The 56,836-nt window shown below is 70.7% G+C and carries 48 protein-coding genes and 4 riboswitches (1 of these 52 cut by a window edge); of the genes, 25 read left to right on the forward strand and 23 right to left on the reverse strand.

The genetic code is table 11. The features are described 5' to 3' along the window. Positions 1-1,366 precede the first annotated feature (1,366 nt). Positions 1,367-1,855 carry a hypothetical protein gene (locus HCC61_RS29220; protein WP_169140738.1) on the forward strand — a complete coding sequence of 163 codons (489 nt, stop codon included), beginning with the start codon at positions 1,367-1,369 and terminating at the stop codon, positions 1,853-1,855. Between the two features lie 270 nt (positions 1,856-2,125). Here the strand turns inward: HCC61_RS29220 and HCC61_RS29225 are convergent, their stop codons facing one another. From HCC61_RS29225 to HCC61_RS29250, 7 genes are all read right to left on the reverse strand, one after another. Further along, positions 2,126-2,824 (reverse strand): hypothetical protein, encoded by a 699-nt coding sequence (locus tag HCC61_RS29225; protein ID WP_169140740.1) that lies wholly within the window; start codon positions 2,822-2,824, stop codon positions 2,126-2,128. 803 nt (positions 2,825-3,627) lie between these two features. Then, positions 3,628-4,209: a hypothetical protein gene (locus HCC61_RS29230; RefSeq protein WP_169140742.1), complete on the reverse strand. Its 582-nt coding sequence runs from the start codon at positions 4,207-4,209 to the stop codon at positions 3,628-3,630. Continuing rightward, positions 4,206-6,431, reverse strand: coding sequence for a DnaB-like helicase C-terminal domain-containing protein (locus HCC61_RS29235; protein WP_169140743.1), 2,226 nt, complete (start codon positions 6,429-6,431; stop codon positions 4,206-4,208). The genes HCC61_RS29230 and HCC61_RS29235 overlap by 4 nt, the downstream gene beginning before the upstream one ends. A 121-nt stretch (positions 6,432-6,552) precedes the next feature. Next, complete coding sequence (locus HCC61_RS29240; RefSeq protein WP_169140745.1) at positions 6,553-7,497, reverse strand: hypothetical protein; 945 nt, start codon at positions 7,495-7,497, stop codon at positions 6,553-6,555. Positions 7,498-7,521: 24 nt separating this feature from the next. Further along, complete coding sequence (locus HCC61_RS29245; RefSeq protein WP_240969402.1) at positions 7,522-7,920, reverse strand: DNA-binding protein; 399 nt, start codon at positions 7,918-7,920, stop codon at positions 7,522-7,524. Between the two features lie 26 nt (positions 7,921-7,946). Further along, the gene (locus HCC61_RS31080) at positions 7,947-8,135 is read right to left on the reverse strand and encodes a helix-turn-helix domain-containing protein (protein ID WP_346777440.1); all 189 of its coding nucleotides are present in this window, start codon (positions 8,133-8,135) and stop codon (positions 7,947-7,949) included. A gap of 249 nt (positions 8,136-8,384) precedes the next feature. Continuing rightward, positions 8,385-9,416 (reverse strand): helix-turn-helix domain-containing protein, encoded by a 1,032-nt coding sequence (locus HCC61_RS29250; protein WP_169140747.1) that lies wholly within the window; start codon positions 9,414-9,416, stop codon positions 8,385-8,387. Positions 9,417-9,459: 43 nt separating this feature from the next. Between HCC61_RS29250 and HCC61_RS29255 the strand changes: the two genes are divergently transcribed. Continuing rightward, complete coding sequence (locus tag HCC61_RS29255; protein ID WP_169140749.1) at positions 9,460-10,875, forward strand: MFS transporter; 1,416 nt, start codon at positions 9,460-9,462, stop codon at positions 10,873-10,875. A gap of 14 nt (positions 10,876-10,889) precedes the next feature. After that, entirely contained in the window at positions 10,890-11,612 is a 723-nt protein-coding gene (locus HCC61_RS29260) for a cyclase family protein (RefSeq protein WP_169140751.1), read from the forward strand. Positions 11,613-11,654: 42 nt separating this feature from the next. Here HCC61_RS29260 and HCC61_RS29265 read toward each other — a convergent pair whose 3' ends face one another. Beyond that, a complete protein-coding gene (locus HCC61_RS29265) occupies positions 11,655-12,266 on the reverse strand; it encodes a TetR/AcrR family transcriptional regulator C-terminal domain-containing protein (RefSeq protein ID WP_169140753.1) in 612 nt (203 codons plus the stop codon). Between the two features lie 57 nt (positions 12,267-12,323). Between HCC61_RS29265 and HCC61_RS29270 the strand changes: the two genes are divergently transcribed. The 3 genes from HCC61_RS29270 to HCC61_RS29280 all read left to right on the forward strand — a co-directional run bounded on the left by HCC61_RS29270 (position 12,324) and on the right by HCC61_RS29280 (position 16,325). Next, positions 12,324-13,787 (forward strand): FAD-dependent monooxygenase, encoded by a 1,464-nt coding sequence (locus tag HCC61_RS29270; RefSeq protein WP_169140762.1) that lies wholly within the window; start codon positions 12,324-12,326, stop codon positions 13,785-13,787. 583 nt (positions 13,788-14,370) lie between these two features. Next, on the forward strand, positions 14,371-15,171 hold the full coding sequence (locus HCC61_RS29275; protein WP_240969406.1) for a class I SAM-dependent methyltransferase: 801 nt from the start codon (positions 14,371-14,373) through the stop codon (positions 15,169-15,171). Between the two features lie 812 nt (positions 15,172-15,983). Beyond that, a complete protein-coding gene (locus HCC61_RS29280) occupies positions 15,984-16,325 on the forward strand; it encodes an Lsr2 family protein (RefSeq protein ID WP_169140766.1) in 342 nt (113 codons plus the stop codon). A gap of 315 nt (positions 16,326-16,640) precedes the next feature. Here the strand turns inward: HCC61_RS29280 and eno are convergent, their stop codons facing one another. From eno to HCC61_RS29300, 4 genes are all read right to left on the reverse strand, one after another. Then, a complete protein-coding gene (eno, locus tag HCC61_RS29285; RefSeq protein WP_169140768.1) occupies positions 16,641-17,909 on the reverse strand; it encodes a phosphopyruvate hydratase in 1,269 nt (422 codons plus the stop codon). Positions 17,910-17,919: 10 nt separating this feature from the next. Next, complete coding sequence (locus HCC61_RS29290) at positions 17,920-18,090, reverse strand: hypothetical protein (RefSeq protein ID WP_169140770.1); 171 nt, start codon at positions 18,088-18,090, stop codon at positions 17,920-17,922. Continuing rightward, positions 18,087-18,587 (reverse strand): inorganic diphosphatase, encoded by a 501-nt coding sequence (locus HCC61_RS29295; protein ID WP_169140772.1) that lies wholly within the window; start codon positions 18,585-18,587, stop codon positions 18,087-18,089. The genes HCC61_RS29290 and HCC61_RS29295 overlap by 4 nt, the downstream gene beginning before the upstream one ends. Before the next feature lie 264 nt (positions 18,588-18,851). Then, a riboswitch (Fluoride riboswitch) is annotated at positions 18,852-18,915 on the reverse strand. A 46-nt stretch (positions 18,916-18,961) separates the two neighbouring features. After that, the gene (locus HCC61_RS29300; RefSeq protein WP_206323168.1) at positions 18,962-19,405 is read right to left on the reverse strand and encodes an NUDIX domain-containing protein; all 444 of its coding nucleotides are present in this window, start codon (positions 19,403-19,405) and stop codon (positions 18,962-18,964) included. 42 nt (positions 19,406-19,447) lie between these two features. Further along, a riboswitch (Fluoride riboswitch) is annotated at positions 19,448-19,511 on the reverse strand. Positions 19,512-19,843: 332 nt separating this feature from the next. On the opposite strand from HCC61_RS29300, the gene HCC61_RS29305 reads away from it, so the two are divergent. The 9 genes from HCC61_RS29305 (at position 19,844) to HCC61_RS29345 (ending at position 28,949) form a co-directional block, all read left to right on the forward strand. Next, positions 19,844-20,194 (forward strand): CrcB family protein, encoded by a 351-nt coding sequence (locus tag HCC61_RS29305; RefSeq protein ID WP_169140776.1) that lies wholly within the window; start codon positions 19,844-19,846, stop codon positions 20,192-20,194. Between the two features lie 88 nt (positions 20,195-20,282). Further along, a riboswitch (Fluoride riboswitch) is annotated at positions 20,283-20,347 on the forward strand. Positions 20,348-20,481: 134 nt separating this feature from the next. Next, positions 20,482-21,444, forward strand: a complete 963-nt coding sequence (locus HCC61_RS29310; protein WP_169140778.1) for an NADH-quinone oxidoreductase subunit H — start codon at positions 20,482-20,484, stop codon at positions 21,442-21,444. Continuing rightward, a complete protein-coding gene (locus tag HCC61_RS29315) occupies positions 21,444-22,145 on the forward strand; it encodes a hydrogenase (RefSeq protein ID WP_169140780.1) in 702 nt (233 codons plus the stop codon). Before HCC61_RS29310 ends, HCC61_RS29315 begins: the two co-directional genes overlap by 1 nt. Before the next feature lie 7 nt (positions 22,146-22,152). Further along, positions 22,153-23,655 (forward strand): proton-conducting transporter membrane subunit, encoded by a 1,503-nt coding sequence (locus HCC61_RS29320; RefSeq protein WP_169140782.1) that lies wholly within the window; start codon positions 22,153-22,155, stop codon positions 23,653-23,655. After that, positions 23,652-25,172, forward strand: a complete 1,521-nt coding sequence (locus HCC61_RS29325) for an NADH-quinone oxidoreductase subunit C (RefSeq protein WP_240969403.1) — start codon at positions 23,652-23,654, stop codon at positions 25,170-25,172. Before HCC61_RS29320 ends, HCC61_RS29325 begins: the two co-directional genes overlap by 4 nt. Beyond that, entirely contained in the window at positions 25,173-25,964 is a 792-nt protein-coding gene (locus tag HCC61_RS29330; RefSeq protein WP_169140784.1) for an NADH:ubiquinone oxidoreductase, read from the forward strand. Next, positions 25,961-28,063 carry a proton-conducting transporter membrane subunit gene (locus HCC61_RS29335; protein ID WP_206323169.1) on the forward strand — a complete coding sequence of 701 codons (2,103 nt, stop codon included), beginning with the start codon at positions 25,961-25,963 and terminating at the stop codon, positions 28,061-28,063. Before HCC61_RS29330 ends, HCC61_RS29335 begins: the two co-directional genes overlap by 4 nt. A gap of 18 nt (positions 28,064-28,081) precedes the next feature. Beyond that, positions 28,082-28,531 (forward strand): universal stress protein, encoded by a 450-nt coding sequence (locus tag HCC61_RS29340; RefSeq protein ID WP_169140786.1) that lies wholly within the window; start codon positions 28,082-28,084, stop codon positions 28,529-28,531. Between the two features lie 94 nt (positions 28,532-28,625). Beyond that, positions 28,626-28,702, forward strand: a riboswitch (Fluoride riboswitch). Position 28,703: 1 nt separating this feature from the next. Continuing rightward, entirely contained in the window at positions 28,704-28,949 is a 246-nt protein-coding gene (locus tag HCC61_RS29345; RefSeq protein ID WP_206323170.1) for a DUF2180 family protein, read from the forward strand. Positions 28,950-29,027: 78 nt separating this feature from the next. Here HCC61_RS29345 and HCC61_RS29350 read toward each other — a convergent pair whose 3' ends face one another. Then, positions 29,028-29,852, reverse strand: coding sequence for an MIP/aquaporin family protein (locus HCC61_RS29350; protein WP_169140788.1), 825 nt, complete (start codon positions 29,850-29,852; stop codon positions 29,028-29,030). Positions 29,853-30,238: 386 nt separating this feature from the next. Here HCC61_RS29350 and crcB (HCC61_RS29355) point away from each other — a divergent pair, with 386 nt between their 5' ends. Genes crcB (HCC61_RS29355) through crcB (HCC61_RS29365) form a run of 3 tightly spaced genes read left to right on the forward strand, consistent with a single transcriptional unit; the run spans position 30,239 to position 31,439 of the window. Next, the gene (crcB, locus tag HCC61_RS29355; RefSeq protein ID WP_169140789.1) at positions 30,239-30,724 is read left to right on the forward strand and encodes a fluoride efflux transporter CrcB; all 486 of its coding nucleotides are present in this window, start codon (positions 30,239-30,241) and stop codon (positions 30,722-30,724) included. Next, on the forward strand, positions 30,721-31,068 hold the full coding sequence (locus HCC61_RS29360) for a DUF190 domain-containing protein (protein ID WP_169140791.1): 348 nt from the start codon (positions 30,721-30,723) through the stop codon (positions 31,066-31,068). The genes crcB (HCC61_RS29355) and HCC61_RS29360 overlap by 4 nt, the downstream gene beginning before the upstream one ends. Next, positions 31,065-31,439: a fluoride efflux transporter CrcB gene (gene crcB, locus HCC61_RS29365; protein ID WP_169140793.1), complete on the forward strand. Its 375-nt coding sequence runs from the start codon at positions 31,065-31,067 to the stop codon at positions 31,437-31,439. The genes HCC61_RS29360 and crcB (HCC61_RS29365) overlap by 4 nt, the downstream gene beginning before the upstream one ends. A gap of 182 nt (positions 31,440-31,621) precedes the next feature. On the opposite strand, the gene HCC61_RS29370 is transcribed toward crcB (HCC61_RS29365), so the two are convergent. The 5 genes from HCC61_RS29370 to HCC61_RS29390 form a co-directional block, all read right to left on the reverse strand. Continuing rightward, positions 31,622-31,873 carry a DUF3040 domain-containing protein gene (locus HCC61_RS29370; protein WP_169140795.1) on the reverse strand — a complete coding sequence of 84 codons (252 nt, stop codon included), beginning with the start codon at positions 31,871-31,873 and terminating at the stop codon, positions 31,622-31,624. 283 nt (positions 31,874-32,156) lie between these two features. Continuing rightward, positions 32,157-32,702 (reverse strand): hypothetical protein, encoded by a 546-nt coding sequence (locus HCC61_RS29375; RefSeq protein ID WP_169140798.1) that lies wholly within the window; start codon positions 32,700-32,702, stop codon positions 32,157-32,159. Continuing rightward, the gene (locus tag HCC61_RS29380) at positions 32,699-32,983 is read right to left on the reverse strand and encodes a DUF211 domain-containing protein (RefSeq protein WP_169140800.1); all 285 of its coding nucleotides are present in this window, start codon (positions 32,981-32,983) and stop codon (positions 32,699-32,701) included. The genes HCC61_RS29375 and HCC61_RS29380 overlap by 4 nt, the downstream gene beginning before the upstream one ends. Before the next feature lie 216 nt (positions 32,984-33,199). Continuing rightward, positions 33,200-36,349 carry a glycoside hydrolase family 2 TIM barrel-domain containing protein gene (locus HCC61_RS29385; RefSeq protein ID WP_169140801.1) on the reverse strand — a complete coding sequence of 1,050 codons (3,150 nt, stop codon included), beginning with the start codon at positions 36,347-36,349 and terminating at the stop codon, positions 33,200-33,202. A gap of 246 nt (positions 36,350-36,595) precedes the next feature. After that, positions 36,596-38,785 carry an AfsR/SARP family transcriptional regulator gene (locus HCC61_RS29390; RefSeq protein WP_169140802.1) on the reverse strand — a complete coding sequence of 730 codons (2,190 nt, stop codon included), beginning with the start codon at positions 38,783-38,785 and terminating at the stop codon, positions 36,596-36,598. A 223-nt stretch (positions 38,786-39,008) separates the two neighbouring features. Between HCC61_RS29390 and HCC61_RS29395 the strand changes: the two genes are divergently transcribed. From HCC61_RS29395 to HCC61_RS29415, 5 genes are all read left to right on the forward strand, one after another. Next, positions 39,009-40,391, forward strand: a complete 1,383-nt coding sequence (locus HCC61_RS29395) for an FAD-binding oxidoreductase (protein ID WP_169140803.1) — start codon at positions 39,009-39,011, stop codon at positions 40,389-40,391. A 640-nt stretch (positions 40,392-41,031) separates the two neighbouring features. Next, positions 41,032-41,706: a dienelactone hydrolase family protein gene (locus HCC61_RS29400; RefSeq protein ID WP_169140820.1), complete on the forward strand. Its 675-nt coding sequence runs from the start codon at positions 41,032-41,034 to the stop codon at positions 41,704-41,706. Between the two features lie 222 nt (positions 41,707-41,928). Beyond that, the gene (locus tag HCC61_RS29405; protein ID WP_169140804.1) at positions 41,929-42,378 is read left to right on the forward strand and encodes a VOC family protein; all 450 of its coding nucleotides are present in this window, start codon (positions 41,929-41,931) and stop codon (positions 42,376-42,378) included. Between the two features lie 159 nt (positions 42,379-42,537). Beyond that, positions 42,538-43,539: a LacI family DNA-binding transcriptional regulator gene (locus HCC61_RS29410; RefSeq protein ID WP_169140805.1), complete on the forward strand. Its 1,002-nt coding sequence runs from the start codon at positions 42,538-42,540 to the stop codon at positions 43,537-43,539. A gap of 175 nt (positions 43,540-43,714) precedes the next feature. After that, positions 43,715-44,503, forward strand: coding sequence for an SDR family oxidoreductase (locus tag HCC61_RS29415; protein WP_169140806.1), 789 nt, complete (start codon positions 43,715-43,717; stop codon positions 44,501-44,503). A 30-nt stretch (positions 44,504-44,533) separates the two neighbouring features. On the opposite strand, the gene HCC61_RS29420 is transcribed toward HCC61_RS29415, so the two are convergent. Continuing rightward, positions 44,534-44,965, reverse strand: a complete 432-nt coding sequence (locus HCC61_RS29420) for a protein-tyrosine phosphatase family protein (protein ID WP_169140807.1) — start codon at positions 44,963-44,965, stop codon at positions 44,534-44,536. A 142-nt stretch (positions 44,966-45,107) separates the two neighbouring features. Here HCC61_RS29420 and HCC61_RS29425 point away from each other — a divergent pair, with 142 nt between their 5' ends. Further along, positions 45,108-46,151 (forward strand): methyltransferase, encoded by a 1,044-nt coding sequence (locus HCC61_RS29425; protein WP_169140808.1) that lies wholly within the window; start codon positions 45,108-45,110, stop codon positions 46,149-46,151. Between the two features lie 85 nt (positions 46,152-46,236). On the opposite strand, the gene HCC61_RS29430 is transcribed toward HCC61_RS29425, so the two are convergent. Next, entirely contained in the window at positions 46,237-46,962 is a 726-nt protein-coding gene (locus tag HCC61_RS29430; protein WP_240969404.1) for a VC0807 family protein, read from the reverse strand. Between the two features lie 214 nt (positions 46,963-47,176). Between HCC61_RS29430 and HCC61_RS29435 the strand changes: the two genes are divergently transcribed. After that, on the forward strand, positions 47,177-49,132 hold the full coding sequence (locus HCC61_RS29435; protein WP_346777441.1) for an FAD-dependent monooxygenase: 1,956 nt from the start codon (positions 47,177-47,179) through the stop codon (positions 49,130-49,132). A gap of 147 nt (positions 49,133-49,279) precedes the next feature. Here HCC61_RS29435 and HCC61_RS29440 read toward each other — a convergent pair whose 3' ends face one another. The 3 genes from HCC61_RS29440 to HCC61_RS29450 all read right to left on the reverse strand — a co-directional run. Then, entirely contained in the window at positions 49,280-50,815 is a 1,536-nt protein-coding gene (locus HCC61_RS29440; protein WP_206323175.1) for an acyl-CoA carboxylase subunit beta, read from the reverse strand. Positions 50,816-51,088: 273 nt separating this feature from the next. After that, positions 51,089-52,324, reverse strand: a complete 1,236-nt coding sequence (locus HCC61_RS29445) for a cytochrome P450 (RefSeq protein ID WP_169140809.1) — start codon at positions 52,322-52,324, stop codon at positions 51,089-51,091. A gap of 34 nt (positions 52,325-52,358) precedes the next feature. Beyond that, positions 52,359-56,836, reverse strand: partial view of a type I polyketide synthase gene (locus HCC61_RS29450; protein WP_169140810.1) — the 3' portion only. The gene runs 982 nt beyond the window's last position; the window shows 4,478 of its 5,460 coding nt (coding positions 983-5,460); its start codon lies beyond the right edge, outside the window; its stop codon occupies positions 52,359-52,361.

Raw genomic sequence — 56,836 nt, forward strand, 5'->3', positions numbered from 1 at the left:
TTCATCCCGGCCCCGTCCCACAGGCGCCCTCACACTCAACGGGGTTGCGGCGTCCTCCTCCGGGGGCGCTGCCCGGGTCGTGACGGTGCATCAACCCTCCGGGTTGATCTTGTGGTGCCGGACGGGTCGTCAACTCTCCCTTGGGAGAAGAGGGAAAGGACACCGGCGCTCCGCGCCGGAAGCGGGCTACGAAAAAGACAGGGGGCCGGAACGGACCCCACAACATGATCACCAATACTCCTGCCACGATCCGGCTCTCGGTCCTTTGGGGGATCGGGACACACTTGCTGTCAACCGGACATCTGGCCCCTCAAAGGGATGGTGGAGGAAACCCACCAAACACCCACTCTCTTGGGAGCAGGAGATCTCGCCCCCCTTGGCATGCCGCCCCCCGAGCCTCCCCGCCGGAAATTGGGGGTTGCGCGCCTCACCGAAGACCCGGTTAGAACACGTCCGCATTGATCCAACGACTCTGAACAGGAGTTTTGCAATGGCAGTTGACCTTGAGTCACCTGAGCCGCGGCACAGGTACGAGCTGCGCACCCGGGGTGTCGATCTCAGCATCGACGTGCGCACCGTGGATCGGTTTCGGGCCTGGTTCCGGAACTGGTTCCGAGTGGGGGTGACGCTGTTCGGGATCGCTACCGCGGCGGGCTGGTTCACCCGCTGAGGCCACCCACGCGTGGGGGCCCTGCTGCTGCCGGCAGGAGGGCCCCCACGCCTTGTGGGTCCTGTCAGGCTTCGATGCCGATCCCGGAAACGTAGCCCGTACGTGACATAGCCGGAGGCGATGTAACTGGAGGCGTCGGCGATGATGTCGCCCCACGCCTGGTCGAGTTGGGCGTCGTCGCCGGCGGCCCAGGCGTGGGTGATGGTGGCCCACTCCCGGATGCGGATGGAGCGCTGCGGGACGTCGCGCCGACGTGGAGCGGGCACGTGGGACTGGTCGACGAGGTAGATCTCCACGCGCCTCCGGGAGAAGGCCGCTGGCAACACTTTTGTGTGCTGTCGTCAAGAATCGGGCTCCGCCCGGTTCTTGACGGTGCCTCGACCCTCTGGGTTGATCACGAGGGTACGGATAGACTGTCAATCTCTCTTGACGGGCGGGAAGGAGGACCGGTGCTCCGCACCGGACGGCGAGCTACGAGAAGCCGGCACGGCTCGGACTGATGCGGCTGAAACTGACCGCCTGGTGACACGGGTGCGGGGGTACGGCGTCGACGGACGAACTGTCAGGCGCAGCGCGCAGATCGCGGGGCGAGCACAGGCGGGCGGCGATGATGAGAGCGGGGGAGAACACAACTGGCGGTTATCGTCTGCCTTCTGATAAGCGCGCGGGTATTTACACAGACCAGGATTGAGGGGAATGCAGCAGACACGGCAGCGCAGGTCGGCGGTGACCAAGTGGGCGCTGATCGCGGGCAATCTGATGTTCGGGGTGCTCCTCGCCGGCTGCGGGCTCTACAACGTGGACCAGGTCGCCGGAACCTACCTCTCCGGGGAGAGGACCACGGCGCAGGTGCAAGACTGCATTCCGCCCTCGAACAGCAAAAGTTCCTACCGCTGCTCAGGCACCTGGAAACTGGCCGATGGCGCGCGTGGCACCGGCCAGATCGAGCGAGCCGAGGGCGCGGATGAGGGAAAGACCGTTCCGGTGCACGCGACCACGAGCAGCGCCGTCATGGGTGACGGCACGGCGGTACTCGGGGACGGTGCCCTATACATCGCGCTTGTGGGTTTCGGGCTCCTCTTCCTGACAGCAGGGCCCTGGAAGGTGAGGCGACTGTTCACCGGACGTGGTATCGATCGGCGCTCTGGCTCACGAGGCGAGTGGGCGCCCGACCCAGTCAAGTAGCGGCCGCACGGGCGCGTCGTGCTCGATGCCGTGGGCGTGTCGTGGGCCGGTCTGCCGTTGAGCAGCAGGTGTTGGGGGACGACGGGGCTTCGGCGGTCGCAGTCTGGTCTCCCACGGCGCTGGGAAGCGCTCGGCGAATGCTCCCAGCGTGGCGCGGACGAGCAGTAGAGGAGCCTATGGACCGCCCCGTCGAGTGGACGGTCCATAGGTCTCGCCGAAACCTCGCCAGTGCTTCCGGTTCGGGCCCCTGACAGAAGGCCAACGCCTGGGTCAGGCGGAGGAGAGGGCCTTGCGAAGCTCGTACGTCACCTCGGTCTGGTCATACCGGGCTGCCTCGAGTTGCCCCGCCTTGTTGTCCCGCTCCGCGTCAACCGCGTAGCCCCTCGCGCCGTTCAGGTAGGTCTTGGTGGCCCCGTTGGCGCACGCGACGAGGGCGTCCTTGATCTTCGCCTGGGTGTAGACGTTGTACGAGGCGGCCTTCTTCATGTCCGGCGGTGTTCCATCAGCCGAGATGGCTGCCGCGTTGAAGGAATCGGCGCTATTGATGGTCGCTGTGCAGGCCGACGCCGAAGAGACGGCGTGAGCAGGAGGAGCGAGTGCACCCTTCACGGCAGTCGCGGTGGCGGCAGGGCGCACCGGAATGTGCTGATCCCTCGGCGCCACCGGCATGTGACCGTCAGTCAAGACCATGGCGTTCGGCACCACTTCCTGCGGCGCGTGGGTGGGTGACGCCTCGGCTCCAGCCGCGTAAGCCGGAACAGTGAAAAGCGAGACACTGACCGCCACGGCGGCTGCCAGCGAGACACGACGAATCATGCGAATCCCCCCGTTTAGTTGTTTTGTCGATTTTGATTTTGACACTCTCGCGCCGGTCTCTTTGGACAGGCGGCTCCGGCGGCGGCTGATTGTGCAGCTGGGCGACCTGCCGCGTTCCCGCAGACCCGTGTGGGCGCCGTCCTGGGTGGTCATGGGGAGCAGCATGGCAACTTTTTTCGTGGCACGCAAGTTTTCCGGTCGCGAAATTTTTGGCAGCGAGCCGAGGCCGCGGCGCAGCGCCCCGACACAGCCCGGATCGGCCCTCGGGACCTGGGGGCTTCATCCCGGCCCCGTCCCACAGGCGCCCTCACACTCAACGGGGTTGCGGCGTCCTCCTCCGGGGGCGCTGCCCGGGTCGTGATGGTGCATCAACCCTCCGGGGTGCTCTCGTGTCGTTGACCTTCGATCAATTCCCCCATGGAGAATGCGCCGGCGCTTCGCGCCGGGAAGCGGGCTACATCGAGAGCGGCGGACGCTTCCGATCCCCTCGTCCAGGAGGCGGGGTCTTGCGGTCGATCGGATTCCTGGCTTCTCAAAGAGGTGAACGGAGCGCACCCGAACCCCTTGTGAAGTCAGCCGATCTCACCCCCCTGTGGATGCGCCCGGCCCCGGGTACCTGCCCGGACATGGAGGTGTGCTCTCCTTACTGACCATCCGCTGAGAACAAAGAACACGTCGTGTACATGTCTGCCCAACGATCTGAACAGCGGTTTCGGCAACGGCAGTTGACTGCACATCACATGAGTGGAAGCGCACGTGCTGTACGAGCTGCCCACCAAGGTGTCGATCTCAGTGACGACGCGCGCACCGTGGAGCGGCTCCGGGCCTGATTCCGGGGCGGGGTGGCCCTGTTCGGGGCGCCGGCAACACGGCGGGCTGGTTCACCCGCTGAGGCCACCCGCGCGTGGGGCTGTGTCGTTCGTCAACGGCGGGGCCCTGGGCGAGGGGGCGGGGCATCAGGCTCCGATACCGATTCCGGAGACGTAGGCGTAGGCCACGTAGTCGGATGCGATGTCCGCGATGATGTCGCCCCACGCCTGATCGAGCTGCACGTCGTCGCCAGCGGCCCACGCGTGGGTGATGGTGGCCCAGTCCCGGATCCGGATCGAGCGCTGCGGCACATCGCGCTGATGCTGGGCGGGCACTTGGGACTGGTTGACGGGGTAGATCTCCACGCGGGTGCCGCGCCCCTCGTGCTGGAGGCGCTTGGTCAGCGCGCCGGAGCGGACCATGTTGTGGGTGCGGATCTCGCGGTAGGCGCGCTCGATCTTTTCCCGGGAGCCCTTGCTGGGCTTGGCCTTGCCCCGCTGCCAGCGGCGCAGTGTCCCGGGTCGGACGCCGGCGTTACGCAGGGCCTGGCGGCCGGCGTCGGTGTCGAGGTAGTGCAGTCGGGCGCCCAGGCCACGCGGGGTGGTGATGGGGGACTTGATGCCGGTCTCCCGCACGATGCGTTCCAGTTCCGCGGAGAGGGCGCGGGAGCCCGGGATGCCGCGGGCGCCGTGCTTGGCGTACCAGCCCCATTCGTCGCGGGCGCTCACTGGTCACCGCCTCCGAGGGTGTAGGTGTGCTTGGGCTTCATTTCGGTCAAGTCGCGTCCTTCGGTCCACAGTTGGCGCCAGTCGCCCACCACGTGCAGCTCGTCCGTACCGGTCACCTCAACGACCGTGAGACCGGCCTGGTGCGCCTTGCGGGCCTTGAGCCAGAGATTCGCGAACGCCTGCGAGCGCAGGATGTGCATCCAGTCCGGGCGGCGGATCTCCCGGTTGTAGGTGGACTCCCCCATGGTCGAGATGAACTTGGAGTACGCGGCCTTCAGGTACTCCGTCGTCACCTCGTCCCCGGCCTCGATCGCCTCCCGGCGCACCTGGGCGAGCGTGCGGCGCAGCTTCTCCAGCACGTTCTCCGTCGCGCCGGAGGTCCAGGACTCATGGATGAGCGGAGCGTCGCACAGGCCGTCCCGGGCGCAGCGCTGGAGGAGGCGCAGGGTGGGTTCGGTGATCCACACGTCGCCGGCGGTGCGGCGGTCCCCGAGCGGAGAGGGGAGATCCTCGTGGTTCCATGCGGGCGGGGTGACCAGGTGGATGCCGGCCTTCTTGGGGTCGTGCCTGCCGCCGGCGTCGTGGGTGAGCTGCCCGATTGGCAGGTGCGTCTTGAAGGCCGCCAGGTAGGCGGCGTTCGCGTCGAGCGCCGTGACCTCACGCGGGGTGGCGTCGGTGCGCAGCGGCATGTTCTTCCAGCTCAGCCGGCCTTCCCAGACGGCATCCGCGCCGGACTTCTGGCCCGTCTTCTTCAGCAGATCATTGACCGGTGGGAAGGAGCTGTGTTCGTAGCGGCTGCCCTTGCGGGTGTGGTCGAACCAGCCCATCACGTCGGGCACGGCCCGCTTGATCAGAGCGTTGGTGGCGGCGATCGCGTCCCCGTGGGCATCCTGCAGAACGTTGAAGACCGTTCTGTGGATCTGCTCGATCACGTCGCTGTCGACGGATCCCGAACGCGCCGAAGTAGGAGGGGACTTGGGAGCCGCTGTGGCAGGATCGGGCGCTGTCGCCAACGAGCTGGGCTCCGGCGGGGACTCCGGCGCAGAGGCTTGTGCGGGGGCGGCCTGTGGGAGGGGGGCGTCGAGGAAGCGGGCGCGCAGGAAGTCGGGCCACAGCCGGATCGTGGGACCGCTGGTGGCAGTGCCGAAGTCGCTTTCGGCAACGGCAAGTTGAGCCGTGTCGCCGTCGCGCTCCAAGCGCAGCACGACATCCGCGGACAGTCGTCCGAGGACGGTGGGGTCGTCGGTATCGACGGCCGCCAGCACCGGCAGCTGATGTTCGCGGGCGAGTCGCACCAGGTCGCGCGTCACCGCGGGCAGAGCATTGCCGGACAGCGGCACAGCCGGGTCGGCGGCCGCCTGGAGGCGGTCCACCACCAGCAGGGCCAGGCCCTCAACGTCCGCGATGGTGCCTGCGATCGCGGTGGTGTCCAGGTCCTCGCCATCGTCGACCCAGAGCGGTGCCTGGCGGGCTTCATCAAGGGCTGCGTGCACCTCGGGGGGCGCATCGAGCGACCCGGCGCGCAGTAGCTGGTAGTTGGCGCCCGCGTGAGCGGCGGCGATGCGGCACGAGACATCCGTGGCGCTCGGCCCGGAGGCGGCATACAGGACGGTACGGCCGTGCATGACAGCCGCGTGACGGGCCGCGGACGCCGCCAGCAGGGAGCCGCCGACACCAGGGGCCGCGGCGACGAGGGCGAGGCGGCCGGGCAGGAGACCACCCGTGGTCTCATCCAGCGCCGGCAGCCCGTACGACAGCGGAGCCCGGGCGGCGGTGCTCGCGAGCGAATCGAGAGCAGCCGCAGGCCCGGTCAACGTCCGTGGACGGCGGGCCGGGCGCGGGACCTGCGCCGACGGGCACGAGATACCAACCGACGGACCAGGTGTCGGGACCGGGGCCATGGGGATCACGTCGACGTCGACGGGGAGCAGCACCGCAACATCCCGGGTGCGCTTACGCAGCCGCTGCGGAGCACCGCCGGCCGCCTGCGCCACCAAGCTGCCCAGTGTCTGCCGAGCCTGGGTGAGCCCGTGGGAAGGCCAGGACTCCAGCACCGCACGCTGCTCCTCAGTGAGCGCATCCAACGGAGTCAGCACGGCCCGCACGAGCATGTCACCGGACTCCCGCGTGATGACGACCGGAGCGCCTGCATCGAGCAGCTGGAAGAGAGCCTTACGAGCGGCCTCCGTCCCATACAGACCGGCCTCACGATGCGCGGCCATGCGACGCCCTCCTCACAACTCTGCCTCACACTTGCACATGTAAGCCTGGTACAGAGAACCTATCGAGAAGTGCGGCATGTGCGCGTTGGACTAGGGGTTTCTCTTGTGGGATGACTTGCCTTCATGCCAGGCGTCGTGATGGGAGGGAAGCCTTGATTTGTAGCTGTCCTCGTGAGCTGGGAGAGAGGGGGCAGGGGTGGCCGGCGGTGATGTAGAGGCGCTCGATGCCCTCGGGAATGACGTGGGTGACGTGGGTGGCGTGGGTGACGTGGGTGACGGCCTGGAGGATTTCGGCGGCCGAGGCGGTGGGCAGCTGCAGGCGGATGGTGTGGTCGCGGTGGACGAGGATGCCGGTGTCGGTGTCCAAGAAGGCCATGGTGCGGGCCTGTTGGGTGAAGTTCGGGCGGGTGGAGACCAGGTTCGGGGTGTGGGTGATCCACGCGTCGCCCTCGGGTCCGTCAGGGATGCCGGGCAGGGTCCTGGAGAGGCTTTCGGCCTCTTCGGGCGAGGAGTTGGGGGTGGCGGCAGGCGAGGCTTGGGCCTCCTCCAGCATGCCGGACGAGTTGTCCTCTACGGATGGCGGCTGCGCGGGAATCGGTGAAGCCGGACCAGCAGCCGCATCAGGGAGCAACTCCGCCTCCCCTGCTTCCTGTCCGGCCTGAGGAAGGGCAGCGGCCGGAGACTGCCCTCCCGGGGTTTCTTCGTCCGCAGCCCTCGACGGTGCGGTCACCGTGAGGGGCGGCGCCGGGGTGCCGGCGAGGGACGGCGCAGCCGTGTGGCGGGACTCTTCTTCCTGTGTGATCTCCGGTTGCGCAGCGGGGGGTTGGTGCGAGGTGGGAGTGAGGTTCTCGGGTGCCAGGGCAGGGGCGAGGGCGACCACGTCGGTGACGCTGAGGCCGGCGGCGGGCGCGATCCGGTCGGCTTTGGCCTTGTCGTAGGCGGCCAGGGCGGTGATGTGTTTGTCGCGGCGGTTCTGCAGCTTCGTCAGGTGGGCCTGTGTCTTTTTGATTTCGTCCCGTACGGTGCGCAGTTCGGCGAGTTGGGCGGTGTAGGCCTTGGCGTCCATCGAAGGGTCCTTGCGGGGGCGGTGTCAGTCGGTTGCGGTGGTCGTGGGGATGGTGCGGTAGGCGATGGCTCCGCCGGATTCGGAGGGCAATCGCGCGCCCAGGAGCAGCTGGGCCAGCCGGCGACCGCCGGCGGTGGGTGCGGTCAACTCCATGGCGGGGCGGGCCAGATCGGTGACGTAGCCGGTCAACAGCGCGTCGGGGAAGGCGTGGCGGCCGCCGTTCTTCTCCCAGCGGTCCAGTCCGGTCAGGACGGCGACCACGTAACCGGACAGCGTCACCGGCAGCACTTCCCCGGCGGCGACGCTGGTGGGATCGCAACGCCACCAGCCTCGCAGCGCCTTGAGCAACTCCTGGGGGGTCAGGTCGGTGGAGTAGCCGATCCACTGGCGGTCGGTTTCCCCGACCCGGGTGGCCACATCCACGCGCAGCACCGCCACTTCACGCGCGGTCAGCTCCTGCAGCGGTGCCTCGCCGTGGTCCCGCAGCGCTTGGACAGCGCTTGGACCACGTCCAGCGGGATCATGGTCCGTACGCCGCGCTGCGACAGCCCGGGGAGCAGACCGGCGTGGATGAACCGCCGGAAGGTGGTGATCGCGCAGCCCAGTTCCTCCGCGGCCTGTCCCGTCGTCAGCAGCACCGCCTCAATCCCTTCTACATGCGAACTCTGATATCTGAGTTGGCATGCCGCCTACGGTGTTGCACCGACTGCGGCAAGCCGCGTGACCGATCCGCGCGGTGGCGGGCAAAGACCCACACACAGAGAGGAGGCGCAGGGCTGCTCCCCCGATCACGGCCAGAGCGACAGGGTGCACCTGAGGATGTTCTCTCGTCACCTTGGGCAGCCGGGCGCAGGCAGCACCAACTCGGCGAGTTCCGCGTGGTCTTCTCAGGCTTCGGCGGTAAGCCAGTCGGAGGCGCCGCGGAAGGTGTTGCGGTAGGCACGGGGAGAGACGCCGAGAGTGGCGTGCAGATGCTGGCGCAGTGAGGCTGCGGTTCCAAAGCCCGCGTCGGAGGCGATCCGGTCGACAGGAAGCTCTGTCTCCTCCAGGAGCTGCCGGGCACGCTCGACGCGCTGCCTTGTCAGCCACTGCATCGGCGTGAGCCCGAGCTCTTCGCGGAAGCGCCGGTTGAACGTGCGCACGCTCATCGATGCCTGATCGGCCAGCTCCCCCAGGGTGAGAGGGCGGCCGAGATGCTCCAGCGCCCATCTGCGGGCCGCGCCGGTGGAGGACGTGCCCGCCTCCGGCACCGGGCGCTGAATGAACTGGGCCTGCCCGCCCTCCCGGTGGGGCGGGACCACCGAGCGCCGTGCGATGTCGTTGGCGACCGCCGCCCCGTGATCGTTACGGATCATGTGCAGGCACAGGTCCATCCCCGCGGCGCATCCGGCCGAGGTGAAGACGCCCTCGTCCTCGGTGTAGAGGACATCGGGGTCCAGATCGACGTCCGGGAAGAGCTCCCGGAACTGGCCCGCACGCCTCCAGTGCGTGGTCGCCCGGCGGCCGTCGAGCAGGCCGGCGGCGGCCAGCACGAATGCCCCCGTACAGATCGAGGCGATCCGGGCGCCCGCCGGGATGCGGTCGAAGGCCTCGGCCAGCGGCCCGTCCAGGTCGGACGTCCGGCGGTCGTAGTCCTCGTCCGATGCCGTGACGATCACGGTCTCCGCCTCCGCGAGGGCTTCGGGGCCATGGCAGACGATCATGCTGAAGTCCGTGTTCGTCCGCACCTCGCCAGGGGTGAAAGTGCAGGTCACGACCTCGTAGAGTCGCTTGCCCTCCGAAGACTCGGCGTCGCCGAAGGCCTGATGCACGATGCCCAGCTCGATCGGCAGCTGCCCTTGGCGGACGAGTACGGCGACCCGGTGCCGACCGGAGTTCCCGAAAACACCCATGGCCAAAGTCTTGCACAGCTTGGCCATCTGGCCACTGGTTCGGGGAGGACGGAACTCGCACGATGCATGCATGGTCAAGACTCCGAAGGCTGTGCCGGACGCCCCCGGGAGCCACGAGGACACCGCCACGCGCAGCCCCCGTGTACATCAGGCGTGGTGGGTCCTCGCCGTCGCCCTCCTGGTGATCACCGCCGCCAACGCCTCGATCGCGATGCCGGGAGTGCTGACCGAGCCGCTGCACGGGGAGTTCCACTGGTCACGCGGCACGATCGGGTTCGCCGCCTCCGTCAACCTGCTGTTCTTCGGACTGACCGCGCCGTTCTCCGCGGCGCTGATGGACCGCTTCGGCATCCGCCGCGTCGTCGTGGGCGCGCTGGGCTTGATCGGCGCGGGCGCGGCCCTGACCACGGTCATGACCCAGCCCTGGCAGATGGCCCTGTACTGGGGCCTGCTGATCGGCCTGGGCAGCGGCTCCATGGCGACCACGTTCGCCGCCACCGTCGCCAACCGGTGGTTCCTTCAGCGGCGCGGCCTGGTCACCGGGCTGCTCGGCGGAGCGGCCCACCTCGGACAGCTGATCTTCCTGCCGGGGCTCGCCTGGATCGTCGAGCACTTCGCGTGGCGCCCGGGTGTCGTGACGCTGGCCCTGGCCGCGCTCGTCATGGTGCCGCTGGTCTGCCTGATGCTTCGCGACCACCCCGCGGATGCGGGCCTGAAGCCGTACGGGGCGGCGGAGTTCATCCCGAAACCCGCCCCCGTGCCGGGTGCCGCCCGGCGCGCGGTGCGGGTGCTGGCCGCCGCCGCCAGGACTCGGCCGTTCTGGCTGCTCGCCGGCACGTTCGTGATCTGCGGTGCGACGACCAACGGCATCCAGTTCGTCCATTTCACCCCCGCCGCACACGACCACGGCATGCCGGTGACCGTCGCGTCCTCGCTGCTGGCCGCGATCGGGATCTTCTCCTTCGTCGGCACCATCGCCTCCGGCTGGCTCACCGACCGCCTCGACCCCCGGTGGCTTCTCGCCGGCTACTACTCACTGCGCGGCTTGACGCTGATCCTCCTGCCGCTGGTGATGACGCCCGACGTCGAGCTGCCGATGCTCGCCTTCGTCGTCGTCTACGGCCTGATCGATGTCGCCACCGTGCCCCCGACGATCGCACTGTGCCGGGAGCGGTACGGGCTGGAGAACAGTCCCATCGTCTTCGGCTGGATCACCGCCTCCCACCAGCTGGGCGCCGGCCTCATGGCCGTGGGCGGCGGCATGGCGCGCGACGCCTTCGGCTCCTACACCCCGGTGTGGATGGCCGCCGGGGGAATCTGCGCGACGGCGGCCCTGATGGTGACGCTGGTGAGGCATCCGGCGGCCGCAGGCAGCGGCTTGGAGGCAGAGGGGTGCCGGCCTGGACACGGCGCGGACGCAACGGCATCTGCGGCGCCCCCGGGCCGAACCCGCTTCCAGACCTCACACACCGAGGATCCGACATGAGGAGAGGAACACCGATGGCGAACACATCACTCTCGCCGCGCGTGACCGGGGCGTTCACCTCGGGCACAGCGGGCGCCGCGTTCGTTGATCTCAGCCACGAGATCACCCCAGGCTCGACCGCCTACCCCGGGCTCCCCCAGCCCGAGCTCACCCCGTACCTCACCCACGAGCAGTCCCGCGAACTGTACGACGACGGCTACCAGTTCCACACGGGGCAGCTGCGCCTGGTGGGCCAGACGGGAACGTATCTGGACACGCCCTTCCATCCGTTCCCCGACGGCTACGACCTCACCCGCCTCGACCTGCGGCGAGTGGCGAACGTACCCGCCACCGTCGTCGAGACGGACGAACAGGAGATTCCCGCGGACCATTTCCTCAAGGCCGACAAGCTGGCAGGACGAGCCGTACTCATCCGGACGGGCTGGTCGCGGCACTGGGGGACGGACACCTACGGGAACGGCCGCCACCCCTACCTGTCGGCCGAGGCCGCGCAGCTCCTCGCGGATGCCGGGCCCTGCGTGGTGGGAATCGACTCACTCGACATCGACGGTACCCACACCCGCGCACGGCCGGCCCACCACGCACTCCTGGGCGCGGGTATCCCGGTCGTCAAGCACCTGACGTCGCTTGACCAACTGCCGGTCCGGGGTGCCAAGTTCACGGCAGTCCCGGTCAAGGTCAGCGGCCTCGGCACTCTTCCCGTACGAGCCTTCGCGACGTGGCCGAGGTGGTCCTGAGAATCCTGCGCTGAGCCGCCGTCGCCCCGGTTCAGCCCCGGTTCAGCCCCGGCCCAGGATGGCGGCCAGGCCGAACTCGAAGCGCTCGTCGAAGGAGCCCCCCGCAAGGTAGCCGAGAGTGCGGTGCAGGCCCGGGTGGGCCGTGGGAGAGAGCGACTCCGCCAGCCGGTCACCCAGGGACTGGCGCTGCGCCGCCTGTTCCTCCTGGGTGAGGCCGAGGGTGAAGTAGAGGACCGTCCAGACGGTCCAGGCCGCCTCGCGCTCGGACCGGCCGCTGTCGAGGAACGCAGCGACGAACGTCTCGGCCAACCGCAGGGTGTGCGGTTCGGCGACGTAGGTGCCGACGACCAGCGCCGCGCCGTCGCGATGGGCGAGCAGGGCACGGCGGTAGCGGCGGGCCAGTTCACGGACGCGCTCGTCCGGCGCGTCCGGCAATGCGTCGAGCGGGATCTCCCCGACCACCGCGTCCGCCATCAGCTCCAGCATCCGGGCCTTGGTCTTCACGTGCCACAGCACGGTGTTCATCCGCACACCGAGCCGGTGTGCGACCGCCCGGATGGAGAGCGCATCCAGGCCCTTGTCGTCCAACAGCTCCAGCCCGGCACGGACCACGGTGCCGGGCTCAAGCCGCTCAGCCGTTTGCTTATTGGTCATTGACCTAGTTTACTGCCAACCCGAAGCATTGGTCAGCGACCAAGGAGGTTCGGTTCCATGGAACAGCGTCACGTCGTCATCGCCGGAGGCGGCCCGGTCGGGCTCTGGCTCGCCGCCGAACTGCGACTGGGCGAGGTACGTGTCACCGTCGTCGAGCAGCGCACGGAGATCGACGAACGCTCCAAAGCGCTCACCATTCACCCGCGCACCATCGAGGTCTTGGCCGCACGCGGCGCGCACCCGCCCTTCCTCGCGGAGGGCCTGCGCATCCCCACCGGCCACTTCGCCTCGCTCGACGAACGGCTCGACTTCCGGGACCTGGACACCCCCTTCCCGTACACCCTCGCGCTGCCCCAGGCCCGCACCGAGGAACTGCTGGAAGAGCGTGCGACCGGGCTGGGCGCCACGATCCGACGCGGACACCGCGTCACCGGGTTCACCGAACATGCGGGCTCGGTGACAGTGCGGGTGACCGGGCCGCACGGAGAGTACGAGACGCAGGCGGACCACCTCGTCGGCTGCGACGGCACCCACAGCACCGTGCGCACCGCCGCCGGCATCGACTTCCCCGGCACGCCCTCCACCATCCTCGGCTGGCTCGGCGACGTCACCCTCGACCGTCCCCCGCGGCCCGGCTTCAGCGTCTCGGGTCCGCACGGCGGACTGATGGTCGCGCCGTTGCCCGGCGGACGGTTCCGCCTGGTCGGCCTCAGCCCCGACGGCCTCACCACCCGGTGGCCCGGCGACCTCACACTGAAGGAGCTACGGCACCGGACCGCCACCATCGCCGGTGACGACTTCGGCATGCACGACCCGTCCTGGCTCTCCCGCTTCGGCAACGCCACCCGGCTCGCCGCCACGTACCGGCGCGGACGCGTCCTGCTGGCCGGCGACGCGGCCCACCAGCACTTCCCCACCGGAGGAGTGGGGATGAACATCGGCATCCAGGACGCGCACAACCTCGGCTGGAAGCTGGCCGCGACCCTGAACGGCCGGGCACCGGACGGCCTGCTGGACACCTACCACGCCGAACGCCACCCGGTAGGTGCCCAGTTGATGGAGCACAGCCGTGCCCAGACCGCGCTGATGACCGCCTTCACGCCCGAGGGCCTAGCCCTGCGCTCCCTGCTCAGCGAGTTGATCGCCCAGCAGCCCGGGTTCGCCCGCGCCCTGGCCGAACGGCTCACCGCGCTCGCCGTGCGCTATCCGGCCGACCCAGCCGCCCACCCCCTTGCCGGCACCCGCGCACCCGACCTGACCCTCACCGGCACCGACACCGGACTCTTCGCCCTGCTGCGGCCCGACGCGTACCTGCTGCTCGACCTCACCGCCGACAACGCGCTCGGCGGCCTCGCGCGCCCCGGCCTGGCCGTCCACGCCGGAACACTCCATGAGCCCCCCGCCGCCTGGCGCGAGGTCCGCGCCACCCTGATCCGCCCCGACGGACACGTCGCCTGGGCCGGCACAGGCCAGGACACCGCCGCCCTGCCCGCAGCCCTCGGCACATTCGTCACCGTCTGACCGGCCGCCGATCCCAGCGACTGCCCACCGACCAAAGGCCTGGTCCAGATTTCCCATCTGCCCACCACACCCCGCACAGCACCTCACCGCACCGGACGCCGCGGGGCCCGCCCTTCGGGCGCACGACGGAACCTGGAACAGGCCCTACGGGCGTGCGAAGGAGCCTTGGCGACGAGGCACTGTCACTCTCCTCGAAGTAGAACTGGGCTTCAGAGCAGGGCTTCCCGCTAGCGCCCGCGAACCCGCCACCCTCCACAATGGCCGTGCCATCACCTCCAGGAGCAGCCTGGCCAGGGGTGACCCAGCACAAGGCCGCCTATCCAGTAGGACGCGAGCTGGATAACCTGGCCGCTCCTGGTCGATGAGGCGTTCCGAGTCACCCACAGCATCGCTCTTACGAGGCGGGCTGGGCTCGGTGAACTCAGTCTGCGCCTTTCTGCATCGACACGATCCTGTTTGACTCAGCGACGTGTGCGCACGTGCTGCTATGCCCCGCACTTTCGAGGTGCCCAGCCGCGTCTTGACCGAATTACCCCGATGCAAAGGAGACGTTATGCAGTCTGGACTCGCGAGCCGCTCAGCCATGGGGAGTGCCCTGCTCAGGGCATCGCACGCTCAGCAAGACCCGGCGCCCCGCGTCCTGGAGGACTCGATTGCAGGGCGACTCGTGCCGGAGATGGAGCGAGCGCGTCTCGAGGCAACAATTTCCGGGTGGCTTCCGGAGGTTCGCCAGTCTCTGCGTCTCGGCCACGCCGTGCGCGCCCGGCTTGCAGAGGACACAGCGGTGGCGGGCCTGTCCGATGGCAGACGTGATTACGTCCTGCTCGGCGCCGGGCTGGACACCTTCGCCTGGCGCCATCCGCGTGCCAGCGATTTCTGCATCTGGGAAGTCGATCATCCTGACACCCAGGCATGGAAGCGATCAGCCCTTCTCAACGCTGGAATTGCCGAGGCGCCTAACGTGCGCTTCCTGTCCGCAGATCTAGCCTCCACGGCACTCGATGACATCGGTCTGCCAGTTCGCGCGACGTGGAACTGGCTAGGGGTGACGATGTATCTCTCGCGTGCGGCCAACGAACTGACTCTTCGCTCAATCGCATCCAGGCAGGAAGGGACCACGCTGATCGTTGACTTCGTCGCTGCCACCGCAGAGCTCGACGACCTTGGACGGGCCGTCAGCGCCTCCGCCTCGGCGGCAGTCGCCGCGGACCAGGAACCCATCGTCGCCGACTACACCACATCCGAAGTCGAGACTCTCCTGCACGATGTGGGTTTTCGGACCGTGACCATGCTGGGAGCCGAGACGCTACATGCGCGTTATTTGAATGCGCACCCAGCCCTGCGTCTTCCCCGCTCCACTGCTCTCGCTGTGGCCACAGTGTGACGTCTCGTCCCAGGTTGGTTGATATCTGTGACTCACGTCCCTCTCACCAAGCACAGGCCACCAACCCGGTCCTACGCTGCGAGAACCACTCGATGACGCCGAGCAGCATAGAGATAATCCTCGTGTCGCATCCGTCGTGGTCGGCGTCGACCCACAACTTGAACTTCTTCCGCTCGTAGCCGTTCCGGGATTCCTTCTTGGCTGGCAGCTGCTTCACGGCCGCGCTCAAAGAATGGGTGCCGGCGGACGTGGGCAGGGCGTTCGCCGGCGGTTTTTGAGGTGGTGGGCCGTGTGATGCCTTGCCGGCAGTGGAGCAGGCGGTGAGCACCGTGAGGCAGGAGGCGAGAACAGGAGGCGAGAAGGGGACCGAGACGGCGAGTGCTCATGTAGTGCTCCCTCTGACCGGTGTCGTCCTGTGTGGGGAGCCACCGCGAGACCGGTACCTATTTGAGAACAGTTATGTGTGTGTGGCGGTGTATGGGGGCTGCTCTTCTCTCGTCGGTGCGTCAGTGTGGAGCTTCATGCTTCGTGCCGAGGCAGATCCGGTTGCCGGGCGGTCCCTTCGCAGCGCTCCCCCACCGTCAGGTAAGGCCTCTTCATGCCACCCCGCATCGTGTCTGCTGTGCATAGAAGAGCCGTCGGCCTGAGCCGTGTGGAATGAGGAAGACGCCTTAGGGGGTGCTCCTGAAGTCGTTTGTGTGTGCCCGGCGGCGTCATGCGGAGCTGAGTTTCGGTTAGCGGAATTGACGTGATGGGGTTGGGCCGATCATCATGTTTCCTTCTGGCAGGTGTGTACCTGGGAAGGAAATGTCATGGCGCAGCGAGTCGTTACTCTCCTCATCGATGATCTTACGGGTGAGGAGTCGGAAGACGTGACGAATGTGCAGTTCTCCGTTGCCGGTACGGACTTTGAGATCGACCTCAACGACAAGAACCACGATGAGTTCATGAATGCTCTGGCGCCTTACATGAAGAACGGTCGGCGCATCAAGCGCAGCCGGAAGGTGGGCCGGGGCTCCAGGCAGGCTTCCTCAGCCGGTGACGGTAACGAGACAGCGAAAATCCGGGAGTGGGCCAAGGAGCAGGGGTATGAGGTCAACGACCGGGGGCGGGTTCCCGCGACTGTTCGTGAGGCGTACGAGAAGGCTCACTGACGCACGACCTGAGAGTTGCAGGGCCCCCTGCCTGGATGACGCCCGTGGGATGGACCAGAGGGATGGGGGCTTGTATCTGTTTGGAGCGTGTTCTCCGTCGGCCGTGAGACAGCGCGCTGGCCGGGACGTTTCAGCGGGGCTTCGCCACCACGAACAGCACCGAAGCCACCACCTGCAACGCCACGACCCTCTCCCCCACCGGCACCGGCCCCGGCTGTGGCCAGCGACCACCCCAGCTGACCGTGCCGGAACGCGAGACCGGCGAGACCCGGGGTGCGAGGCGGCGTGGGCCCGGGCGCGGGTTGTGTCGGCCGGTCAGTGAGGGAGGCCGTAGGGCAAGTCGGTGTGGACGGCGGCGACTTCGAGGAGCCGGTTGTACTTGGCGACGCGTTCGCCGCGGGCCGGAGCACCTGATTTGAGCTGGCCGCAGCCGGTGCCGACGGCGAGGTCGGCGATGAAGGAGTCCTCACTCTCGCCGGAGCGGTGGGAGATCATCTGTGTGTAACCGGCCTCCCGGCAGATGCGCATGGCCTCCAGGGTCTCGGTGACGGTGCCGATCTGATTCACCTTGATGAGCGCGGAGTTGCCGACCTTCCGGCCGATGGCTTCGGTGATGACGCCGGGGTTGGTGACGAAGATGTCATCGCCCATCAACTGGACGCGTCCGCCGAGGCGTTCGGTCAGGCGGGCCCATCCGTCCCAGTCGTCCTCGGCGAGACCGTCCTCAATGCTCCACACCGGGAAGCGGCCGATGATCTCCTCGTAACGGTCGATGAGTTGACCGCTGCTCAGCTCCTGCCCGGCGACACGGTAACGACCCGAGTCGTGGAATTCGCTCGCGGCCGGGTCCAGGGCCACGGCCACGCCGTCCCGCCCCGGCCGGTACCCAGCATCGGTGATCGCGTCCACCAGCAACTCCAGTACGTCCTCGGGCTGTTGGAGAGCCGGCGCGAATCCGCCCTCGTCGCCCAGAGCGGTGGCGTGACCGGCCTCCGCGAGGCGGGCCTTGAGCCGTGCGTAGACTTCCGCGCCGGCACGAACCGCCTCCGCGATGCCCGGCGCCCCTAGGGGCGCGAGCATGAACTCCTGGAAATCCAGGGCGTTCACAGCGTGGGCCCCGCCGTTGACGACGTTGAAGTGCGGCACCGGCAGCCGCGGAACGGTCCGGGAGCGCGCGGCGAGGTACTGCCACAGCTCCTGCCCGCTCTCCGCGGCGTCCGCGCGTGCGGCGGCGAGGGAGACGCCGACGATCGCGTTGGCGCCGAGGGCGGACTTGTTTGCGGTGCCGTCCAGGTCGATCAGTGCCGCGTCCACTTCGGCGGCGGAGGCGAAGGTGCGGCCGATCAAGGCCTGGGCGATCGCTTCGTTGACGTGATCGACGGCCTGGCGGACTCCCTGGCCTCCGAAGCGCCGCTGATCCCCGTCACGCAGTTCGACGGCTTCGCGGGAGCCGGTGGATGCTCCGGAGGGGACGCCTGCGCGGACCAGCGCACCGTTCGCGGTGGCGAGGGTGACCGAAAGGGTCGGGCGGGCACGGGAGTCGAGGACTTCCGTGGCGTCCAGGCGGGCGATGCGTAGCGGCATTCCTCGGTCCTTACGTCTCGGAGTGGACGGTCGGGTCGGTGGCGCGGGCATGCGTGGCGGGCGCATCGGCCCAACAGGTGCAGCGGCGTTGCGTGTTCGTCGCGTCCGGACCGGGCCGTACGGAGACCACGGTGCCCGTACCGGCTCCGGTATCGGCGGTCCGCGCCGTGCTGCCGATCATGTGGGAGAGCTCGTGGACTGCGCGGCGGCGCGCCTGCGGGAGGCGTCGATCTCGGCGTGGGTGTGCTCGAGGTCCGCCCAGTGGGAGCCCTCGACGGACTTGCCCGGCTCGACGTCCTTGTAGACCTCGAAGAAGTGGTTGATCTCCAGCAGGTCGAACCTCGGTATGTCGCCGATGTCCCGCATCTCGGCGTAGCGCGGGTCGGCGGCCGGCACGCACAGCACCTTCTCGTCGGGGCCCTTCTCGTCGGTCATGACGAACATGCCGATCGCTCTGGCGGTGATGGCACAGCCGGGATACGTCGGGTCCCCGCCCAGGACCAGAGCGTCCAGAGGGTCGCCGTCCCGGCCGAGAGTGCCCTCGATGTACCCGTAGTCGGCCGGATAGCGGGTCGCGGTGAACAGCATCCGGTCGAGGCGGATCCTCCCCAACTCGTGATCCATCTCGTACTTGTTGCGCGATCCCTGAGGGATCTCCACGATCACGTCGAACTCCACGGTGACCTCCCGGTCGGATGGGTGCGGTGTGTGCCGAGAGCAAGCCGCCGCCCCGCTTCGGCGCGCGGGTCCGACCGGCCGGTGAAGGCCGGGCCGAGGGCTCGGGGTGCCGGCGACGCCTGTTCCCAGGGCGCGGACCACCGGCGCGGACCGCCGGTAGGACGGAATCTTCGCGGTACGTCGCAGCCTGAGGGGCGGGACGACGGCAGCGGGTGCGGAGGGGTCTGATGGGGCGGACTCGGACATGGCTCCTCCTGGTCGTGTCGTCAACCAGGGACCGTCAGCGGCGTGAGCCGCGGTTGCGGTGAGCCCCATCACCTGCACGCTGGGTGTGCACCTTCAGTGTGCCCCCTCGGCGGGGATTCGGCAGCCCGTCACGGGCGGTCGCCGGTGAAGGCCTGCTCGTGCAAGCGGTGCAGATCGCGCAGGTGCCCGGCTATCGGTGGCACGAGTGAGAGGGCCGGCAGCGCTGAGAGCGGCACGAACTGCGGCTCGTGGCCCCTTTCGAGGGCCTGCGGGCGTCCGTGGACGGGGCCGACCGCGTACATGACGATCTCCGTCAGGAAGCGGTCGGTCGCCGTCTCGTGCAGGTCCACGAGGAAACCGTGGTGCAGGGCGTTCGGTTCCAGGCCGGTCTCCTCGCGCAGTTCCCGCCAGGCGCAGGCGGCCAGGTCCTCGTCGTCCCGGACATGACCGCCGGGAAGCTTCCACACGGTGGAGCCCTGTTCGCTGCCACGTACGAGCAGTACGGACTGACCTCGGAAGACGGCGACGGAACAGCGGGTCTCCACCGCCGCGGGAAATGTGGGCCGCGCCATGACAACCTCCGCTGGTCCGGCACACCCGCCCTGGGCGTGCGCAAAAATCCAGAAGCCATCAGCGGAACCGTCCGCGGTTGCGGCGAGCCTCATCGCCGTACAGGTCCATTCTCGCGCCGGCGCGAGAAGTCCGGAAGTGCCCGGCGGTCACCCGCGGTATTCCCTGGGCTGCCGCGAGGGGATAGCGTGCGTGGCGCACGACGGCGGAGGGGCTCGCCGAAACCGCGACGGCTGCTGTCGCCAACGGTCCCTACCTGATGCCCGCCCAGCGGCGGGCCCGTACAGGTAGGAGAGCCATGCCCCGATTCACGGACCGTGCGGGACCGCTGCGACTCGCTGTCAGCGTCCCGGCGCACGGCCGTCTCCTGTTCTCACCCTGTGGTCCGCATCGCCGGATGCGGCAGTGCGTCCTGCCGCTTTCTCGAAGGGATTTCCTTGATGCCTCTGCTACTGGTGTGCCTCGGCGGGCTCGCCGGCGCAGTCGTGCGCTACATGATCGAGAAGTCCGTCCGGATCCGGGGTGAGAACACGTCCCACTGGAGCGCGTTCGCGGTCAACTTCGCAGGGTGCTTCCTGCTCGGGCTGCTGGTGGGCGAGACGATCAGACTCGGGCTGAGCAGCGGCACGATGCTGCTGGCGGGAGCGGTAACGGCGTTCAGCGTCTTCGGGTACGAGACCCTCCGCCTGCTCCAGCACGGTCTCCACGGCCAAGCGGGTCTGCGGGCCCTGGCCGGCTGGTTGACGGGAACAGCGGCGGCCGCCGCCGGAGTCGTCGTGATCATGGCGTGAGGCGGCCGCACAACCACGGGACGGCGCTTCGCTCTTCGGGCGACCCCTGCCGCACGCCCCGTTGACGTACGGCACACGGGCGCTCACGATAGGCGCAGGCGATGGGGCTCGCCTTCAACCGCGGACGCTTCCGCTGATGGCCTCTACCGACTGACTGCACCACGTCGTGGTGCCTGCCCGGTGGAGGAGAAGGCGATGACGACGCGACGCGAAGCCCCCGAGGGCAGCGAGCCCGCCGATTCCCGAGATCCGCATCCGCCCCGTGCCACGGCGGGGCGGGCGCCGTCGTGAGCGCCGCCTTGCCGGTGCCCCTCGTGCAGGCTCTCCAGCCGCTGACCGTTCTCGTCGCCGCTCCGGGGCTGTCCGGGGTGATCGCACGGGTCGAAGCGCGATTGCAGGGCCGCCGCGGGCCGAGGGTGCTTCAGCCGTACTACGACCTGGCCAAGCTGATGCGGAAGGAGTCCCTCGCCCCGGCAGGCGCGAGCTGGTTCTTCCTGGCCGCGCCGGTGGCGGCGATGACCTGCTATCTGACGGTGCCGCTGTTGATCCCGGTGCTGACCAGCTTCGGCCTGCCTCTGGGGTACATGGGCGACATCATCGGCGGCGGCCTCGTGCTGGCCCTGGCGAGCTTCTGCGTCGCCGTGGCCGCCGCCGAGAGCGGCGGCCCGTACGCACAGCTGGGTGCGAGCCGCGCGAAGACCTTCGGCGCCATCACCGAACCCGTGGTGCTGTTCGTCGTGTTCACCGTCGCGCTCGTGACCGCGACGGATCTGCCCTACGCACAGGCCGCGACCGTGCGCTCCTCCGCGGACCAGATCATCCGGCCCGCACACTTGCTGGCCAGTGCCGCGCTCTTCCTGGTGATCCTCTACGAGACGGGGCGCATCCCCGTCGAGACGCACACCGGCACGAACGAGTTCGGGATGGTCGAGGAGGCGCGGGCCTTCGAGCACTCGGGTCCCTACTTCGCGCTGCTGAAGTGGGGCTCGGCGATGAAGCAACTGATCCTCTACGTACTGCTGATGAACATCTTCGTCGCTCCGTGGGGCCTGGCCTCGGACACCGGGGCGCTCGCCGTCGGGCTCGCGATCCTGGCGCTGCTGGGCAAGGCCGTGGTGCTCGGCTGCGTGGTCGCCGTCATCGACGACAGCTTCGCCAAGCTGCGCCTGTTCAAGATCACGGAGTTTGTGGCGGCGGCGTTCCTGCTGGCCGTGCTGGCGGTCTTCACCCTCTACCTGGGAGGTGGCTGATGGCCGCCGGCTCCGTGGCTGTCGTATTCGCCGAGGGCGGTGTCGCGCCGAGTGCCTTCGAGGGCGCGACCAATACGGTCGCCGTGCTGCTCCTGCTGACCGAGTTCGCGATGCTGCGAGCGGCCCTGTCGCGCTCCCAAGTGCGCCTGTACGCGGTGCAGTCGCTGCTGGTTTCGGCGCTGGCCGGGATCGTGGCAGCCGGGCGGGACATCCCCGAGTTGTATGCGCTGGCCGTGGTGTCGCTGTTGTTCAAGGTCGTCGCGGTGCCGTGGGTGGTCACCCGGCTGTTGCGGGACGCGCAGGTGGAGATCGCCGGTTCCGGTGCGCTGGGGGTGGCCACCGCGACGCTGGTGGCTCTGGCCCTGGCCGGGTTCGGGTTCTTCGCGGTCGGGTCGCTGGACGTGCGCAGCCGCTTCCTTCCGCATGCGGCGCTCGGTCTGTCGGTGGCGATCGTGCTGGTGGCGTTCGTCCTGATGATCGTGCGCCGGGACGTGGTCTCTCAGGCCGTGGGGTTCTTCTCGCTGGAGAACGGGGTGTCGCTGGCCTCGCTGGTGGTGGCCGCCGGGATGCCGCTGATCATCGAAGTGGCCTTCCTCTTCGACCTGCTGGTCGCGGTGGTCGTCTTCGGTGTGCTGATGCGTGTTCACCACCACCGCACCGCCACGCTGTCCACCGAGTCCCTGACGGCGCTGCGGGGGTGAGCCGGCGATGACCGTGGTGCTACTGCTGCTGGCTCTGCTGCCGCTTCTCCCCGCCGTCGCGGCCCTGTCGGCTCCCGCCCGTATCGCTCAGGGGCTCACGCTGGCCTCCGCCGTGGTCTGCTTCGGGCTGGCCCTGGCGCTGGTGCCCGACGCGGGGCGGCGGGACCTGCACGCCGGGATCCTGCGTGTGGACGCCCTGTCGATGGTGTTCGTCCTCGCCACCGCCTTCGTCTACGCGGCGTGTGCCGCCCACAGCATCGGATATCTGCGGCACGACGAGGCAGCCGGCGACTTCCCCCGCTACGCCCGTCGCTTCTACGCGGGCTTCAACCTCTTCGCCTGGTCGATGCTGTGCGCCCCGCTCGTGGACGGGCTGGCGCTGCTGTGGGTCGCCGTGGAGATCACCACCGTGGTCTCGGCGCTCCTGGTCGCGGTGGAGGACACCGAGGGCGCGACCGAGGCCGCCTGGAAATACGTGCTGATCGCCTCGGCCGGGCTGGGAGTGGCGCTGCTCGCCACGATCTTCATGTACTACGCGGGGGCCCAGGTCCTCGGCCAGACCTACGACCTGGCGTTCGCCCCGCTTCTCAAGGCCGCCGGGCAACTGCCGCCTACGGCTGTGCAGTTGGCGTTCGTGCTGGCGGTGCTGGGCTTCGGCACGAAGGTCGGCCTCGTACCGGTGCACACCTGGCTGCCCGACGCGCACGCCGAGGCCCCGACGCCGGTCTCGGCGATGCTGTCCGGCTCGCTGCTGGCCGTCAGCTTCTACGCCGTGCTGCGCTACTACCAGATCACCGCCGCCGCTCTGGGGCCGCACTTCCCGCAGACCGTGCTGCTGGTCTTCGGCGTCGCCTCGCTGTTGCTGGCCGCCCTCTATCTGCTGGGCCAGCACGACATCAAGCGGCTGCTGGCCTACTCCAGCGTCGAGCACATGGGCATCCTCGCGATCGGCGTCAGCTTCGGAGCCCCGCTCGCGCTGGCAGGGGTGCTGCTGCACGTACTCGCACACGCGGCTGCCAAGGGCAACGCCTTCATGGGGGCGGGCGCGATCGTACGGAAGTACCGGACGAAGGAGATCGCTCAACTGCGTGGCGGCCGCGAGGTGTTGCCGTGGTCGGGGCCGCTGTTCCTGCTGGCCGTCCTGGCGCTGTCGGCGATGCCGCCCTTCGGGATCTTCCGCAGCGAGTTCCAGATCGTGGCCGGCGGCTTGCAGTCCGGCCGCAACGGGCCGGCGGCGCTGCTGGTGGTGCTGGTCACGCTGGCCTTTCTGGGCCTGGCCGTCGCCGCCACCCGCATCGTCATGACCCCGGCGACCGCCGCTGCCCCGAGCGGGGCCGCGGCCCTCGGGGACGGGGAGACGGCGCGGCAGGAGCGGGGCGAGCCCAGCGTCTGGATGGTCACGCCTGTTCTGGCCGGGCTGGCGGCCCTGGTTCTCCTGGGCCTGCATCCGCCCGCGGACCTGGCCGAGCTACTGGCCCGCGGAGCCGCCGAGTTGGGAGGCCTGCGATGACACTGCCGGATGCTGCCGCGCCCACGTCGCTGGAGATGCCGCACTGGCGTCGGCAGGTGCTGCGACGGTGCGCCGGAGAAGGGGGCGACCGGTTCGCCGGTCTGTTCGGCGTGGCCGAGGGCGAGGAGAGCATCCGGCTGACCGCGGTGCTCTTCCCTCCGGACGCTGAGGACCCGGTGCTGCTGGAGAGCGTCCTGGGGCCCGGGGAGCGTGCGTATCCCGCGCTGAGTCCCGAGTTGCCGGCTGCCTTCTGGTACGAGCGGGTGCTGCACGATCTCTTCGGTGTACGGCCGCTCGGCCACCCTCGTCCCGACCCGCTGCTGCTGCCTCTGGCCGACCCCGGCCGCGCTCCGCTGCCGGGATCCGCGCGCACACCGGTGCCCGTCGAGCCCGACGAGCAGGCGATTCCCCGCGCGGTCACCGGGCACGGGGTGTTCACCATCCCCCACGGGCCGGTGCGCTCCGGGGTCGTGGAGTCCGTCGAATACCTGGTGGAGACGCCCGGCGAGGACATCCCGCGGGTGCAGATCCGCGTCTTCCACAAGCATCGCGGCGTCTCCAAGCGCTTCGAGCAACTCGCCCCCGACGACGGGGTGTTGATGGCCGAACGCGTCGAGGGCATCGCCTCCGTCGCGCATGCGCTGGCCTTCTGCCACGCCGTCGAGCGCTGCACCGGAGCGAGCGTCCCATGGCCTGCCCAGCTCGTGCGCGTCCTCCATGCCGAACTGGAGCGCGTGGCCAACCATCTCGACGTCATGGTGAAACTCACCGACGCGGCGGGACTCGCCGTGGCCACCGCACGTTTCGGACTGCACAAGGAGCGCGTACTGCGTCTGACCGGCCGGCTGTGCGGCAGCCGCTTCGGCCGCGGCGTGGTCGTGCCCGGAGGGGTCCGTGCCCTGCCCGCTCTCCGTCCGGCCGAACTGCACGAGGAGTTGGGCCTGTTGGAGGCCGCGGTCGCCTCGGACTGGCGGGCCGCGATGGCCACCCCGTCCTTCCTTGACCGGCTGCGGACCACCGGGCCGCTGGCGCCTGTGCTCGCGCGGGCCCACGGTGCGCTGGGCCCGATCGGGAAGGCCTCCGGCTGCGCTCCCGACGCCCGCTACGAGCGCCCCTACGACGCCTACACCGCTCTCGGCCTGGGCCCGCTGCCCGAACACGCCGTGGGCGACGCCCAGGCGCGCACCCAGGTGAGGGGCAGCGAGATCAGCCAGTCCTTCCACCTGCTGCACCAGATCACCGAGGAGCTGCGCGGCCTGCCGGGCGGCATCGACGGTCTGCGCAGCGAGGTGCCGAACGGCGTGACCGGGCAGGCCCTGGGCTGGGCCGAGGCGCCGCAGGGCGAAGTGCTGTACCTGCTGCGGCTGGAGGAGGGGCGCGTGACGCGGTGCGTACCGCGCTCGGCGTCGTTCCACAATCTCGTGCTCTTCCACGAGGTGTTCGCCGGGGACATCCTGACGGACTTTCCGTTCATCGAGGCGAGCTTCGGCCTGTCGATCGCAGGGGTGGCGGTCTGAATGCCCTGGTTCTGGCGCGGGCTGCGCGACGGCGTGGTCACCACCCGCTACCCCGAGCGTCCCGACCCGTACGCGAGCGACTTCCCCGCGGCGATCACCGTACGGTCAGGCGCCCCGCCCCTCTCGCCGCAGGAGGCCGCGGGGCTGTGCCCGACCGGCGCCGTCACCACCGACGACGACGGCAATGCCCGGCTCGACCGCGGTCGTTGCATCCTGTGCGGGCGCTGCACCAAGGTCCGGCCCGACGTCTTCGCCGAGGCCCCCGGCACCGAGACCGCCGCCACTTCCCGCGAAGCCCTCGTGGTCCCGCAGCCGTACGGAGACGATGCGGAACTCGCCGCCGTACGACAGGAGTTGGCCGCGCGCACGGCCCGCTTCCGGCGCTCGCTGCACATCCGCCACGTCGACGCCGGGTCCGACGGCAGCGAGGAGTGGGAGATCGCGGCGCTGCTCAACCCCGTCTACGACATCCACCGGCTGGGGATGTTCCTCACCGCCAGTCCACGCCACGCCGACGTCCTGCTCGTCACCGGCGCCGGCGCCCGCGGCATGGCCGCGCCGCTGCGCCGTACATACGAGTCGACCGCTCAGCCGGTCGTCGTGGTCGCCGTCGGCACCGACGCATGCAGCGGCGGCCTCCACGCGGACTCCTATGCCACGCACTGCGGCGTGCGGAACCTCGTCGACGTGGACATCTGGGTGCCCGGCTCACCGCCGAGCCCCTTCTCGCTGCTGCACGCCCTGCTGATGGCCACCGGGCGGCTGCTGCCCGACGGGGAGGCGACGGGATGAACACCCTTATCGGCGTGGGCCTGTTGATGCTGGCCGTCGGCGCCGCAGCAGACGTCCTCCCGGGTGCGGCGCCGCGTCGCGGCCCGGCGGCGGCCGTCCCGTATCTGGCCTGCGCGGCCGGTTCGGCCTGCCTCGCCGTCACCGGAGCCCTCGCGCTGCGCGACGCCGGCCGCCCGCCGCAGCCCGGTCTCGGCGACTGGCTCGGCTTTGGCGCCAGCCACCTCACCGTGGACCGGTTGTCGGGCCTGTTCTGGCTGCTCACCTTCGCCGTGGCGGTCGCCGCCTGCCTGACCGCAGCGGGTTGGGCACCGGGGCGGGTGCGCGGGCGGGGCACGGGCGCCTGCGCGGCGTTGGTTCTCGCTGCGGTGGCGGTCGTGGAGAGCGCCGACAACGCCTTCCTGTTCCTGCTGGCCTGGGAGGCGCTGACCCTGGGCTTCTACTTCCTCGCGGGCGCCGGCCGCCATCGCGGGACGGCGGCCGGTGACGCGCTTTCCACGCTGGTCTTCGGCAAGGTCTCCGGAGCCTCGTTGCTCCTCGGGCTGCTGCTCGCGGCGTCCGGCACCGGAAGCTTCGCCCTTCCCTCCCTGTCCCGTCTGGAGCCGGGGGTGCTGCACGGCGCCGTATGGACGCTGCTGGTCATCGCCTTCGCCGTCAAGGTCGGCCTCGTCCCCCTCCAGGTGTGGATGCCTCGCGGGTACGCCTCCGCACCGGCCGGGCTGCGCGCGATCATGGCCGGAGTCGCCGTCAACGCGGGCTTCTACGGCCTGTGGCGCACCCTCGGACTCCTCGGCCGCCCACCGGCGTGGCTCGCCGTCGCTCTCCTCCTGGTCGCCGCGCTCACCGCTCTGCTGGGCATCGCACACGCCGCGGCCCAGGGACGGCTGGAACGCGTCATCGCCTACTCCAGCATCGAGAACGCCGGGCTGATCTGCACCGGCTACGCCGTCGCTCTGATCGGCGCCCTCCAGCACAGCCCCCGTCTGACCGCCGTCGGTCTGATCGCGGCCACCCTCCAGGCCACCGCCCACGCCGTCGCCAAGACGTTGCTGTTCGCGGGCGCCGCGTCCCTCGAATCCGCCGCCGGAACAGGCGACTTGGAGGAACTGCGGGGAAGCGCCCGCCGGCTGCCCTGGGCAGGCACCGGCGTCGCCATCGGAGCCGTCACACTCGCCGGACTGCCGCCGACCGCGGGCTTCGTCTCCGAGTGGTTCCTCCTCGAATCCCTCCTCCAGCAGTTCCGGCTGCCCCACCTCCCCTATGCGCTGGCGCTGGCCGCCGCCGGGGCACTGATCGCGCTCACCGCGGGCTTCGCCGGCGTGACCTTCGTCCGCATCGTCGGCATGGTCGTGCTCGGTCCGCTCGACAAGGAGCGGCCACGCCGCGAGTCGCGCCGCACCGACCTCGGCGCCTGCGGCCGCGCCGGCATGCTGATGCTGGCGGTGGGCGGCCTGGCCGTCGCCGCCCTCACACCGCTTCAAGTCCGGGTCGTCTCCGCCGGGTTGGCGGATCTCGTCCCGGTCGCCACCAGCTCGGGCGCACTGAAGTCCCCCTGGATCGTGCAGCCCGTCTTCGGCGAGTTCTCCGTCCTCTCGCCGTCGTGGCTGTGGGTCGTCATGCCGCTGATGCTGGCCGCCGTCGCAGCCGTACTGCTCCTCGGCGGCTCCCGCGGCGGCGCCCTGCGGGTCCGGCGCACCCCCGCCTGGCGCTCGGCCGGCGGCGGCGTCCAGGGCGGCGACCAGTACACCCCCTTCGGTTACGCCAACCCCACGCGCCGCATCCTCGCCGCGGTGCTGCTCACCCGGACCCGTACGCGCACGCTCCCGTCGTCCTCCACGGCCGGTGCCACCGGAGGGGCCGAGCCCGCCGAAGGCACCACCGCCGGCGCCACCGCCGGCCCCACCGTCACCAGCGGCGTGCTGGGGTACTCCTCCGACGTCGTCGAAGTCGTCGAGGCCTACCTCTACCGGCCGCTCAGAAGGCCACTGCGCTCCCTCGTCTCCGCGGCCAAGCGCCTCCAGTCCGGGCGCCTTGACGCCTATCTCGCCTACATGCTCATCGCCCTGGTCGCCGTGCTCGCCCTCGTGGCGGGCCTGGCGTGACGTAAGGAGAACGCCACGATGTCATCCGGCCCGTTCCGCAGGATCCTGGTCGGCTGGGACGCCTCACCGGCCGCCCACACGGCACTGGCCACGGCGTTCACCCTCGCGGACGGGGACGGCGTCGTCATCGCCCGTGCCGTGCTGGCTCCGCCCCGGCACGTCGAGACCAGCGGCGAAGGGACCCGGGAACTCGACGCTCAACGCCGGTGGTTGAGCGAGCAGTACGACAGCACTGTCCGCTCCGCGACCCCGCACGGCGCCCGTGCCCGCCTCGAATGGAGCGAGAGCACCGACATCCCCGCCGACCTGTGCGCGGGAGCCGAAGACCACGGATGCGACCTGATCGTCGTCGGCCGCCACGGCGAGAACGGCCACCTGCGCACCACCGGCCTCGGCCCGGTGGCGCGCGCCGTCCCCGAAGGCACACATCTTCCCGTCCTGCTGGTGAGCCCCGCCGCGGACTTGTGACCAACGGCCTTTCTGCACAGGGGAATCGCCGGTGTCCGCCGCCTCGCTCCCTGACGCCGGCCGCTCTTGACGGGCCGTCCGCTCGGCAGTTCACTGCACAGCAGGCGATGGATCCCGCCTGGGCGTGCTGCGCCCGAACCGCCTCACGAGGCTGACGGTTCCTGGCGACCCGATGTCAGCGATCGAGCCCGGGAGGCGCACCGTGCACTGCTACGACTGTCACAGCCTGGAGGGGACGGCAACTCCCGTGCTGGCGACCTGTGTTCACTGCGGTGCGGGGCTCTGCGCCGCGCACGCCAACGCCACCCCTCACAGCGTCCACCGGGTCACCGGCACCGGGACCGCCCTGCAACCCACCGCCGCCCGGCGCATCTTGTGCACCACATGTCACAAGGCCCAGTCGCATCAGCTGTCCTGACCGACGTCCGGCTTCGGCCCGGAGGTGAGACTCCGGGCCGAAGCCGGACGATCGGGAGTCCGCCGGCCCGGCGGACTGTCAGCTCTCGGGCTCCGGAGCCGGAACCCTTCCTGGTTCCTGCTCCTCGTGTGTCGGCAGATAGCGGCCGATCAGCGGGCGGTAGGCCGCAGCGCCGAGCAGTCCGCCGACGAGCGGCCCGATGATGGGAACCCAGAAGTAGAAGTTGCCGTACTGATCTCGCCAGGCGCCGTCATAGCCGGTGAGGAAGCTGGCCAGCCGCGGCCCGAAGTCCCGCGCGGGATTGATGGCGTAGCCGGCGTCGGTACCCCACGCCATGCCGATCGCCACGACGAGCAAGCCGATGATGAGCGGCCCGAGGTTGGCACCGGGTGCGGTGTTCAGCAGATCGGTCACGGCGAAGATGACGAAGAGCAGGATCGCCGTGCCGATGATCTGGTCGCGCAGGGCTCCCCATTCACTGACCGGCAGAGCGCCGTTCCCGGGGAGGGTCGAGAAGACGGTCTGCGACTTGAGGGTGTGACCCGGGTCGGCCTTCGCCAGCACCTCGGTGTAGTTCCAGCGCACCAGCAGCGCGGCGACGAACGCACCGGCGGTCTGCGCGAGTACGTAGGGACCGACCTTGCTCCACGAGAATCCCCGGAAGGCCGCCATGGCCACCGTCACCGCGGGGTTGATGTGAGCGCCGCTGACCCGCGCCGCCACGTACACGCCGAGCGTGACGCCCAGGCCCCAGGCCCACGCGATGCTGTCGTGATCACCAAGCGTGCCGTTTCCGCCGACCACCTGAGCGACCACGCCGCATCCGAACAGGATGAGGATGAGGGTGCCCGCGAACTCTGCTGACAGTTCGCCAACTGCCGTTTTCGATATGCCTTTTGCCATAAGTTGCCCGCCTCCAGAACGACCCGGACGAGTGTGACGTAGACCATAGGGGGTGAACCGCTTCCGAGGGCAGACGGACGTACCAATTCCGGATGTTCGTTCACGGCGGGACGGCGTGCCCCCGCTCCGGGGCCGACGCCCGGTGGCCTGCTCAGACCGGGGTCGTCGGCGCGCGGGATCGTGCGCAGGACCGCAGTCCGGATGCGCCCGCCGGAGCTGTGTCGCGACCGGGTATCCTCGCGCTGTGGCTGCTTCTGCGGATCCCCCGGCAGCCGCACGGCGGTGGGGCCCGCCGTACCCCAACCGCGGCGAGGTCGCCGCCAACGGTCCCTACTCGGCTGGGTGGCGCTCCGCCCTGAGCGCCTGGCGAGTAGGAGGACGTGTGCATGGGAGTTCGTTCCGGGTCTCCAGTGGCTGAGCCCACCGATCCCGATGTCGATCTGCACGTGCCCGCGCAGCGGCGTGAGCTGCTGCGCGGGCGGTGGCCGGTGCTGGTCGCGGTCGCCCTCGGAGGGGCCGTGGGAAGCGGGCTCAGATACGGGGCATCGCTGATATGGCCCGTCGCCTCCGGCGGGGTCCCCTGGACGACGCTGTGGGTCAACGTCACCGGCTGCGCCGTGATCGGCGTGTTCATGGTGGTGATCTCGGATGTGTGGGCGGCCCACCGCCTGGTGCGGCCGTTCTTCGGCACCGGTGTGCTCGGCGGCTACACCACCTTCTCCACCTACGCGGTGGACGTCGAGCGCCTGGTGGACGCCGGCCGGGCGCGGGCCGGGCTGGCGTATATGACGGGCACGCTGCTGGCCGCGCTGGTAGCAGTGTGGAGTGCGGTGTGGATCACTCGCCGCGTACTGGCGTGGAGGACGCGATGACCAGGCTGACAGGTACGGCACTGCGCGTGACGATCTTCATCGGCGAGATGGACCAGTGGCATCACAAGCCGCTCTACACCGAGATCGTGCACCGCGCGCACAAGGCGGGGCTCGCGGGCGCGAGCGTCTTCCGGGGCATCGAGGGGTTCGGCGCCTCGTCCCTGATCCACACCCAGCGACTGCTGTCGATGAGCGAGGACCTGCCCGTGGCGATCGTGATCGTCGACTCGCACGAGCGGATCCACGACTTCCTGCCGCAGCTGGACGAACTGGTCAGCGAGGGCCTGGTGATCCTCGACGACTGCGAGGTCATCCGGTACGTGGGACGAGGAGCGGACGAATGAACTGGCTGCTGGTGCTCGTCGGTGGGGCGATCGGTGCGCCGCTGCGCTATCTGACCGACCGGGCGGTGCAGACCCGGCACGACACGGTCTTCCCGTGGGGCACGTTCGCCGTCAACGTCGTCGGCTGCCTGGTCCTGGGGCTCCTGACCGGGGCCTCCGTGGCGGGAGCGGCACCGTCACAGCTCATGCTCTTCCTCGGCACCGGCCTGTGCGGGGCGCTGACGACGTACTCGACGTTCTCCTACGAGACGCTTCGGCTGGTGGAGGACGGTGCCGGCTTCTATGCGGCGGCCAATGTCGTCGCGAGCGTCGTGGCAGGGCTCGGCGCCGTCTTCGTCGGCATAAGCGTCGCCGAGGCCGTGTGGGGATGAGCGTCCCGGTACGGTCCCGTACCGCTGCGGCGGACGGGACGGGCGCCTGCGCGAACGGGACCGGCGCCTGCGCGAACGGGCCTGGCGCCTGCGCGGACGGCGCGACACCGTCAACGTGCGGCAGGGCACCCGGAGTTGAGAGGGCGTTGACCGGGCCGCCGCATGGAGGCACGAAGGTGCTGTCAGCGCACCGCCCGGAGTATCCCGCATCCCACCGTGATCGTCAGCCCGGACATGGCCAGTACGTCACTGCCAACGCCCGCCCCCAGCACCGTCAGGGCCACTCCGAGCAGGGCGATCACCACGGGGCCCGCATTGCGAAGAGCGACCGACCGCTTCAGCCGCGACATGCGGTACGCGAGCAACGGCTCTTCAGCGGTCAGGAACGCTTCGATCCGGGCCAGGTCGTTGCGTTCGTCGTCGGACAGGGCCATGGCAGCGGTCACACGGCCCGGGCGCGCAGCGCAAGCCGCCGCCGAGGACACCGCTGGGGACGGGCAGGCAGATCGGATGGAAGCGACGGTTCGCCGTTCGCAGCGAGGGACCGGACATGCATATACGTCTCCTACCTGTCGAGGTAGGGACCATTGGCAGCCGTACGGCCGCAGTTGTCGGCGAGTCCCTCCGCCGCTGATCGGAAGCCATCGTAGGGAGTCCGCGGTGCCGCGTCGACATCGCGCGCATCGCGTGACGTGGTCGGGGCACCGGTCGGCGCCGTCACGCGATGTGCAGCTGGATCCCGATCCACGTGATGGCGACTCCGCCGAGACCCATGGCGAGGACCCACCGTCCGGTACTCCCCGCAAGGATGCGTGCGAGCACCGCACCGAGCGCCATCAGGGCCGCGACGACCACCACGATCACACCCCAGGCGGGGCCCGGGATGAGTGCGCCGACCATGAGCGGGAGCGCCGCGGCGAGGAAGCCCGAGGTGGAGGCGACCAGGGATGCCGTCAGGGCGCGGTAGCGTGCGAGCCGACCGAGCCGAGTGGTGGCCAGCTGTCCGCGACGGGTGAGGTTCAGCTGCTCGGAGGCGCGGGTCAACTCGGCCCGCCGTTCGGCATAGTCGGCGACGAACACCGTGAAGGCGCTCGTCACCAGTGCGACGCAACCCACCCGTACCGACAGGAAGAGATCGACGCCGGCGCCGCTGCTCGTCAACGAGTCGGCGGAGAGCGTCAGCGCGGTCAGCAAGCCGTCGGTCAGACCCAGCACCAGCGGGAGGCGGGTTCGCACCGCCCACCGGCGCAGAGCATCGTTCATCGCGACCGGCTGCTGTGCTCGAGCATGTACGCGCCGGCCACCACCTGGTCCACGCTGTGCAGCACGGCACCGGTTCGCTGGATGGCGTCGACCACGGCAGCCACGTCGATGTCCTGGCCTTCGACGGTGACGTCGGTGCCGACGGTCTCGATGTCGATCTCGGTGACGGAGATGTTCACCGCCTCCACGCCGCTGGTGCTCTCGATCGCGCGGGCGAGGTCCACCAACTCGGGCTCGTTGACGGTCTTGTCCACGTCGAGTACCAGCCTGCGGATCGGCATGTCGTGCTCCTCGCTCCGGCAACGCTCAGCGTCCAGATCGTCTCCTGGGCACTACCGCCGAAGATAGCGAAGCGGAATGGCACTCACCCGGCATCGGGCGGTGCGTCGCGGACTCCGCCCGACCCGGGTCCGGCCGGGTCTGGCGGGGTCGGGCCGGGCCGTTGTGCCCGTGCGGACGGAAGAGGTGGGCGCACGCTCCTCGGCCGAAGCGGAAGCTCACCGATCCGCAGCCGCCAGGCGCACGATGCGGAGGAACCCGTCGGGCTCGTGCGGGTGGGAGCTGGTCATCTCGAGCCTGATGCGGGTGGTCCGCACCGGGTCGAAGCCGATGCGGGTGGGCTCGCCCGAACCGGATCCCCAGGTGATGTGCGGGTGGTCCACGGGCACGTACTCCTCGCCGTTCCAGTAGCTCACCGCCACTGCCTTCGGCAGCGCGTGCGCGTCGTCCGCGGTGAACGACACTTCGACAGCCCTGATCCGGCGGCGGTCCGGCCACGCCAGCGACACCCAGTCCCGGGCGTGCGCGGCGCTGATCTCCGGCAACAGGGCCGTCGCTGCCATGCGGTACTGGTTGGACCAGCCGGTGGCCGGGTCGTCGTCGAGCATGGCCGCGGGCAGGGTGTCGGGTGCCCCGGAGAAGCTCGCGTCGGCGTGCGGTCCGCCGGACGCGGTGCCGGCGGCGGAACGGGCACCGGAAGCACGGGCCGGAGCCGGGCCGTCAGCACGGTCCTCCTGCGCCCGGCCATGGCCGCCGGTGGTCCGGATGCGCGCCGAGTCGGGACGCAGCCGTGCCGACCGGGCGGTGACGGTGATGGGGCCGGAGCCCCGCCCGGCCTGCACGATCGCGAGGGCCTTGCCGTGGAAGGCGTCCCGGTCGGCGGACTGGTAGTTCTCCGCGCTCTCCTGCTGCCCGTTGTCCGCGCCGAGGAGTCGCGCGCCGTTCGGGCCGGTCACCGTGAAGCTCAAGGCGTCGTCCGCACTGGGCACCAACACGCCTCGCGCGTCGGTGACTTCGGCGGTGACGAAGACCAGGGACCGCCCGTCCGCGGTGACTTCCTCACGGTGCGGGGTGAGCCGGACCGCGGCGGGCTCGCCAGCCGTGCGGAGCACGTCGCGGGCGACCTCGGCGCCTTCACGCCGGGCGACCGCGACGAGCTTGCCCGGCGCGAAAGGCACCTTCCAGGTCAGATGCAGCCTGCCCGCGCTTCCGTTCGGGCTGGTGTAACTGCCGGGGTACGGGCCGGAGGTGACCGTCTTGTCGTCGTGCGTCGCCTCGGTCGTCTCCAGGTAGGCGCGGCCGTACTCGGTGGTCTTGCGGTCGAAGGCGCGGACGCCCAACGAGCGGCCGTTGAGGAAGAGTTCGACGGTGTCGGCGTTGCTGTAAGCCCACACCGTGACCTCTTCCTTCGGACGGTGGCCCGTCCAGTCCATCGGCACCAGGTGGACCATCGCCTCCTCGCTCCACCGGCTGCGGAAGAGGAAGAACTGGTCCTTGGCGAAGCCCGCGGTGTCGACCGCCCCGAAGAAGGACGACTTGACGGGGAAGACGTCGTCGTACGGTGTGGGCTCCCCCAGGTAGTCGATGCCCGACCACAGGAACTGACCGGCGAAGAACTCCCGGTCACGGTCCTTCTTGAGGCCGTACTCGCCGCTCATCGTCCAGCTCTCGAGGTTGTTGTCGTAGGACGAGGCGCCGCGGCTCCCCGGGGTGTGGTTCTCGCCGGTGTTGAGCTGGTCCGGGTTGTCGTACACGCCACGCGAGGAGGTGCAGGAGGACGACTCGGACTCGAAGAGGAAGGTGCCGGGATACTTCGCGTGCAGGGCGTCGACCGAGGCCGCCGTGTTGTAGTTCAGGCCGACGCCGTCGAGCATCCGCAGGATCCGGTCCTGCGGTGAGCCGTCCTCGGGGACCGTTCGGTACTTGTCGGAGCCCAGCACGACCGGACGGGAGGCGTCGACGGACCGGACGGCGGCGACGAGCCGCTCGGCGATGGGCACGCCGGCCTCGCTGGTGCTGTCCGGGATCTCGTTGCCGATGGACCACATCACCACGGCGGGCGAGTTCTTCGCGGCGTGCACCATCTCCTTCACGTCGGCGTCGCTGTGCTCGTCGAAGAAACGGCCGTAGTCGTAAGGGTTCTTCGGCGTGCGCCAGCAGTCGAACGCCTCGACCATCATCACGATGCCCAACTCGTCGCACAGGTCGACCAGTTGCGGTGCCGGCGGGTTGTGCGAGGTGCGCAGCGCGTTGACGCCCATCGTCCGCATCGTCGTCAACTGCCGTTCGGCGGCGTCTCGGTGGAAGGCGGAGCCGAGCGCACCCAGGTCGTGGTGCAGGTTGACGCCCTTCAGCTTCGTCCGCCGATCGTTCAGGCTGAATCCGTGTGCCGGGTCGAAGGCGAACCAGCGCAGGCCGAAGCGGGTCGTGGTCTCGTCGACGGTCTTGCCCGCGGCGGTGATCCTGGTGACGGCGGTGTAGAGGTGCGGCGTGGCCGTGGACCACAGCCGGGGGCCGTCCAGCCGCAGTTCCACCCGGGTGGAGCGCGGCTCGCCGTCCAGATCGGCCGGCGCGGCGGCCCGCGCCACCTCCCTGCCGTCCCCGTCCTTCACGACGACCGACACCTCGGCGCGTACGGAACGGCCGGACTCGCTGACCGCGGTGGCGTCCACACGTACGTCGGCGTGGCCCGCCGCGTGGGCTTCGGCGAGCTTCGGGGTGGTCACGGTGACGCCGTGACGGGTGAGGTGCACCGGATCGGTCACGACGAGGCGGACGTCACGGTAGATGCCACTGCCCGAGTACCAGCGGCTGCTCGGCATCTGGTTGCGCACCTTCACGGAGAGGGTGTTCGGTGTCGTGCCGTCAGTGTGGGCCAGTTCCGTCAGGTCCACCGCGAAGCCTGTGTAGCCGTACGGATGAGCGGCCACGAGGCGGCCGTTGAAGTGGACGTGGGCGTCCATGTAGACGCCGTCGAACTCGACCGACAGGCGCTTGCCGGCCATGGCGGGCGCGAGCGTGAAGGTCTTCGCGTACCAGCCGAGTCCGCCCGGCAGATAGGCGGTTCCCGCGGTGGTGTGGTCGCTCTTGCGGGGGTCGAGGCCGATGCTCCAGTCATGCGGCAGGTCGACGTCATGCCATGCGGGGTCGTCGCCGCCCGGCTGCCCGGCGTCCGCCCCGGTGGTGTTGACCAGCGCGAAACGCCATCCGTCACGGAGGTCCACCGTGCGTCCGGAGGCCGGCGTGATCTGCGGGGCCTCCGGGGCGGCCGCAGCAGCCGATGCGATCCCGGTCCCTGACGTCGCGAGCATCCCGCCGGCTGTGAGTCCGGCACCCCCCAGGACCGCCCCTCGTCGCGAGATCGCCATCTCCTGCCTCCCCACTCGGAGTTCTCGCCTCACGGCCGGCGGCGCACGGCGCCCATCGGCGGAACACCCGGAGTGTGTGGGACTTGTAGAGCCCGGTCAACAGAAATCACCAGAACTCCTCAAGAACCAGCACCGGTTGGGGACCGACGGCCATGCCGGCCGGTGCCATGCGTACGGACCGGTGCGGAGTCCATCAAGGTCCATCGGGGGCCGTGGGGGGCCAGGAAGGCCCAACTCGCCTACTGCTCAGCCCCGTTCCCACAGACCCCGGTAGCGGATCACGGGCCTCTCCAGCCGAAGCCCGTACTCACACTGGGCACCCGTCGCCGTAAGAGTGATCGTCCCGGGATCCGAGGGAAGAGCGGCGCTGATGGCCGCCGACTCGCCGTCCCTCCTGCCCAGAACCCCCGACGCGATCTCCCTCTCCCCGTCGATGGTGATCGTCCATCCCACGCCCGCGGTCTCGTCCGGACATCCGGAGCCCGGCGCTTCAGGCGCGGAGAACACAAGCCTCGCGGTGAACCGCCGGTCCATCACCATCACAGGCGACCGGGGAAAAGGGGCGAACGTGGCCCACAAGTCCCCAGAGGAGGTCAACGTGCCATGGGAGCGCACGCCGCGCCATACGTACGACGGCGCCGACGATCCCCCTCCCGGCGAGCCCTTGATCTCTTTGACCGGGAGACTCCCCACGTCATATTCGAGGCCTGCCCTGCGGCTTCCGTAAGAGACCAGCGACGACAGCACGAGCACGAACGCCGTCACGGCTCCGAGACAGCCCGCGACCCACAGCCATCCGTCCCTGCCGGTCCTCGCGGCCTTCGCATCCCTCCGGCCGGCCGGGGGCTCCGCGTCGGAACCCCGTGCGCCATGTTCGCCTTCTCTCCCGGGTGAACCACCGTCCTGTGAAGGGGAGTTCACGGTGTCGGCGCGGCCGGCGCGGCCGGCGGCGTCCGTCCCGGCGGCGCCGTCGAGGAGTTCACCGCGAACAACGTCTTCCGGTCGCTGGCCGGCATCGCCCTCCTCCGCCGGCACCGTGAGATCGAGCTTTCCGCTCAGCTCGTCCAACTGGGCGGCCTGCTCTCTCAGCCGCTCCTCGGAGACCTCCAGGAGGTGGTCGACTTCGTACAGCGGAGCCAGACCGAGCTCCTCCGCCCCCGCGAACTGCCCGCGGTCCGTCTCTGCCGTCTCAGGCTCCGGCCGGCGGTCCGTCCCGCGATCACGCAGACGCTCCTCGACCAACCGCCGCGTCGCCAGCCGGACTTCCTCGGCCTTCTCACGCTCACGACGCGCCCGGACGAGCTGCTTCCTCGCCGTCACCAACCGGCCCCGGGACGCGGCCAGTTCCTCGGTCAGCCCGGGAGCGGCCGCACGTGACCGCTTCTCCGCTTCGAGCCGTGCCACCCGCTCCTGTAGCGAATTCACCAGTTCCAGCAGCCAGAAGACCAGTGCATAAGCGCCACGCGCCTCATCCCCCGCCTTGATCTGCAACCTGCGCGCGTCATCGAGCCGGATCGCCAGCTCTTCCGCCGTCTCCGCACGGCGCGGAGCCGGCACCTGCTCCTGCCGTACCCGGTCCTGTGTAGCGGCCACGGCGACACCGGCATCGTCACCGCCCAGGGCAGCGTCGCCGGCGAGGATCTGCCGGTGCCGCCGTCGCAGCTCCGGCCCCGGGTCGATGCCCAGCTCCTCGCCCAGCACCTTGCGCGCCGTGTCGTAGACCGCCAGCGCCTCGCCCTGCCGGCCGGCCCGGAACAGAGCCACCATCAACAGCGCGGCGCATCGCTCCCGCAAGGGGAACTCGGCGACCAGCCGCGTCAGTTCGGGCACCAGCCGCCCGTGGCGCCCCAACTCCAGGTCGGCGTCGATCCGTTCTTCGAGCACGGCGGTCCGCAACTCCGCCAGCCGCTCGCGCTCCCCGTCCAGGACCACGCTGGAGACGCCTTCGAGCACCGGGCCCGCCCACAGGGCCAGCGCTCCCTCCAACTCCCCTGCGGCGCCCCGGACATCGCCCCGCAACAGCGCCTCACGACCTCGGGCAACGCGACGCTCGAAGACGGTGAGATCGAGCCCGTCCGGTCCGACCCGGAGCACATAGCCGTCGCCCGACCACACCAGAACGCCCGACCGCGATCGCGCCGCCCGGCCCGGCTCCAGCACCCGCCGCAGTCCCGACACATACTTCTGCAACTGGTTCACCGCGTACGCGGGCGCGGGGTCGCCCCACACCGCCTGGATCAACCGCTCCCGCCCCACCGGCCGGTTCGCATGCAGCAACAGCACGGCCAGCACCGCACGTTGCCGCGCGGGCCCCACATCCAGCGGCTCCTCTCCCCGCCAGGCCCGTACGGGGCCGAACACCGCAAACCGCAGCAGCCCTAACCGCCCCTCCGCGTCCTCCGCGCCCGCGTCCGCCAACCCCGTCACCCTCCGCATCGATCAGCCCCCACCGCACACGGGGAGAGGACCAGCATCGCCCATCGCACCCCGGTTCCTGTTCCCGATCCCGATCTCCGTCCGCCAGGGCGACGGGCGACCCGCGACCCGCGACCGGCGACCGGCGACCGCGCGAGCAGGCAGCACGGGCCCGGGGACCTCCGCCACCCGGCGTTACCGTCGGAAGAGAGGCAGAGGGAAGGCGGAGGGAAGGGAGACCCGGATGTCATCCCGGATGCTGCACCAGGCCGCACTCGACCAGCTGCGCTCAGGCTTCACCGGCACGCTGCTGGCCCCCGGAGACCCCTCATACGAGGAGACCCGGCACGTCTTCAACGCCATGATCGACCGCTCCCCCGCCATGATCGCCCTGCCAGGCAACGAAGCGGAGGTCGCCAAGGCCATCGCCTACGGCCGCCGCGAGGACCTGGAGATCGCCGTGCGCGGCGGCGGGCACAGCGTCGCCGGGAACTCCGCGTCGGACGGGCTCGTCATCGACCTCCGCCACATGAACACCGCCGCCGTCGACCCGGAGGCGAGAACGGTACGCGTGGGCGGCGGCGCCACGATGGCCGATCTCGACGGCGCCACACAGCCCTACGGCCTGGCCACCACCGGCGGACGCGTCTCGTCGACCGGGGTCGGCGGCTTCGTCCTCGGCGGCGGATCGGGCTGGCTGGAACGCGCCTTCGGCCTGGCCTGCGACAACCTGCTGGCCGCGGAGATGGTCACGGCCGACGGCGATCTCGTACGGGCCACCGGGCACACGCACGGCGAGCTGTTCTGGGCGCTGCACGGCGGCGGGGGCAATTTCGGCGTGGTGACATCCCTGACGCTGCGGCTGCATCCTCTGCCCGCCCTGACCGCGGCACTGCTGCTCTGGCCACCGCAGGCGGGGCCCGAAGTCACCCGTGCCTACCGGGACTTCATGGCCGCGGCGCCGGACCAGGTGGGCGGCGGGCTGATCTACCTGACGGCGCCGGATGAGCCGTTCGTCCCCACAGAGCTGGTGGGGAAGCTCGTCTGCATGGTGCTGATCACGTACACGGGGCCGGAGGCGCAGGCACGCGAGGTCATGGCGCCGATGCTCGGGCTCGGCCATGCGGGAGAGATGATCGCTCAGCTTCCATACGCACAGTTGCAGAGCATGCTCGACGACCCTCCCGGCTACCGCAACTACTGGTCCGCGGAGCATCTGGACGCCTTCCCCGACGAGGCCGTGGACGAATTCTGCGCACGGGCCGCCGACATGATCGTCCCCTCCCCCTCCCAGCACGTCCTGTTCCCTGAGGGCGGAGCGGTCGCGCGGGACGCGGACCTGTATCCGCTGCCCTGGCGGCACGCGCCCTGGACGGTGCATCCCTTCGGGCTCTGGGACGATCCCGCCGACGACGCACGCGGCAAGCAGTGGGCCCGCGCGCTGCGCAGCGATCTGAAGCCGTGGGCGAGCGGCTCCGTCTACCTCAACTTCATCGGGCAGGAGGGCGCCGACCGCGTCGTCGCCGGCTTCGGGCAGGACAACTACCGGCGCCTGGCCGAAGTCAAGGCCCACTACGACCCCGGCAACGTCTTCCATCACAACCACAACATCAGGCCCGCCACGTGAAACACGCGGCCGTTTAGACCCCGGAGCAGAACAGCTGCAAGCATGGGGACGGTCGCGGCTTTCCGGGGCGGTGCGCGGTGTACGTACACGTCGTCGTGGGTTCCGGAGCCGGCCGCCGACCGACGCAGGGCCCGTAGAAGGAACTTTGGAGAGGAGTCGACATGTCGTCGAAGCGTCGCCGGAAGAAGAAGGCGCGTCGCAAGAACGCGGCCAACCACGGCCGCAAGCCCCAGACTTGAGGGACGGCCTCAGGCAACTCCGGCGTCCCCCGCCCAGTCGGCGTCGCCGCCGGTGGAGACCCGGAACGGCCGCTCGTCCACTGCCCGCACGGCGTGGACGGGCGGCCGTTTCGCGCGGCGGGCGCTGCTGCCGCCAGTGCGGCGAGCGGCGCCGGTGCACACTCCCCGTGTCCGTGCGGGAGCCGCCGGTCGCGGCCCTCTCGTACCCTCGCCGTCCTAGCCATGCCCGCCGTCCTAGCCGTGCCCGCCGTCCTCGCCGTGCCCGACGGTACGAAGCGGGTCGCGAACGGCGGCCGGACAGCTGCCGGAAGGCCCGCCCGCGGGTGCATGATCCGGTGCTGCCGTGGCTACCCCGGTAGACGGTGACCACGAGCGACCGCGAGCCGGAAGGGGAAGCGCTGATGATCTCGGAGCCGGTCTCGGTGGCGGTGCCCGGCAATGTGGAGCTGCCCGGAGACCTCGATGTGCCCCCGTCCCCGCGTGGGGTGGTGCTGTTCGTACACGGAAGCGGAAGTTCCCGGCACAGCCCGCGCAACCGCGCGGTCGCCGAGGAGCTGCGGCGGCACGGATGGGGCACGCTGCTGATCGACCTCCTCAGCGAGGACGAGGAGCGGGCCGACGCCGCGACCGGCCAGCACCGATTCGACATCGCCCTGCTCGCCGAACGCACGGTGACGGCCGTCGACTGGCTCGGCAAGCATCCCGTGACCGAGGCTCTTCAGGCGCATCTCTTCGGCGCCAGTACGGGGGCTGCGGCGGCGCTGGTCGCAGCGGCGGGGCGGTACGGGCCGGTCGTCTCGGTGGTCTCCCGCGGCGGACGGCCCGACCTCGCGGGCGATGCGCTGGGGCGGGTGGAGGTGCCCGTACTGCTGCTGGTGGGCGGCAGGGACCAGCAGGTGCTGGAGCTGAACCGTGAGGCGGCGCAGCTGCTGCGCCCGGAGCACCGGGTCCAGGTCGTGCCGGGGGCGACGCATCTCTTCGAGGAGCCCGGCGCGCTCGAGCAGGTGGCGGCGGCAGCGCGTGAGTGGTTCATGCATGCGGCCGAGGCGCATGCGGAGGGCCGCGGTCTGCGCTGACGGCACCTGCGCTCACCGTCGGCGTCGCGGCTGCGGGCGGGGGCGAACGTACGACGGCTACGGCTACGGCTACGGCGGCGCCGCGCCCGGCGCTGAACTGCCGTATCGGAGGCGGAAGTTGCGAAGGCGTGGCGTGTGACGTGTGACCCGCCGGCAGTGGTCCCGCAGGACGGGCGGTTCCGCGTCCGTCCGTGGAGCGTCCCGCCGGATCTGGAGGATCGGATGGCTCTTGAATGGAAACTGGTCGTCGACTGCGCCGACCCGCTTCAGCTCTCCCGTTTCTGGGCGTCGGCGCTCGGTTACGAGGTCGAGGACAACAGCGCGCTGATCGACCGGCTGGCCCGCGAGGGAGCCGTCGACGAGCGTGACTACACGGTGGTCGACGGGCACAAGGCATTCCGTGAACTGGCCGCGGTGCGCCATCCCGACGACCCCGTCGACGAGTTCAGTGGCACGGGCCTGGGCAGACGGCTGCTCTTCCAGGCGGTGCCCGAGCCCAAGCAGGCCAAGAACCGCCTGTACATCGACCTCCACGCCGGTCCCGATCGCCGCGACGCGGAGGTACGGCGGCTCACGGAGCTCGGAGCGAAGGTGCTGCACCAGGTCCGGGCGCGCGGCAGCGACCACGTCACGATGGCCGATCCGGAAGGCAACGAGTTCGACGTGCAGTAGCGACGGGCCGTAGCGAGGCGCACAGCGGGGACGTGCGGCAAGGGGTGGGGCGGGGCCGTGCAGCGGCGGCGGGTACGACCGGAGGGCGGGCCGGAGGGCGCTCACCGCCCCGGTACGATGCCGAGGTCACGCGCCGGAGCCGAGCGGAGCTGAGGGCAGTTGCCAGGCCGGGTCACCATCTACGACGTCGCCTCCGAGGCGGGCGTGAGCATCTCGACGGTGTCGCTGGCGCTCAACACTCCCGCACGCGTCAGCGACCGTACGCGGCAGCGCGTTCTCAGCGCGGCGGACGCCCTCGGCTACACGCCGAAGACCGAGGCCGTCGCCAAGGCCCGCAAGGGAGTCGGCCGGATCGGGGTGCTCGCGCCGTACACGGCCTATCCGTCGGTGGCACGGCGCCTCGGCGGCGTGCTGAAGGCGGTGGGTGACGGGCCGCTGGAGGTCGTCGTCTACGACCATGCGTCGGCGGCACGGTCGGCCTCTCCGCTGCTGGCGAGCCTGCCGCTGACGGGGCGGCTCGACGGGCTGATCGTCATGAGCCTTCCCCTGGAGGACGGTGCCGCCCGCCGCCTCGGCGATTCGGGTTTGCCGACCGTGCTGGTCGACGTGAGCCGGCCCGGGTTCGACTCCGTGCACACCGACGACGCCGAAGGCGGCCGCCTCGTGGCGGAGCATCTGCTGGAGCGGGGATGCGCCGCCTTCGGGTTCCTCGGTGAGGCGCAGGTCTCCGACGCGTATGTGTCGCCGGGGCAGCGCCGGCTGGCGGGCTTCCGTGCCGCTCTGCACGACGCGGGCCGTCGGCTGCCGCCGGCCCGCGTGCGGTACACGGCCTACGGGCTGGAGCAGGCGGCCGAGGCGGCGAGGGAGCTGCTGAGCGGGCCGCACCCTCCCGAAGCGCTGTTCGCCGGGGACGACACGCTCGCCGCGGGAGCGCTGCGTGCGGCCGGTTCGCTGGGGCTCTCGGTGCCCGGCGACGTGGCGGTGGCGGGGTTCGACGACAGCGAGCTGGCACGGGCGCTGGACCTCACGACGGTGCGGCAGCCGCTGGAGGAGTCGGGCCGGGCGGCGGCGGAGCTGCTGGTGCAGCGCATGGGCGGCGGGCCCGCCGCCGTGCGGGAGGTCACGCTGCGGCTCGAACTCGTCCCTCGCGGCTCCACCTGAACCGCTGCCCTCGACGACCGGGCCGCGGCCTTGCTCGCGGCTGCCGCCGGAAAGGGCCGTACCGAAGCGCCGCACCGAGGTATCGAAGTGCTTCGATGAATGCTGTTGACACGGGAGTCGCCAGGCGTGAGGCTGCCGGTGATCCAGCCGATACGGGGAGGACGGAGACGCGCCCGTGTACAGCAGCTGTGTGGTGACGGGAGGGGGCCGGGGCATCGGGCGCGCGGTGGCCGAACGGCTGCTCGCCGAGGGCCGGTTCGTCGTCGTGATCGAGACTGACCCGGACTCCCTGGAGTGGCTGGAGCGCCATCCGCGCGCCACGCGCGCCGCGGCCGTGACGGGCGACGCCGCCGATGAGGCCGTGACCGGGCGTGCCGCGGACCTCGCCGAGGAGGCCGGCCCTCTTCGCGGCTGGGTCAACAACGCGGCGGTCTTCCGCGACGCCTCGCTCAGCACGTCCCCCGCCGGGACGGTCCTCGAACTGATCTCGGCGGGCCTGGCTCCCGCGGTCACCGGATGCGCCACCGCCGTGCGGCGGTTCCTCGGCGCGGGCACGCCGGGTTCGGTCGTCAACATCACCTCGCATCAGGCCCGCCGGCCCGTTCCCGGCTGCACTCCGTACGCGACCGCGAAGGCGGCCGTCGAGGGGCTGACCCGCGCGCTCGCCGTCGAGTACGGGCCGCGCGGCATCCGCGTCAACGCCGTCGCGCCCGGCTCGATCGCCACGGAGCGCTACACGTCGCTTCTGGCCGCGCAGCAGCCGCACGTCGCTGCCGCGGCGGAGGAGGAGATGCGTACGCTGCATCCCCTCGGGAGGACGGGACTCCCCGAGGAGGTGTCGGCGGTCGTGGCACATCTGCTCTCGGACGAGGCGGCCTATGTCACGGGGGTCACGCTGCCCGTCGACGGCGGGCGCACGGTCCTGGGCCGGGATCCGGAGCTGCTGCGAAGCGCCGGGGCGTGATGTCGCGACCGGGAGCGGCGGCACGGGTGTTCATGTGGTGAAGCGGCACACGTAGCGGCGCTGCCACGGCGTCTCGACCGCGCGCGGGTCGTAGTGACGGCGTACGAAGGCGACGGCTTCGGCGGCCGGGACTCCGTCGATGACGGCCAGGCAGGCCAGCGCGGTGCCGGTGCGTCCGCGGCCTCCGCCGCACGCCACCTCGACGCGTCCGCCCGCAGTCCGCGACCACGTCTCCTCCAGCAGTTCGCGGGCCTCTCGGCGGTCGGCGGGCAGCCGGAAGTCCGGCCATCGCAGCCACCGGGACTCCCAGGGGACCTGCGGCGGCCGTCCGCCCAGCAGGAAGAGCGAGAAGTCCGGCCGCGGTCCGGGAGGAAGGGGCCGGCGCAGACCGCGTCCGCGCACCAGGCGTCCCGAGGGGAGCCGCAGCACGCCGGCCGCGGCCGGCTCCCAGGTGTCGCTCACGAGGGCAACCATAGCGCCGGCCCCCGGCAGCGGGCCGATGTAGGGATTCCACTAACGGTCCGCGCAATAGCGTCGGTCGGGCAACGAAGCGGTGTCCATCGGATCGGTCGCGGCAGTCGCGGCAATGCGGGGAGAGAAGTCGATGACGAACGCCGGAACCGGACCTTCGCAGCTGCCTCTTCTGCAACTGACCAACGGCTTCATGAGTTTCAAGACCTTCGCGGCCGCGGTCGAGTTGGACGTATTCACGCGGCTCGCCGGCGGACGGGCCGTGACCGCCGGGGAGTTCGCCGAGCTGATCGGCATCGAGCCGCGGCCCGCGGACATCCTCCTCACGGCGCTCACGTCCATCGAGCTGCTGGAGAAGGACGGCGAGACGTACCGCAACGCGCCGGTGGCCGAGGAGTACCTCGTCGAGGGGCGTCCGTACTTCTTCGGCGGATATCTCCAGTTCTACAACCACGCGATGTATCCGGGATGGCAGCACGTCGTGCAGTCGCTGCGCACGAACCGGCCGATGTTCGTGGACTCCGACAAGCAGAAGAGCGTCTTCGGCTCCGCCGAGGACCGCTTCCTGATGGACTTCTTCTGGAACGCGATGCACGCGCTGGCCGGTTACACGGCTCGCGCCCTGGGCGAGGTGTACGACTTCTCGCAGCACCGGCGCCTGCTCGACGTGGGCGGCGGCTCCGGCGGCTTCCCCATCGAACTGTGCCGCCGGATACCGGGACTTGAGGCGTCCGTCTACGAACTGCCGCACGTGTGCGACATCGTGACGGAGAAGGTCGAAGCGGGCGGCATGGAGCACGCCGTCACGGCGGTGCCCGGCGACTTCACCACCGACACCGAACTGCCGGGCGGGCACGACGTGATCCTGCTCAGCCAGGTACTGCACTGCGGCGACGAGGCGTCCAACCGCGAGCTGCTCGCGAAGTGCTGGAAGGCCCTGGAGCCCGGCGGTGCGGTGCTCATCTGCGAGCTGCTGATCAACGCGGAGCGCAGCGGCCCGTCCACGGCCGCGCTGATGGGGATGAACATGCTGCTCTCCCATCCCGGGGGCCAGAACTACTCCGAGACCGAGTACGCGTCCTGGCTCACCGACGCGGGATTCGCCGAACCGTATGTCGTGCGTTTCGAGGCGGCGGGCGCCAACGGGGCGGTCGTCGCGCACAAGCCGACGGCGTAACTCCCGTAGCGGGAGAGATGGAAGAGAACCGGAGTCGTCGGAGGAGACCTCGGACCCGCGGGTACTCGCGCGGGTCCTCGGCCCGCTACCCGCGCTTTCCGCTGCCTTCCGCCGCGAGGGCATCGGCCTCCGCGGCGACCATCTTCTCCATCGGCTTCGTGGCCAGTACGCCGGAGACGGCGACGGCGGCGACGACGCACACGGCGAGGATCACCGTGCTGAACCAGACCATGAAGTCCACGGGCATCGTGTACGCGCCGATCACGCGCAGCACGCACTCGGTGAGCAGCGCCAGCCCCCACACCAGCGAGTAGCGGCGTTCCGCAGCGCGGAAGGGGCCGGACGAGGAGGACAGGTGCTGCCAGGCGGAGCTGCGTGCCGGGACGCCGCGCACGAGCCAGGGCCGCAGCGCGGCCGACATCAGGGGTGTGCCGCGCAGCGCGGAGAACAGCACGACGATGCTCAGGGCGCCGGTGGCTCCGCTGTCCTTGGCGAGCATCAGCCGGGCGTCGCCCGTCCACAGGCTCAGGACCAGGCCGACAAGGGTGACGATCAGCACGGCCAGCGCGAAGCGGTTGGTGCTGCGCCGTACGAAGACGCTCCAGGACGTGCGGAGCGCGGGGACCACGCTGCTCCAGGCCAGGGAGGCCATGACGCTCAGGCCGAAGCCCTTGCTGAGCACGTAGTAGGACGTGATGGGGACGCCCACGTCGAGCAGTAGACCGAGGATGCCGGCCAGGGGGGACTCCTCGCCCGAGCGCCGCTCGCCCGCCGGGGACCGTCCGTCGGACCGCTCGGTCTGTTCGCTCATGAACTCCCCTTCGTCAGGAGGACGGCCGCACGTACGCCCAGTACACCTGAATGTCTGCCGGAAATCCCCTAGTTGGAACCCCTACCGCGAGGGGCGTCCCACCGGGGATTCCTGCCCACTCCGGGGCCCGGCGAGCCGCCCGCGCCACTACTGAGCGATCACCTAGTGCCGGGCGCCTTACGCTCGGCGGCACGACCCCCAGTGAGGAGGCTCCGTGTCCGACTCGGTCGATGTCCCCGCGGCGGCTGAAGCCGTGCTCGACGTTCCCGTACTGATCGCCGGAGGGGGCTGCTCGGGGCTGACGGCGTCGATGCTGCTGTCCGGACTGGGTGTGGAGACGTGGCTGGCCTGTGCGGCGGAGAGCACCTCGGTGCTGCCGAAGGCCCACGTCCTCAGCCAGCGCACCATGGAGATCTTCCGTGACCTGGCGCTGACGGAGAGCGTGTACGAGCAGGGCACGCCCCCGGAGAACATGTCCCACGCGGGCTGGTACGCGGGACTGTCCGGCGACCGCGAGGAGTACGGGCGCCGCTGCGGCCTCGTCGAGGCGTGGGGCGCGGGCGGGGAGAACCCGGCGTGGCCGGCTGCCAGCGCGTGCCGGCCCGCGAACCTTCCGCAGATCCGGCTGGAGCCGCTGTTGCGGCAGCGCGCCGAGGAACTCGCCCCGGGGCGCGTCCACTTCTCCCACGAGGTGACGGAGTTCGAGCAGGACGCGGACGGTGTGACCACCACGGTCATGGACCACGTCGCCGGGGTGCCCTACCGGGTGCGCAGCCGCTACCTCCTGGCCTGCGACGGCGGACGGCTCATCGGCCCGTCCCTGGACGTCGGCATGGAGGGCGCCGACGATCTCGCCCGCATGGTCTCCATCCACCTCTCCGCCGACCTGTCGGAGCTGGTGCACGACGACGAAGTCCTCGTGCGCTGGCTGTGGTTGCCGGAGTCGGGTGTCGGCGTCTCGCTGGTGCCGATGGGGCCGGAGCGCTGGGGACGCCACTCCGAGGAGTGGGTCATCCACCTCAACGACTCGGACGACGCCACCGCCCGGCTGGACGACGAGGCGATAATCGGGGAGCTGCGCGCCCAACTGGGGCTCACCGAGCACGAGTTGAACATCCACCGGATCACCCGGTGGCGTCTGGAGGGCGTGGTCGCCGAACGCTACCGCGTGGGGCGGGTCTTCCTGCTCGGCGACGCCGCGCACCGGCATCCGCCGACGGGCGGCTTCGGCCTCAACTCCGGGGTGCAGGACGCCCACAACCTCGCCTGGAAGATCGCCGCGGTGCTGCGCGGGCAGGCCGGTGAAGCGCTCCTGGACAGCTACGAGGACGAGCGCAAGCGCATCGCCGCTCGCAACGTCCAGCACGCCGTGAACAACGCCATCAACCACCTTCTGGCCGTGCAGGCCATGGGCATGGGCCCCGGCAGCGACCCGGACGCCAACTGGGCGGCGCTGCACCGCCTTTGGGGCGACGACGAGGCGGACGCCGCGTTCCGCGCGCAGGCGCGCCGCGCCATCGCCAGCCAGTCCATGGAGTTCGACGCGCTCGGCCTGGACTACGGCTACACCTACGAGATCACCTCCGCCGTCGTCGGCGACGGTACGCCGGAGCCCGCCAACCCCGACCCCGTGCGCATCTACCAGCCCGGCACCCGCCCGGGTGCGCCCCTGCCGCACGCCTGGCTGGCGGGCGCGGCCGGGGCACGGCTGCCGGTGATGGACCTCGTGCGGCCCGGCACGTTCCTGCTGATCGCAGGCGAGGAGGGCGAGGAGTGGGTGTCGGCGGCCGTGAAGGCGGCCGAACTGCTCGGTGTCGCGGTGGAGGCGGTGCGCATCGGCCATCTCGACGGCGACTTCCTGGACCCTCGCTCGACGTGGGTCGCTCACCGCGGCATCGGTCCGCAGGGCGCCGTGCTGGTCCGCCCCGACCGGTTCGTGGCCTGGCGTTCGGCGGAGGCGGCGGAGGACGCGGTGGGCGTACTCACCGACGTCCTCTCACGGGTGCTGGGCAGGACGGACGACAGCGGGGCCGGCGGCCCGGCGAACCCGGATGCCGCGGCGGAGGAGGCTCTGGAAACGGAGGCGGACCCGGACCCGGACCCGGACCCGGAGATGGAGCCGGGGACGGAGACGGACGGGACGCAACCGGCGTCCGCCGAACGGGAGTAGAGCGCCGCCCGGGGGACGGGAGTGCGGCGGACCGTCCGGCGGGCCGGAGCGCAGCGGGCACGGGCGGGCGCGAGAGCCAGTCCGGGCGCGGCGGGCCCGAGCCAGTCGGAGAGCGGAGAGCGGGGCCCGGAGAGGCGCCGCGGGGGGTCACATCGGTGGATTGCCGTGCTTGCGGTCGGGCAGGTCCGCGTGCTTGGTGCGCAGCATCGCCAGCGCGCCGATCAGTGCGGCGCGGGTCTCTCCAGGCTCCACGACGTCGTCCACCAGGCCCTGTTCGGCCGCGTAGTAGGGGTGCATCAGTTCCTCCTCGTACCGCTTGACGCACTCGGCGCGGGCGGCGGCCGGGTCGGCGGCGGCCTCGATGTCGCGGCGGAAGACGACGTCGACGGCTCCGCGGGCGCCCATCACGGCGACCTCGTTGGACGGCCAGGCGAAGGTGACGTCGGCGCCGATCGACTGGGAGTCCATGACGATGTAGGCGCCGCCGTATGCCTTGCGGAGGATCAGCGAGACCCGCGGAACGGTGGCGTTGCAGTACGCGTACAGCAGCTTGGCGCCGTGCCGGATGATGCCGCCGTGCTCCTGGTCGCGGCCGGGCAGGAAGCCCGGCACGTCGACGAGGGTGACCAGCGCGATGTTGAAGGCGTCGCAGGTCTGCACGAAGCGCGCGGCCTTCTCTGAGGCGTGGATGTCGAGTGAACCGGCCAGCTGGGACGGCTGGTTGGCGACGACGCCGACGACCTCACCGTCGAGCCGCGCCAGGGCGCAGACGACGTTGGACGCCCACCGTGCGTGCACCTCGAACCAGTCGCCGTCGTCGACGACTTCGGCGATGACGGTACGCATGTCGTAGGCGTGGGCGGGGTCGGCGGGCACCAGGTCCATCAGCCGTGGCGTGCCGCGGCCGGGGGTGTCCTCGGGCTCCTCGCGGGGCGGCAGTTCGCGGTTGTTGGCCGGCAGCAGGCTCAGCAGGTGGCGTACGTCGGCGAGGCAGCTCTCCTCGTCGTCGTGGACGAACTGGGCGACGCCGCTGAGGTGTTCGTGGACGCCGGCGCCGCCGAGCTCGTCGTGCGTGACCTCCTCGCCGGTGAGGGAGCGCACCGCCTCCGGCCCGGTGACGTACATGCGGGAGACGTCGCGGACCATGAAGACGAAGTCGGTGAGGGCCGGTGCCCAGGCCGCTCCCCCGGCGCACGGGCCGAGGACGACGCTGATCTGCGGGACCATCCCGGAGGAGCGCACGTGGCGGCGGAAGATCCCGCCGTATCCGGCCAGTGCCGTCGCACCTTCCTGTATGCGGGCGCCGGCCGCGTCGATGAGGGTGACGAGCGGCGATCCCGCCGCCTCGGCCAGGTCCATCACCCGGTGGATCTTCTCGGCGTGCGCCTGGCCGAGTGAGCCGCCGAAGCAGCGGAAGTCGTGGGCACAGACGAAGACTTGACGGCCTTCGACGGTGCCCTGGCCGGTGACGACGCCGTCTGTTCGGGGCCGTCTGTCCTCCATGCCGAAGCCGGTGGCCCGGTGGCGGCGCAGCGGCTGGAGCTCGTGGAAGGAGCCGGGATCCAGCAGCAGGTCGAGGCGTTCGCGGACGGTCAGCTTGCCGCGGGCGTGCTGGGCGCGGGTGGCGTGGTCGTCCGGCCCGCGCAGTACCTCTTGGCGCAGGTTCCTCAGGCGGGCGGCCATCCGGCGCGTGCCGCCCGCCCCGTGTGCCGCCGGGTCCGGCTGTTCGCACGGGTCCGGCTGTTCGCGAGGTTCCGGGCCGGGTGCCCCGTCGCCGGAGGCTCCGTCCGGCGCCGTCATCGGTGGCAGCGGGTCCGGCTCCGCGTCGGGGTGCGGCTCCGGCTGCGCGTCAGGCCGTGGGTCCGGCCGTTCGCCGGGGCGGCCGTGCGGGGTCCGGGCTCCGCGGACGTCGTCCACTGCGGTCATGGTGGTCTCCCTCCGGCGGGCCCCGACGGGCTACCAGGTCATGGGAAGTTCGGCGAGTCCGCCGGCGAGACGGCCGCCGGGATGCGGCCGCAGCGCCTCCTCCGGGACGGCCAGGCGCAGCCCGGGCAGCCGGTCGAAGAGCTTCGTGTACGCGGACTGGAGCAGGATCCGCACCAGCGGCGCCCCGGTGCAGTGCCGCATGCCGTGGCCGAAGGTGAAGTGCGGATTCGGCGCACGGCTGACGTCGAACTGCTCGGCGTGGTCGAAGACCCGGGGGTCGAAGTTGGCGAGGGAGAAGTCGAGGAGGACGAGGTCGCCGGTGCGGATCGTCTCGCCGCCGATCTCGATGTCCTCGCTGGCGTACCGGGGCAGCACGGGGCTGCCCACGGTGGCGCGCAGCACCTCGTCTACGGCGCGGGCCATGACCTCGGAGCTGTCCATCGCGGCCGTGCGCTGCTCCGGATTGGTGGCGAGCAGCAGCACACCGAAGTCGATGTGGCTGGCGACTCCCGCGAGGCCGGTGAAGAGCAACGTCACGGTGTGCAGGCCGATTTCCTCGTCGCTGAGCCCGGACTCGACGAAGCGGGAGATGACGTCGTCGGTGGGTTCGCGGCGTTTGCGGGCACCGATGCGTGCCGCGAATCCGAAGAGGGCGGCCATCTCGTCGCCTCCGCCGCCGTCGCCGGGACCTTCGGCGGAACCGTCGGCGGGGGCCTCGTCGCCGCTGTCGCCGTCGACTTCGCCGGCGCCGTCCATGCGGGCGAGCAGCTCTTCGCGGGCGTCGGGCGGTACGCCGATCATGTCGCACAGGGCCTGCTGCGAGTACGGCATGGAGAAGTCGCCGTGCAGGTCGGCGGGGCGGCCCTTGTCGAGGATGGCGTCGATGCGCTCGTCGGCGATGGCGTCGACCCTGCTGCGGTGGTCCAGCACCTTCCGCGCGGCGAAACTCTTGGTGTAGAGGACCCTCTTGGCCTCGTGGGACTCCCGCTCGACCTCCGGATCCGCGTCGGTGATGAGCATGTCCAGCATCGGGTTGCGGATGTAGCGGGGAGCGTTCTCGGGGTCGGCGTGCGTACGGGCCAGACGGTTGTCCTGGAGCAGGGCCTTGACCTCGGCATGCCGGGTGACGATCCATCCCTCGTCGCCGGCGGGGGTGCGTATCCGGCAGACGGGCGCGGTGGCCTGGAGGCGCAGGCGCAGCGGGGAGAGCGTGAGGATGGCGGGCTGTTCGACTTCCAGCGTGGGCGGTTGGGTGGCGCGTGTCATGCGGTGTGGCCTCCTGGCGGGGTGCGGGGTGGTCTCACTGACGGTTCGGGGCTCCCGCCGTCACCGTCCCGGCCTCCGCGAGCGTGCCGAGCCAGTCCTCGATCACCTCGGCGGTCATGGCCGAGTCCTCCTTGACCATGGCCATGTGGTCGGTCGGCACGACGCGTACGTCGTCGGCGGGCACCGAGAGGGGAGGCGCGGACGACGACGAGGCCGTCTCGAAGTCGGTGCCGGCGACCTCCTTGCCGCAGCGCACGAGCAGTTTGGGCGCGCTGGGTTCGAGGCCGATGTCGGTCATCTTGATGAACCAGTGGGCCATCGCGGACAGCCGGGCGCTGTTCATGCTCACCGCCGGCGAGTCCATGGTGTTGAAGTAGTTGGTGGTGACGGCGTCGAAGTCCATGCCCTCGTGGCTGTCGTAGCGGAGGCTGAGGGTGTCGAGCATGACGACGGCTTCGGGCCGCACGTCCCACGCCTCCTCCAGCACGCCGGCCGCGAAGTAGGCGAGGGTGCCTCCTGAGGAGTGGCCGACGAGCACGAAGGGTTCGCCGTCGCTGGCGTGCAGGATGCTCTCGGCGACGACGCGTGCGGCGGCCTGGGTGGTGGCGGGAAGCATCTCGCCCTCGGCGAAGCCGACGAGCGGCAGCGCCGACACGTGCCGCTTGCCGCGGAGTTCGGCGGCCATGCGCGCGTACATGTGCACCCCGGCCGTCGCCCCGGGTGCGCTGATGCAGATCAGCCGGGGGGTGGCGCTGCCCTCGGCGAGGGTGACGGGCGCGGGCAGCTCCTCCAGCTCCGCCGGGGTCTCGAAGGTGGGACGCAGCGCCGCCACCGTCTTGAGCATGCGCAGCCCCTCCAGGACCTTCCCGGAGCGGACGGCTTCGGTGAACAGCCCCTGGAGGGTGTCGCCGTGGGCCGCGGGTGCCGCGGCCTGGCCGCCGGAGGCGGTGCCGGAGCCGCCTCCGGCGCGTTCGGGCAGTTCGTCCAGGAGCCAACCGGCCAGCCGCGCGGGCGTCTTGGTGTCGAAGACGACGGACGTGGGGGGCCGCACGCCGAGGACTTCGGAGAGCTGGTTGCGCAGTTCGACGGCGATGAGCGAGTCGAACCCGAGCTCCAGGAAGTCCCGTTCGGGATCGATGGCGTCCGGGTCGGAGTGGCCGAGCAGCACGGCGGAGGTGTTGACGACCAAGTCCCGCAGCGCTGCCTCCTGTTCGGCGGCGTCCAGGCCGGAGATCCGGTCCAGCATGGTCACGGCCGACTTCTCGGCGGGCGCCGCACCGGCACCGCCGTCGGAGATCAGGCCGCGCAGCAGCGGCGGCACGCCCTGGCGGCGCTGCGCCTCGGTGTTGAGGTGCAGCGGCGCCAGTACGGCCTCCTCGCGGGCGAGCCCGGCGTCGAAGCAGGCCATGCCCTGCCTGGTGGTCAGCGGCGGCATCCCGGAGCGGGCGATGCGCTCCATGGCGGCGCCGCTGAGGGCGCCCGTCATGCCGCCGGCCTCGGCCCACGGCCCCCAGGCCAGGGACGTCCCGGGGAGGCCCTGGCCGCGGCGGTGCTCGGCGAGGGCGTCCAGGAAGGTGTTGGCGGCGGCGTAGTTGCCCTGTCCGGCGGCCCCGAGCAGGCCCGCGACCGAGGAGTACAGGACGAACGCGGCGAGGTCGGTGCCGCGGGTGGCGTGGTGCAGGTTCCAGGCGGCGTCGACCTTGGGGCGCAGCACGTCGGCCAGGCGCTGCGGGGTGAGGGAGGCCACGAGCCCGTCGTCCAGGACGCCCGCCGCGTGGACCACGGCCGTCAGCGGGTGTTCGGGCTGTACGCCGGCGAGCAGCGCGGTCACCTGTCCCGGGTCGGCGGCGTCGCACGCGGCGAGGGTCACCTGGGCGCCCGCGGCGGCCAGTTCGTCGCGCAGGTCGTCGGCGCCGGGGGCCTGCGGGCCGCGGCGGGAGGCCAGCAGCAGGTGCTTCACGCCGCGTTCGGCCACGAGGTGCTTGGCGAGTTCGGCGCCGAGCCCGCCGGTGCCGCCGGTGATCAGCACAGTGCCGTCGGGGTTCCACGGGCGCGGTCCGGCTCCGGCGCCGGTGACGGCCGGTTCCGCCAGGCGCACCACGCGTGCCGTCCCGTTCCGTACGAGTACCTGCGGCTCGTCCCGGGACAGCAGTGCGGGAAGCAGAGCGCCGGAGAGCTCCGCGTCGTCCATGTCGACGAGCAGGAAGCGTCCCGGGTTCTCCGACTGGGCCGAGCGCACCAGGCCGCAGGCCGCCGCGGCGGCGACGTCGGTGACCTGCTCGCCCGCGGCGGCGAAGGCTCCCCTGGTGACGAAGACGACGCGCGATCCGGCGAACCGCTGCTGTTCCAGGGCCTCCTGGACGAGTGCGAGGGCGCGGGCGGCCAACGCGTGCGCGGACGCGGGCACTTCACCGTCCCGCTCCCCCACCAGCGGCACGAGGAAGACGTCGGGTGCGGCGCCGCCGTCGACCATGGCACCGGCGAGGGTCTCCCCGTAGGAGGTGACGTTCTGGCCGGCGCTGTAGAGCAGGTGGGCGAGGTCGAACTCGTCGGCGCCGATGACTGCCCAACGGGCGGAGGCCGCAGCGGGGGCGGCCGGAGGTGCCTGCACCCATTCGACGCCGTACATCGTGGGGTCCTCGGCCCAGGGCGGGCGGGGCGCTGCGGGTATGCCGCCGCCGGCTGGCGTGGGCCAGTAGCGTTCGCGCTGGAAGGGGTACGTGGGCAGGTCCGTCAGGCGGGCGCCGGTGCCGGAGAACCAGGCGGACCAGTCGACGCGCACGCCCGCAACGTGCAGGCGCGCCAGGGCCGTTGCGGCGGCGGTCTCCTCCGGCTGGTCCTTGCGCAGCAGCGGGACGACGGTGACGGGCCGGCCGCTGCCCGCGGCCGTTGCGCTCTCCTTGGGCCGGGCGGCGTCCGCGCCGCTCTCACGGGCGGAGGCGTCCTCCCCCTCGCGATCCCCCTCGCGATCCCCTTCGCGATCCCCTTCGCGCTCACCTTCGCGCTCACCTTCGCGCTCGCCTTGCAGGTCTCCTTCGAGGGTCTCCTGCGCCATGGGCGTCAGGGTCCCGGCGGGGCCCAGCTCCAGCAGGGCGCCGGCCCCGGCCCGGCGCAGTGCGGTGACGCCGTCGGCGAAGCGGACGGTCTCCCGCACGTGCCGCACCCAGTAGTCGGGTGTGCGGATCTCCTCGCCGGCGAGATCCCCGGTGAGGTTGGAGACCAGCCCCAACTCCGGCTCGTGGAAAGCGAGTCGGGAGACGGCCTGCCGGAACTCCCCGAGCATCGGCTCCATCAGCGGGGAGTGGAAGGCGTGCGACACGTTCAGCCGCGACGTCCTGCGCCCCTGGGACTCCAGTTCGGCGGCGAGCTTTTGCACCTGCTCCTCGTCGCCGGACAGGACGACGGAGGTGGGCCCGTTGACCGCGGCCAGCGCCACCCCGTCCTCCAGCAGCGGCGCCACCTCGGTCTCGGAGGCCTGCACCGCCACCATCACACCGCCACGCGGCAGTTGCGCCATCAACCGCGCACGCGCCGACACCAGCGCACACGCATCCGAGAGCGACAACACCCCCGCCACGTGGGCCGCCGTGACCTCACCGATGGAATGGCCGCCCACGAACCGCGGCGCCGCACCGAGCGACTCCACCAGGCGGAAGAGAGCCACCCCGGAGGCGAACAGCGCCGCCTGGGCCACGCCCGTATCGTTCAGCGCCTCGGCGTCCTCGCCCCACATCACCCCGCGCACAGCGGGATCCAGCTGCTCCAGCACCCCGTCGAGCGCCTCCGCGAACACGGGGAAGCGTCCGTACAACTCCCGTCCCATGCCGAGCCGTTGGGCGCCCTGACCCGAGAAGAGCACCCCCAGCGGCCGGTCGGAGGCCACGCCGCGCGCCGCCTCACGCACGCCGTCCTCCCCCGCCAGCAGCACGGCACGGTGGTCGAAGAGCGCACGGGATGCGGCCAGCGAGTATCCGACGTCGAACGCGGTGGCGGAGCCCTCCCGCAGCTCGTCCCGGATCCGTTCGGCCTGCGCGTCGAGGGCCGTCGCCGTCTTCGCGGAGACCGTCAGCGGGACGGGCCCGTTGTGCGGGACGGCGGGCTCTTCCTGCTCCGTGTCGTCGGCCTCCGGGGCCTGTTCGAGGATCAGGTGCGCGTTGGTGCCGCTGACGCCGAAGGAGGAGACGCCGGCCCGCCGGGGCTCGGCGGCGGGCGGCCAGGCGACGGGCCGGGTCAGCAGCTCGACGGCGCCGGAGTCCCAGTCCACGTGTGACGAGGGGGAGTTGACGTGCAGCGTGGGCGGCATCGTCTGATGCCGTAGCGCCATCACCGTCTTGATGACGCCGGCGGCTCCCGCGGCGGCCTGGGTGTGGCCGAGGTTGGACTTGACGGCCCCCAGATACAGCGGCGTCCGGCGGTCCTTGCCGTAGGTGGCCAGCAGGGCCTGCGCCTCGATGGGGTCGCCCAGCGTCGTGCCCGTGCCGTGGGCCTCGACCACGTCGACGTCGGCCGGGG

The sequence above is a fragment of the Streptomyces sp. HNM0575 genome, assembly GCF_012726265.1.
Classification (GTDB): domain Bacteria; phylum Actinomycetota; class Actinomycetes; order Streptomycetales; family Streptomycetaceae; genus Streptomyces.

What these genes read in the sequence shown, in the direction of transcription:
- HCC61_RS29220 (WP_169140738.1), top strand. Translation starts at nt 1,367, where the DNA reads ATGCAGCAGACACGGCAGCGCAGGTCGGCGGTGACCAAGTGGGCGCTG.
- HCC61_RS29225 (WP_169140740.1), bottom strand. Translation starts at nt 2,824, where the DNA reads ATGACCACCCAGGACGGCGCCCACACGGGTCTGCGGGAACGCGGCAGG.
- HCC61_RS29235 (WP_169140743.1), bottom strand. Translation starts at nt 6,431, where the DNA reads ATGGCCGCGCATCGTGAGGCCGGTCTGTATGGGACGGAGGCCGCTCGT.
- HCC61_RS29240 (WP_169140745.1), bottom strand. Translation starts at nt 7,497, where the DNA reads ATGGACGCCAAGGCCTACACCGCCCAACTCGCCGAACTGCGCACCGTA.
- HCC61_RS29250 (WP_169140747.1), bottom strand. Translation starts at nt 9,416, where the DNA reads ATGGCCAAGCTGTGCAAGACTTTGGCCATGGGTGTTTTCGGGAACTCC.
- HCC61_RS29255 (WP_169140749.1), top strand. Translation starts at nt 9,460, where the DNA reads ATGGTCAAGACTCCGAAGGCTGTGCCGGACGCCCCCGGGAGCCACGAG.
- HCC61_RS29260 (WP_169140751.1), top strand. Translation starts at nt 10,890, where the DNA reads ATGGCGAACACATCACTCTCGCCGCGCGTGACCGGGGCGTTCACCTCG.
- HCC61_RS29265 (WP_169140753.1), bottom strand. Translation starts at nt 12,266, where the DNA reads ATGACCAATAAGCAAACGGCTGAGCGGCTTGAGCCCGGCACCGTGGTC.
- HCC61_RS29270 (WP_169140762.1), top strand. Translation starts at nt 12,324, where the DNA reads ATGGAACAGCGTCACGTCGTCATCGCCGGAGGCGGCCCGGTCGGGCTC.
- HCC61_RS29275 (WP_240969406.1), top strand. Translation starts at nt 14,371, where the DNA reads ATGGGGAGTGCCCTGCTCAGGGCATCGCACGCTCAGCAAGACCCGGCG.
- HCC61_RS29280 (WP_169140766.1), top strand. Translation starts at nt 15,984, where the DNA reads ATGGCGCAGCGAGTCGTTACTCTCCTCATCGATGATCTTACGGGTGAG.
- eno (WP_169140768.1), bottom strand. Translation starts at nt 17,909, where the DNA reads ATGCCGCTACGCATCGCCCGCCTGGACGCCACGGAAGTCCTCGACTCC.
- HCC61_RS29290 (WP_169140770.1), bottom strand. Translation starts at nt 18,090, where the DNA reads ATGATCGGCAGCACGGCGCGGACCGCCGATACCGGAGCCGGTACGGGC.
- HCC61_RS29300 (WP_206323168.1), bottom strand. Translation starts at nt 19,405, where the DNA reads ATGGCGCGGCCCACATTTCCCGCGGCGGTGGAGACCCGCTGTTCCGTC.
- HCC61_RS29305 (WP_169140776.1), top strand. Translation starts at nt 19,844, where the DNA reads ATGCCTCTGCTACTGGTGTGCCTCGGCGGGCTCGCCGGCGCAGTCGTG.
- HCC61_RS29315 (WP_169140780.1), top strand. Translation starts at nt 21,444, where the DNA reads ATGGCCGCCGGCTCCGTGGCTGTCGTATTCGCCGAGGGCGGTGTCGCG.
- HCC61_RS29320 (WP_169140782.1), top strand. Translation starts at nt 22,153, where the DNA reads ATGACCGTGGTGCTACTGCTGCTGGCTCTGCTGCCGCTTCTCCCCGCC.
- HCC61_RS29325 (WP_240969403.1), top strand. Translation starts at nt 23,652, where the DNA reads ATGACACTGCCGGATGCTGCCGCGCCCACGTCGCTGGAGATGCCGCAC.
- HCC61_RS29330 (WP_169140784.1), top strand. Translation starts at nt 25,173, where the DNA reads ATGCCCTGGTTCTGGCGCGGGCTGCGCGACGGCGTGGTCACCACCCGC.
- HCC61_RS29335 (WP_206323169.1), top strand. Translation starts at nt 25,961, where the DNA reads ATGAACACCCTTATCGGCGTGGGCCTGTTGATGCTGGCCGTCGGCGCC.
- HCC61_RS29340 (WP_169140786.1), top strand. Translation starts at nt 28,082, where the DNA reads ATGTCATCCGGCCCGTTCCGCAGGATCCTGGTCGGCTGGGACGCCTCA.
- HCC61_RS29345 (WP_206323170.1), top strand. Translation starts at nt 28,704, where the DNA reads ATGTCAGCGATCGAGCCCGGGAGGCGCACCGTGCACTGCTACGACTGT.
- HCC61_RS29350 (WP_169140788.1), bottom strand. Translation starts at nt 29,852, where the DNA reads ATGGCAAAAGGCATATCGAAAACGGCAGTTGGCGAACTGTCAGCAGAG.
- crcB (WP_169140789.1), top strand. Translation starts at nt 30,239, where the DNA reads ATGGGAGTTCGTTCCGGGTCTCCAGTGGCTGAGCCCACCGATCCCGAT.
- HCC61_RS29360 (WP_169140791.1), top strand. Translation starts at nt 30,721, where the DNA reads ATGACCAGGCTGACAGGTACGGCACTGCGCGTGACGATCTTCATCGGC.
- crcB (WP_169140793.1), top strand. Translation starts at nt 31,065, where the DNA reads ATGAACTGGCTGCTGGTGCTCGTCGGTGGGGCGATCGGTGCGCCGCTG.
- HCC61_RS29370 (WP_169140795.1), bottom strand. Translation starts at nt 31,873, where the DNA reads ATGGCCCTGTCCGACGACGAACGCAACGACCTGGCCCGGATCGAAGCG.
- HCC61_RS29375 (WP_169140798.1), bottom strand. Translation starts at nt 32,702, where the DNA reads ATGAACGATGCTCTGCGCCGGTGGGCGGTGCGAACCCGCCTCCCGCTG.
- HCC61_RS29380 (WP_169140800.1), bottom strand. Translation starts at nt 32,983, where the DNA reads ATGCCGATCCGCAGGCTGGTACTCGACGTGGACAAGACCGTCAACGAG.
- HCC61_RS29385 (WP_169140801.1), bottom strand. Translation starts at nt 36,349, where the DNA reads ATGGCGATCTCGCGACGAGGGGCGGTCCTGGGGGGTGCCGGACTCACA.
- HCC61_RS29390 (WP_169140802.1), bottom strand. Translation starts at nt 38,785, where the DNA reads ATGCGGAGGGTGACGGGGTTGGCGGACGCGGGCGCGGAGGACGCGGAG.
- HCC61_RS29395 (WP_169140803.1), top strand. Translation starts at nt 39,009, where the DNA reads ATGTCATCCCGGATGCTGCACCAGGCCGCACTCGACCAGCTGCGCTCA.
- HCC61_RS29400 (WP_169140820.1), top strand. Translation starts at nt 41,032, where the DNA reads ATGATCTCGGAGCCGGTCTCGGTGGCGGTGCCCGGCAATGTGGAGCTG.
- HCC61_RS29405 (WP_169140804.1), top strand. Translation starts at nt 41,929, where the DNA reads ATGGCTCTTGAATGGAAACTGGTCGTCGACTGCGCCGACCCGCTTCAG.
- HCC61_RS29425 (WP_169140808.1), top strand. Translation starts at nt 45,108, where the DNA reads ATGACGAACGCCGGAACCGGACCTTCGCAGCTGCCTCTTCTGCAACTG.
- HCC61_RS29430 (WP_240969404.1), bottom strand. Translation starts at nt 46,962, where the DNA reads ATGAGCGAACAGACCGAGCGGTCCGACGGACGGTCCCCGGCGGGCGAG.
- HCC61_RS29440 (WP_206323175.1), bottom strand. Translation starts at nt 50,815, where the DNA reads ATGGCCGCCCGCCTGAGGAACCTGCGCCAAGAGGTACTGCGCGGGCCG.
- HCC61_RS29445 (WP_169140809.1), bottom strand. Translation starts at nt 52,324, where the DNA reads ATGACACGCGCCACCCAACCGCCCACGCTGGAAGTCGAACAGCCCGCC.